The 57,671-nt window shown below is 43.9% G+C and carries 48 protein-coding genes, 3 tRNA genes and 1 riboswitch (1 of these 52 running past the window's edge); of the genes, 22 read left to right on the top strand and 29 right to left on the bottom strand.

Translation table 11 applies throughout. The features are described from left to right. The 6 genes from GPLA_RS08520 to GPLA_RS08495 form a co-directional block, all read right to left on the bottom strand. Positions 1-1,076 carry the 5' portion of an efflux RND transporter permease subunit gene (locus GPLA_RS08520; RefSeq protein ID WP_007104466.1) on the bottom strand. 2,053 nt of this gene lie to the left of the window's left edge, so 1,076 of the gene's 3,129 nt are visible here — the first part of the coding sequence; it begins with the start codon at positions 1,074-1,076; its stop codon lies off the left edge, out of view. Further along, the gene (locus GPLA_RS08515; RefSeq protein ID WP_007104465.1) at positions 1,073-2,695 is read right to left on the bottom strand and encodes an efflux RND transporter periplasmic adaptor subunit; all 1,623 of its coding nucleotides are present in this window, start codon (positions 2,693-2,695) and stop codon (positions 1,073-1,075) included. The genes GPLA_RS08520 and GPLA_RS08515 overlap by 4 nt, the downstream gene beginning before the upstream one ends. Further along, positions 2,692-4,200 (bottom strand): TolC family protein, encoded by a 1,509-nt coding sequence (locus tag GPLA_RS08510; RefSeq protein ID WP_007104464.1) that lies wholly within the window; start codon positions 4,198-4,200, stop codon positions 2,692-2,694. Before GPLA_RS08510 ends, GPLA_RS08515 begins: the two co-directional genes overlap by 4 nt. Before the next feature lie 152 nt (positions 4,201-4,352). Beyond that, positions 4,353-4,763 (bottom strand): hypothetical protein, encoded by a 411-nt coding sequence (locus tag GPLA_RS22920; RefSeq protein ID WP_007104463.1) that lies wholly within the window; start codon positions 4,761-4,763, stop codon positions 4,353-4,355. 179 nt (positions 4,764-4,942) lie between these two features. After that, on the bottom strand, positions 4,943-6,112 hold the full coding sequence (locus tag GPLA_RS08500; RefSeq protein WP_007104462.1) for a cation:proton antiporter: 1,170 nt from the start codon (positions 6,110-6,112) through the stop codon (positions 4,943-4,945). A 277-nt stretch (positions 6,113-6,389) separates the two neighbouring features. Then, positions 6,390-7,307, bottom strand: a complete 918-nt coding sequence (locus tag GPLA_RS08495; protein ID WP_007104461.1) for a carbon-nitrogen hydrolase family protein — start codon at positions 7,305-7,307, stop codon at positions 6,390-6,392. Positions 7,308-7,483: 176 nt separating this feature from the next. On the opposite strand from GPLA_RS08495, the gene GPLA_RS08490 reads away from it, so the two are divergent. Continuing rightward, complete coding sequence (locus GPLA_RS08490; RefSeq protein WP_007104459.1) at positions 7,484-9,511, top strand: NADPH-dependent 2,4-dienoyl-CoA reductase; 2,028 nt, start codon at positions 7,484-7,486, stop codon at positions 9,509-9,511. 105 nt (positions 9,512-9,616) lie between these two features. Here the strand turns inward: GPLA_RS08490 and GPLA_RS08485 are convergent, their stop codons facing one another. Then, on the bottom strand, positions 9,617-10,555 hold the full coding sequence (locus GPLA_RS08485) for a DUF2608 domain-containing protein (protein WP_153810547.1): 939 nt from the start codon (positions 10,553-10,555) through the stop codon (positions 9,617-9,619). 256 nt (positions 10,556-10,811) lie between these two features. On the opposite strand from GPLA_RS08485, the gene GPLA_RS08480 reads away from it, so the two are divergent. The 12 genes from GPLA_RS08480 to GPLA_RS08425 all read left to right on the top strand — a co-directional run bounded on the left by GPLA_RS08480 (position 10,812) and on the right by GPLA_RS08425 (position 23,465). Then, positions 10,812-12,935: a TonB-dependent receptor gene (locus GPLA_RS08480; protein WP_007104457.1), complete on the top strand. Its 2,124-nt coding sequence runs from the start codon at positions 10,812-10,814 to the stop codon at positions 12,933-12,935. A 95-nt stretch (positions 12,936-13,030) separates the two neighbouring features. Beyond that, complete coding sequence (locus GPLA_RS08475) at positions 13,031-14,185, top strand: PepSY-associated TM helix domain-containing protein (protein ID WP_040514258.1); 1,155 nt, start codon at positions 13,031-13,033, stop codon at positions 14,183-14,185. A gap of 283 nt (positions 14,186-14,468) precedes the next feature. Continuing rightward, positions 14,469-14,933 carry a pyridoxamine 5'-phosphate oxidase family protein gene (locus tag GPLA_RS08470; RefSeq protein ID WP_007104454.1) on the top strand — a complete coding sequence of 155 codons (465 nt, stop codon included), beginning with the start codon at positions 14,469-14,471 and terminating at the stop codon, positions 14,931-14,933. 235 nt (positions 14,934-15,168) lie between these two features. Continuing rightward, entirely contained in the window at positions 15,169-15,702 is a 534-nt protein-coding gene (locus tag GPLA_RS08465; protein ID WP_007104453.1) for a response regulator, read from the top strand. Between the two features lie 141 nt (positions 15,703-15,843). Further along, the gene (locus GPLA_RS08460; RefSeq protein WP_007104452.1) at positions 15,844-17,175 is read left to right on the top strand and encodes an efflux RND transporter periplasmic adaptor subunit; all 1,332 of its coding nucleotides are present in this window, start codon (positions 15,844-15,846) and stop codon (positions 17,173-17,175) included. An 89-nt stretch (positions 17,176-17,264) separates the two neighbouring features. Further along, positions 17,265-18,020 (top strand): ABC transporter ATP-binding protein, encoded by a 756-nt coding sequence (locus tag GPLA_RS08455; RefSeq protein WP_007104451.1) that lies wholly within the window; start codon positions 17,265-17,267, stop codon positions 18,018-18,020. Between the two features lie 9 nt (positions 18,021-18,029). Further along, the gene (locus GPLA_RS08450) at positions 18,030-19,346 is read left to right on the top strand and encodes an ABC transporter permease (protein ID WP_007104450.1); all 1,317 of its coding nucleotides are present in this window, start codon (positions 18,030-18,032) and stop codon (positions 19,344-19,346) included. 10 nt (positions 19,347-19,356) lie between these two features. Continuing rightward, positions 19,357-20,607, top strand: a complete 1,251-nt coding sequence (locus GPLA_RS08445; protein WP_007104449.1) for an ABC transporter permease — start codon at positions 19,357-19,359, stop codon at positions 20,605-20,607. A 312-nt stretch (positions 20,608-20,919) separates the two neighbouring features. Continuing rightward, positions 20,920-21,357: a hypothetical protein gene (locus tag GPLA_RS08440; protein ID WP_007104448.1), complete on the top strand. Its 438-nt coding sequence runs from the start codon at positions 20,920-20,922 to the stop codon at positions 21,355-21,357. Positions 21,358-21,378: 21 nt separating this feature from the next. Further along, positions 21,379-21,557, top strand: a riboswitch (yybP-ykoY riboswitch). A gap of 16 nt (positions 21,558-21,573) precedes the next feature. Continuing rightward, entirely contained in the window at positions 21,574-22,128 is a 555-nt protein-coding gene (locus tag GPLA_RS08435; protein ID WP_007104447.1) for a TMEM165/GDT1 family protein, read from the top strand. A gap of 141 nt (positions 22,129-22,269) precedes the next feature. Next, positions 22,270-22,641: a glutathione S-transferase N-terminal domain-containing protein gene (locus GPLA_RS08430; RefSeq protein ID WP_007104446.1), complete on the top strand. Its 372-nt coding sequence runs from the start codon at positions 22,270-22,272 to the stop codon at positions 22,639-22,641. A 272-nt stretch (positions 22,642-22,913) separates the two neighbouring features. Beyond that, on the top strand, positions 22,914-23,465 hold the full coding sequence (locus GPLA_RS08425; RefSeq protein ID WP_007104445.1) for a hypothetical protein: 552 nt from the start codon (positions 22,914-22,916) through the stop codon (positions 23,463-23,465). A gap of 758 nt (positions 23,466-24,223) precedes the next feature. Here GPLA_RS08425 and GPLA_RS08420 read toward each other — a convergent pair. The 7 genes from GPLA_RS08420 to GPLA_RS08385 form a co-directional block, all read right to left on the bottom strand. After that, complete coding sequence (locus GPLA_RS08420; protein ID WP_007104443.1) at positions 24,224-24,982, bottom strand: COG4705 family protein; 759 nt, start codon at positions 24,980-24,982, stop codon at positions 24,224-24,226. 595 nt (positions 24,983-25,577) lie between these two features. After that, complete coding sequence (locus tag GPLA_RS08415) at positions 25,578-26,297, bottom strand: SIMPL domain-containing protein (protein ID WP_007104440.1); 720 nt, start codon at positions 26,295-26,297, stop codon at positions 25,578-25,580. Between the two features lie 29 nt (positions 26,298-26,326). Then, complete coding sequence (locus tag GPLA_RS08410) at positions 26,327-26,524, bottom strand: hypothetical protein (protein WP_007104439.1); 198 nt, start codon at positions 26,522-26,524, stop codon at positions 26,327-26,329. 274 nt (positions 26,525-26,798) lie between these two features. Then, positions 26,799-28,019 (bottom strand): alginate export family protein, encoded by a 1,221-nt coding sequence (locus tag GPLA_RS08405; protein WP_007104438.1) that lies wholly within the window; start codon positions 28,017-28,019, stop codon positions 26,799-26,801. A 417-nt stretch (positions 28,020-28,436) separates the two neighbouring features. Next, positions 28,437-30,149 carry a bifunctional protein-serine/threonine kinase/phosphatase gene (locus GPLA_RS08395; protein ID WP_007104437.1) on the bottom strand — a complete coding sequence of 571 codons (1,713 nt, stop codon included), beginning with the start codon at positions 30,147-30,149 and terminating at the stop codon, positions 28,437-28,439. A gap of 30 nt (positions 30,150-30,179) precedes the next feature. Further along, positions 30,180-31,646, bottom strand: a complete 1,467-nt coding sequence (locus GPLA_RS08390; RefSeq protein ID WP_007104436.1) for a NarK family nitrate/nitrite MFS transporter — start codon at positions 31,644-31,646, stop codon at positions 30,180-30,182. Between the two features lie 353 nt (positions 31,647-31,999). Continuing rightward, positions 32,000-33,013, bottom strand: coding sequence for an adenosine deaminase (locus GPLA_RS08385; RefSeq protein ID WP_007104435.1), 1,014 nt, complete (start codon positions 33,011-33,013; stop codon positions 32,000-32,002). 368 nt (positions 33,014-33,381) lie between these two features. On the opposite strand from GPLA_RS08385, the gene GPLA_RS08380 reads away from it, so the two are divergent. After that, positions 33,382-34,713 carry an NCS2 family permease gene (locus tag GPLA_RS08380; RefSeq protein WP_007104433.1) on the top strand — a complete coding sequence of 444 codons (1,332 nt, stop codon included), beginning with the start codon at positions 33,382-33,384 and terminating at the stop codon, positions 34,711-34,713. Positions 34,714-34,867: 154 nt separating this feature from the next. Here the strand turns inward: GPLA_RS08380 and puuE are convergent, their stop codons facing one another. Both puuE and GPLA_RS08370 read right to left on the bottom strand, forming a co-directional pair. After that, on the bottom strand, positions 34,868-35,773 hold the full coding sequence (puuE, locus tag GPLA_RS08375; RefSeq protein ID WP_007104432.1) for an allantoinase PuuE: 906 nt from the start codon (positions 35,771-35,773) through the stop codon (positions 34,868-34,870). 13 nt (positions 35,774-35,786) lie between these two features. Beyond that, a complete protein-coding gene (locus GPLA_RS08370) occupies positions 35,787-36,431 on the bottom strand; it encodes a TetR/AcrR family transcriptional regulator (RefSeq protein WP_007104431.1) in 645 nt (214 codons plus the stop codon). Positions 36,432-36,751: 320 nt separating this feature from the next. Between GPLA_RS08370 and xdhA the strand changes: the two genes are divergently transcribed. The 7 genes from xdhA to GPLA_RS08335 all read left to right on the top strand — a co-directional run bounded on the left by xdhA (position 36,752) and on the right by GPLA_RS08335 (position 44,880). After that, on the top strand, positions 36,752-38,194 hold the full coding sequence (xdhA, locus tag GPLA_RS08365) for a xanthine dehydrogenase small subunit (protein ID WP_007104430.1): 1,443 nt from the start codon (positions 36,752-36,754) through the stop codon (positions 38,192-38,194). 65 nt (positions 38,195-38,259) lie between these two features. Continuing rightward, positions 38,260-40,614: a xanthine dehydrogenase molybdopterin binding subunit gene (gene xdhB, locus GPLA_RS08360; RefSeq protein WP_007104429.1), complete on the top strand. Its 2,355-nt coding sequence runs from the start codon at positions 38,260-38,262 to the stop codon at positions 40,612-40,614. Further along, positions 40,611-41,507 carry a xanthine dehydrogenase accessory protein XdhC gene (xdhC, locus tag GPLA_RS08355; protein WP_007104428.1) on the top strand — a complete coding sequence of 299 codons (897 nt, stop codon included), beginning with the start codon at positions 40,611-40,613 and terminating at the stop codon, positions 41,505-41,507. Before xdhB ends, xdhC begins: the two co-directional genes overlap by 4 nt. Beyond that, positions 41,504-42,013 carry a 2-oxo-4-hydroxy-4-carboxy-5-ureidoimidazoline decarboxylase gene (gene uraD, locus GPLA_RS08350; RefSeq protein ID WP_007104427.1) on the top strand — a complete coding sequence of 170 codons (510 nt, stop codon included), beginning with the start codon at positions 41,504-41,506 and terminating at the stop codon, positions 42,011-42,013. The genes xdhC and uraD overlap by 4 nt, the downstream gene beginning before the upstream one ends. Next, positions 42,006-42,338 (top strand): hydroxyisourate hydrolase, encoded by a 333-nt coding sequence (uraH, locus tag GPLA_RS08345; protein ID WP_007104426.1) that lies wholly within the window; start codon positions 42,006-42,008, stop codon positions 42,336-42,338. The genes uraD and uraH overlap by 8 nt, the downstream gene beginning before the upstream one ends. 16 nt (positions 42,339-42,354) lie before the next feature. Next, positions 42,355-43,653, top strand: coding sequence for a guanine deaminase (guaD, locus tag GPLA_RS08340; protein ID WP_007104425.1), 1,299 nt, complete (start codon positions 42,355-42,357; stop codon positions 43,651-43,653). A 21-nt stretch (positions 43,654-43,674) separates the two neighbouring features. Continuing rightward, the gene (locus GPLA_RS08335) at positions 43,675-44,880 is read left to right on the top strand and encodes a urate hydroxylase PuuD (protein ID WP_007104424.1); all 1,206 of its coding nucleotides are present in this window, start codon (positions 43,675-43,677) and stop codon (positions 44,878-44,880) included. Between the two features lie 150 nt (positions 44,881-45,030). Here the strand turns inward: GPLA_RS08335 and GPLA_RS08330 are convergent, their stop codons facing one another. The 7 genes from GPLA_RS08330 to GPLA_RS08305 form a co-directional block, all read right to left on the bottom strand. Further along, a complete protein-coding gene (locus tag GPLA_RS08330) occupies positions 45,031-45,657 on the bottom strand; it encodes an FMN-binding negative transcriptional regulator (RefSeq protein WP_007104423.1) in 627 nt (208 codons plus the stop codon). Positions 45,658-46,333: 676 nt separating this feature from the next. Continuing rightward, the gene (locus GPLA_RS08325; RefSeq protein ID WP_007104421.1) at positions 46,334-46,711 is read right to left on the bottom strand and encodes a VOC family protein; all 378 of its coding nucleotides are present in this window, start codon (positions 46,709-46,711) and stop codon (positions 46,334-46,336) included. Between the two features lie 514 nt (positions 46,712-47,225). Next, a complete protein-coding gene (locus GPLA_RS08320) occupies positions 47,226-48,095 on the bottom strand; it encodes a phytanoyl-CoA dioxygenase family protein (protein ID WP_007104420.1) in 870 nt (289 codons plus the stop codon). Between the two features lie 563 nt (positions 48,096-48,658). Next, complete coding sequence (locus GPLA_RS08315) at positions 48,659-48,907, bottom strand: DUF3297 family protein (RefSeq protein ID WP_007104418.1); 249 nt, start codon at positions 48,905-48,907, stop codon at positions 48,659-48,661. A gap of 158 nt (positions 48,908-49,065) precedes the next feature. Further along, a complete protein-coding gene (locus GPLA_RS08310; protein WP_007104417.1) occupies positions 49,066-50,421 on the bottom strand; it encodes a DEAD/DEAH box helicase in 1,356 nt (451 codons plus the stop codon). A gap of 105 nt (positions 50,422-50,526) precedes the next feature. Beyond that, complete coding sequence (locus GPLA_RS23435) at positions 50,527-50,664, bottom strand: hypothetical protein (protein ID WP_007104416.1); 138 nt, start codon at positions 50,662-50,664, stop codon at positions 50,527-50,529. Positions 50,665-51,308: 644 nt separating this feature from the next. Then, the gene (locus GPLA_RS08305) at positions 51,309-51,902 is read right to left on the bottom strand and encodes a hypothetical protein (RefSeq protein WP_007104415.1); all 594 of its coding nucleotides are present in this window, start codon (positions 51,900-51,902) and stop codon (positions 51,309-51,311) included. Positions 51,903-52,322: 420 nt separating this feature from the next. Between GPLA_RS08305 and GPLA_RS08300 the strand changes: the two genes are divergently transcribed. Beyond that, complete coding sequence (locus GPLA_RS08300; protein WP_007104413.1) at positions 52,323-53,228, top strand: tyrosine-type recombinase/integrase; 906 nt, start codon at positions 52,323-52,325, stop codon at positions 53,226-53,228. Positions 53,229-53,323: 95 nt separating this feature from the next. On the opposite strand, the gene GPLA_RS08295 is transcribed toward GPLA_RS08300, so the two are convergent. The 6 genes from GPLA_RS08295 to uvrY all read right to left on the bottom strand — a co-directional run bounded on the left by GPLA_RS08295 (position 53,324) and on the right by uvrY (position 57,109). Continuing rightward, positions 53,324-53,410 (bottom strand) — tRNA-Leu (locus tag GPLA_RS08295). 50 nt (positions 53,411-53,460) lie between these two features. Next, a tRNA-Cys gene (locus tag GPLA_RS08290) sits at positions 53,461-53,534 on the bottom strand. Positions 53,535-53,724: 190 nt separating this feature from the next. After that, a tRNA-Gly gene (locus tag GPLA_RS08285) sits at positions 53,725-53,799 on the bottom strand. Positions 53,800-53,985: 186 nt separating this feature from the next. Continuing rightward, a complete protein-coding gene (gene pgsA, locus GPLA_RS08280) occupies positions 53,986-54,564 on the bottom strand; it encodes a CDP-diacylglycerol--glycerol-3-phosphate 3-phosphatidyltransferase (RefSeq protein WP_007104412.1) in 579 nt (192 codons plus the stop codon). A gap of 70 nt (positions 54,565-54,634) precedes the next feature. After that, on the bottom strand, positions 54,635-56,461 hold the full coding sequence (gene uvrC, locus GPLA_RS08275) for an excinuclease ABC subunit UvrC (RefSeq protein ID WP_007104411.1): 1,827 nt from the start codon (positions 56,459-56,461) through the stop codon (positions 54,635-54,637). 3 nt (positions 56,462-56,464) lie between these two features. Further along, positions 56,465-57,109: a UvrY/SirA/GacA family response regulator transcription factor gene (gene uvrY / locus GPLA_RS08270; protein WP_007104410.1), complete on the bottom strand. Its 645-nt coding sequence runs from the start codon at positions 57,107-57,109 to the stop codon at positions 56,465-56,467. Positions 57,110-57,671 lie beyond the last annotated feature (562 nt).

The raw sequence follows: 57,671 nt of genomic DNA, 5'->3' as shown, positions 1-57,671 counted from the left end.
TGAAATAGAAATACTGCGCACACCAACCCCACGATGAATAGCTCTTCTAACAATTTTGTCCATAAATGTTCAACCGCACTATCAATCAACTCGGAACGATCATAAACGGGCACAATCTCAACACCATCAGGCAGCCCTTGTTTCAGCACTTCGAGCTTTTCTTTAAAAGCTTCTATGGTTTTTTGCGCGTTTTCACCGAAACGCATAACGGCAATACCACCAACTACTTCGCCTTCCCCATTAAGCTCCGCGATACCTCGGCGCATTTTAGGCCCAAGCCGAATGTCTGCCACATCGCGCAATAACACTGGCACCCCGTTGTCGTTAAAACCTAAAGGAATACGGGCAAGATCTTCGCTTTTTTCGATATAACCATTGGTCGAGACTAGATATTCCGCTTCGGCCATCTCGATTACAGACGCTCCTACCTCTTGATTACCTGCTTGAATAGCGGTTTGAATTAGGCTCAGGGGTACGTTAAAGGCCCGAAGTTTGTTCGGGTCGACGACCACCTGATATTGCTTGACCATTCCGCCTATGGCTGCCACCTCTGAAATACCGGGCACAGTTTGCAGTTCAAACTTTAAAAACCAATCCTGTAATGACCGCAGTTCACTTAAGTCATGGCGGCCACTTTCATCTTTTAGGGCGTAGATGTACACCCAGCCAACGCCAGTTGCATCCGGACCTAGTTCAGATTTTGCTTGAGCAGGTAAACTGGAACTTACCTGGGACAGATACTCTAGTACGCGAGAACGCGCCCAATAGGGATCGGTATCGTCATCAAAAATGATATACACGTAGGAGTCACCGAAGAACGAAAATCCGCGCACAGTAGTCGCGCCGGGCACTGACAACATAGCGCTAGTCAGTGGATACGTGACCTGATCTTCCACAACTTGGGGGGTTTGTCCTGGGTAACTGGTTTTAATAATCACCTGCACGTCTGACAAGTCAGGGATCGCATCCACCGGGGTGTTTTTGACACTAAACAGGCCTAACGCCACCACCATGGCAGTAACAAGTAGCACCAATAACCGATTGGTCACTGACCATCGAATAATATGCGCTATCATTGTGTGTCCTTAGTCATTAACGTGAATGAGGTAACGATAAATTCTCCGTCTTTTATTTCGAACGTAAAGGTCATTTCACTTTTGGGCAGTAAGGTTTTAATAACCGCGGGGCTAAGCTGGTCACTGAAAATAAAATCCATGGTATCAGGTCCGCGGCCCCACTTTTTAATTGGACCCCGGCTAATATTGACCAAACCTGATGCGTAGTCGATTTTGTTGACGGTACCTTTTACCGTCGCTTGCTGCGTCACCGAATGTGCCATATTTTGTGCATCATGCTTCATGTTTGACATAGATTCGTTTTGATTCATGCCATTCATACTTTCCATATCACCTATGATAGTTTCAGATTTCTCTGATAGAGCAGACGCAGCGTTATCATGGTCCATGCGTATAAAATCAGAGGAAATGCTGCTTTGCGAGTCCAATAAAAATTGTGCCGAAGTGACAATTTCATCACCCGCTTCTAAGCCTTGCACAATCTCGATAAAGTCACTGTTCATGCGACCTAATTTGACCTCGACCGATTTGAAATAGCCTTTTCCAAGCGCCAATACTAAGCGGTCTTGGCGACCTGTTCGTATAACCGCCTCACGTGGAACAAGCAACGTGGGTTCACTAGCTTTGCCATCAATCCTAATGTCAGCAAACATATTGGGCTTTAGCTGACGTTGTAAATTTTCAAAACGTAATCGTACGCGTAAGGCTCGCGTGGTTTTGTCAAGTGACGGATATATGTAATCTAATTCGCCATGCCATTGTTGTTCCGGCAGATAAGCCACATTCATTGTCACCGGTAACCCAACTTCAAGCAAAGCTGCTTGCTGCTCAAATACCTCAGCCTCAACCCACACTTCATCTAAGCTCGCTATCGACATCAAAGTATCCCCGGGTTTAACATAAAATCCGTGACGGATTTTTAAGTGCTCTAATACCCCGGATTGCGGTGCATAAAAGGTCACGCTTTGCAGCACTTTATTGCTATTTTGCAGTTCTTCCATGGCTTTGTCAGGCATATGTAGCGAGTGCAAACGCTGGCGGGCGGCATCAATCAGCACTCGATTATCGCGCTTCTTCGCTAATAAATATTCCTCTTGGGCACTCACCAATTGTGGAGAATAAATACCGTAGACCTTTTGGCCCTTGGTGACAGCTTCCCCTGCGGTGCTGACGTACAAGGCATCTACCCAGCCCTCTACGCGAGGGTGCATGTGCACTATCGTGTCTTCGTTGTAACCGATGTAACCCACGGTATGTATGGTGTTATTGAGCGTAGCCAAGCGGACACGTGCCGTGCGCACACCAAGGTTATTGATCACATTGGGTGAAACCTTTACTGCACCAGCTTGTGCGCTCATATCATTGTCGTCACTTTTTTCATCATAAAAAGGTATCAACGCCATGCCCATGGGCGATTTACCGGGTTTGTCCCGGCGAAAATTGGGATCCATTGGGGCGACCCAATACAAGGGTTCACTTTGAGATTGGTTGCCCTTTACTCCAGGGCTCATGTTCGCCTTCGTACCAAAATCGTTCTCAACAGCAAACTGAAGATAAAGCGTAGTGGTAATAAGGCCTCCTAAAATAAACGCGCCGACAATGTAAATGACTGTTTTCATGGGTGACGTTCCTGATTGATTTCTGAGGGTTGAGCGCTAACTTGTTCCGTTGACATCACGCCCTTAAAGCTTGGTGATCCAGCTTTAAACGTGTCGCTTTGGGATGAAACGTTAATGTTTTGATTTTGCGCAGGTAAAAAATATTGTATTTTTGCTTGGGTTCTCTGTTGTTTATTCATCAGGTTAAGCTGCTCGAGACGAGCATCGAGTTCAATTATCGCCACCTCGGTTGCTTGGCTTAAGCTGCCATAGTCGTGACTGAGGTTAGCCATAGAGACTTGTTTTTGTGCAGCAATGTTACCTAGGATCACCTGTTCATAATGAGCAATACGTCGAGTGTACGACCTATACTGGCCGTGCAAGCTATCAACTTGAGCCAACATTTCTCGCAACTGTAAGCGATAATCTGTGCGTAAGGCTTCTTTTTGATGATGTGATGCAGCCAGTAAATTATCTTGTTTGACCGATGAAAAAATAGGCATATCCACGCTAATACCAACCGACCAAAAATCAGCACGACTGCGGTTTGCATCATCGTCTTGACGATAAGCATAACTGGCATTAACCCCCCACTGGGGCGCGTATTGACTTTTTGCTAATTGTACGTCGCTATCACTAGCCGCTATGCCTTGATTTAAGGCTTTCATTCTTGGATGCTGAGACAACAATTGCGCAATAGCGTGACGATCGATTCTGTCTACACTGGCTAACATAGGTAATGGCATTAACCTAGGCAATGTCGATCCCGTTGTGTCATCCACATCACACTCTTCAAACCGAGCCGCAATAACAACTGAGGGATCGTGTTTATTGTTGTCAGGCTCTTTTAACAACCATTGACATAAATTAGCCAGTGCTGTGCCCTGGCGCGTTCGTAGCTCAGCGATACGATCATCTAGCCGAGCTAAGGTTAATTGTGCAGCGAGCACATCGTTCTGCGTGAGATTCTTTTGGCCACTTGTATAGACGGCGGCATAATGGGTCTGAGCAATATCAATAAGCTGCTCGAGCAAATCTCGTTGCTTGATTGAAAGCCCAACACTTTGTTTAGCCGTATATAGATCGAGCCATAACAAAGTCACATTAAGTTTTACTTGGGCTAAGCGGTCTTGGCGCAGCAAAGGTTGTTGCGCAGCAAGCTCATCAAAGTGCTGGCGGGTGATCGCCCGGCTGTCACCTCGAGTGAACATTTGTTTAACCCCTAGCTTGAATTGTGTCATTGGCTCTTGATTAAAGGCAAAGCCATCACTGGGTACATTCAACATACCAAGGGAAAATTCAGGATTTGGTAAGGTATCTGCAGCTGCACCTTGAGCGGTAAGCGCATGCTCCTTCTCATCACTACCAGTAAGCCAAGGATCATGTTGCTGGGCTTGTAGCACCGCCTGCTGCAAACTCATTGCCCGACTTTGGGGACTTAATGCGAGTATGCTACAGGTCAATACCGAGCAAACGGCAATACTTAGCGCACTGGGCACACGGCTTTTAACGTTAGCCAATATCATTATTACTCTCTACAGGTATATTCGAGCTATTTATCGACGAGCATGATTCGATACGAAAAATAGATCTGTTTAAAATGAAAAAGCCCAGCAATAAAGCATGGCTTTCTCGGTTAAATGGGATAAATGCGCCTTAAAAGGCCCAATTACTCGTCTTAACCGTTTATTGGAGGGCGTTGTAATTTGGCAGGAAAAAGACTTGGAATAGAAAATAACCGGTCTGAAATTTTATCTTCGGGTAGGTTATTAGCAAAATCGGATTGTGCTGACATAAGCGTAAACACTCCACAAGCAGCAATCGGACAGTGGCATGACTCAGCGCTGTTTTGCTCACAGCAATCCATGTTCATGCCGACACCTTGTGTCATAGGCGGTTCATCATTGCTCATTTGCATCATGCAAGGGTCGTTAGCTGCGTCACGGTAGGTGGTCCCATCGGACATTTTTACCATGGGTAAAACACTTTCTTTGTCATGCATGGTAAAGCAATTCATACCATTAACCGCGAACGATTGACTAGCAAACAGTATTGCTATCAAAAGATATGTGGCTAATTTATAGGTCATGTTTTACCGTTCTCAATATAAGGGTTGGTCGCAATTACATTGCGTTTGGTGTCATCAATACAAAGCAAAAAGAGCAATACATCAGTCGATTCGTTGCCAGTTTATCGTTAGTGCGCTGAGTGTGCACGCAAAAACGTCTTTAATGGAAGTTGACCCTGTATCATATTCTTACGTGATATCTACTCAGTAGAGACAGTGTTTGTCGGTAAAATCTTTCGCGCTAATGCTACCCAAAATGGACTGGCGAATAAACTGAGGGCAATTACAGCAACCGTCATATGATAACCATAATCACTAATAAGCTTTGACTGACGCCCTAACGTAGCCAAAATAAAACTGAACTCCCCCACTTGAGCGAGCATAGCGGCTGCATACACACTCTTAGCCCAACTCACCTTCAAGGCTCTCAATGTGACGGTCGCGATAAGCGTATTTCCCACCAGTACCATGAGTAACAGCACAGTAAGTAATCCACTGTTTTGCAGTATAAAATGTATATTTAACAGCATGCCTATCGACATAAAAAATATAGCAATAAAGACCACATGAAACGCTTCTAAACTGGTTCGGATCCAAAGAGAGTCTTTCATTTTGGCCACCAGCATGCCGCCAACGAAAGCACCTAATGCCGTGGATAAATGCATTAGCCCTGACAGTAAGCTCAAACCGAAACAGCATAACAAAGCGCCAATCACTTGTAACTCGTGATTCACCTTGAGTTTATTTAACCACCGAAATTCGATGTATGCTTGATTAAGCAGCCATCGCACCAGCAATAACACAACGATACCCGCAATGACTTGCATAGCAATAACATTGGACTGCACACCCGTTTCATCCATGATCCCAATAACAATGACCATGGGTATCACTGCCAAGTCCTGAACCACTAAAATACCCAGTACATGCTGGCCTTGTTCACTGTGCAACTCATTCTTGTCTTGCATGAGTTTGAGTACCACAGCGGTACTGCTTAAACTGAGTACAAAGCCAAGTAACACGATGCGCTCTGCAGACCAATTCAACAAACTGCCGATTGCAAACATGCTGAGCAAACTTAATACTATCTGTAACCCGGTACTGCCGATAGAAATACGCCAACTATGACGCAATTTGTCAGGGCTGACCTCCATACCAATGAAAAACAATAATAAAATGACACCCAACGAACCCATAGTCTCGATAACATCGATATTGTTTATCAAACTTAAGCACTGGGGACCCACAATGAGCCCGGTCAATATATAAGCAAGGACTAAAGGTAATTTAAAATGTCGAAAAACAAGGGCAAAAATTAAACCAATAAAGGTAGTGCCGACTACGGCCGGTAAAATAGGATCAAAATGCATAGGGTCCAAAGTGCTAATAAAGTCGAATTCGTCATGTAACGGGGTTTCCTTTGGCAGTGAAATACATCCCTATCGCCAAATAAACTAAACACATCACAGACTCGAAAAAAGGTCGTTATGAACACAGACCCTGACATGGAAAAAGGTTCATTTTTGACAAGTTTTGTAACGCTTTAAAACAGCCAATATTAAGCTAATAGCCCTTAAAAATGAGAGAAAACAGCCTTTACTAACACGTTACTGTACTTTGCTTAAAACAACATAGATCGCCATCTTATCACTGGGTTTTATAAGCTGGTCTTGGTTCTTCATCAACTGTTAATTTGAATACGTCTGGTCGAGAATAATGCCCAGCGGGATCCAAGTCGTAACGCGCTTTTACAATGTCATCTAAATCAATTACGGCGCTGATTAAGCCCTCTTCATTGTAAAGTGGCCCAGCTAATATGCAGCCCATGGGTGAGACAATAACGCTACCGCCACGAATAAGCGGTTTATCCGCTGGCCAAATATGGTCCGGCATATCACCAGCCTGTGGTGGGCCCATGTATTGACATGCGCTGACTAGAAAATTACGCCCTTCATAGGCAATATGACGCATACTCGCTTGCCATATATCTCGGTCGTCTACAGTCGGCGCACACCAAATATCCATGCCTTTAGCGTACATAGTGCTGCGTAGCAAAGGCATATAATTTTCCCAGCAAATAGCCGCGCCTACTCGCCCAGCGGTGGTGTCCACAACAGGAATGGTTGAGCCATCACCCAATCCCCAGATCAGGCGTTCGCTGGCGGTTGGCATCAATTTTCTGTGTTTATTCACCTCACCATTTTGGGTGATAAATAATGCAGTACAATAAAGCGTACTCCCCCCGCGTTCGATTATGCCTATCACGATAGACGTATTACACATGATTGCTAATTCAGTGAGCGCTTGGACTTCAGGACCGTCGATTTCAATGGCTTGCTGGAAGTAAGCTAAGTATTCTTCACGGCCTTGCTCAGTACGATACCCGACCCGCGTGCCAAAATCCGAGCCTTTTGGATACCCGCCTAAGAGCGCTTCAGGTAACACCAATAAATCGCAATGGCTGTCTTGAATAGCCTGTTTAAAACTCACGATGCGCGCTAACGTTGCAGCAGTTCCGTCTACAGATGAGCCAAGTTGTAACGCAGCTATTATTCTCTTATTCATTGACTGTCCTGTTTTTCAGATATATTGATTGATGCCTTAACCTTATTTAAATGTGCAATATTGATAAGCACCCTGTCAATGCAATTCGCGATGGCTTGCCCTAGTAACCGATGGTTCACTTGCGCTTGTTTCATTAGCACCTTACTCTGAACTAAAACAATGATAAGGCTTACCCAATGACAACGACTGCCCCCTTCCCCCATCTTTTAAGTCCACTTGATCTTGGGTTTACCACCTTGAAAAACCGAACCTTGATGGGCTCTATGCATTTAGGCCTAGAAGAAGAAAAAGGCGGCTTCGATAAACTGGCCACATTCTACGGCGAACGTGCAAAAGGCGGCGTAGGTTTAATTGTTACCGGTGGCATCAGCCCTAACATTGCTGGTTGGGTCGCGCCATTCGCGGGACGCATGAGCTCAAGCCGTCATGCTAAAAAACACAAGGTGATAACCGAGGCAGTTCATCGCGAAGGTGGCAAAATTTGCATGCAAATACTGCATTCTGGTCGCTACGGCTATCATCCCTTTAACGTATCAGCATCAGCGATGAAAGCCCCTATCGCCCCCTTTAAACCCAAAGCATTGTCGGTTAGAGGGATCAAAAAGACGATCAAGGATTATGTGTCCTGTGCAGGGTATGCCCAAGAAGCTGGCTATGACGGTATCGAAATCATGGGCTCAGAAGGCTACCTCATTAACCAGTTCTTCTGTCAACGCACCAATCACAGAGACGATGAATGGGGCGGCACATTAGCAAACCGAGCACGCTTGGCTATTGAAATAGTGCGTCAAACGCGGCAAAAAGTAGGCACTGATTTCATCATTATTTATCGTTTATCTATGCTTGATTTAGTCGAAGGTGGCGCCCCATGGGACGAAGTCGTTTATCTTGCCAAAGCCGTTGAGCTAGCAGGTGCAACGTTGATCAATACAGGCATCGGCTGGCATGAAGCCCGCATACCGACCATAGTGACATCAGTGCCAAGAGCAGCCTTCACTTGGATCACGCAAAAGATGAAAGCTGAAGTATCACTGCCGCTGATCACCACCAATCGCATTAATACTCCAGAAGTAGCCGAGTCTGTGTTAGCGGATGGCCATGCGGATATGGTATCCATGGCCCGGCCTTTTTTAGCAGACTCACAATTTGTGGCTAAAGCCATGCGTAATGAATCAGATCAAATCAATACCTGTATTGCCTGTAACCAAGCCTGCTTAGATCATGCCTTTGCCCAAAAGCGCGCCAGCTGTTTGGTTAATCCCCAAGCCTGTTATGAAACTGAATTAATTTTTAGCACAGTGGTCAACGTAAAAAAATTGGCCGTCATTGGTGCCGGCCCAGCAGGATTAGCTTTTGCAACTTATGCAGCACAGCGCGGGCATCAAGTACATTTATTTGAGCAAGCCAATGAAATTGGCGGTCAGTTTAACTACGCCAAGCAAATTCCAGGTAAAGAAGAGTTTTATGAAACCTTGCGTTACTACGCACGTATGATTGAGGTAAATGGGGTTCATTTGCACCTCAATACCTCTGTGGATGCAGAGCTTATTCAGCAACAAGACTTTGATGAAATCATCATGGCCACCGGCATCAAACCTCGTCAATTGGCTATCCCCGGTATTGAGCATAAAAAAGTCTTGAGCTACATAGATGTACTACGCGACCACAAACCGGTGGGCAACAAAGTTGCGCTTATTGGTGCTGGCGGTATCGGCTTCGACGTCGCTGAATATTTAGTTGAACACGAGCAACTGACCACCCATCTCGATAAATGGCTAGATCATTGGGGGATCGACAAAGAGATGGCTCATCCTGGTGGGTTAACGACAGCAAAAATTTCGATTTGCCAGCGAGAAGTCTATTTACTCCAGCGTAAATCTAGCAAAGTAGGTGCAGGGTTAGGCAAAACGTCAGGTTGGGTACACCGAGCCTCACTGACAAGACACAAGGTGAATATGCTCAACGGCGTCGAGTATCGTAAAATTGATGACCAAGGTTTGCATATCAGTATCAAAGACACGCCTCGCGTACTGGCAGTTGACAACATCATAATCTGTGCAGGGCAAGAGCCGTTGCGTGAATTGCAGGCGAGCTTATTAGCATTGAATGTGCCTGTACACGTTATTGGCGGAGCGGATGTGGCGGTGGAGTTAGATGCCAAGCGTGCCATCAGGCAAGGGGCTGAATTGGCAGCGAAAATATAATGCCAACGGAATATTAAGGCTGCAACCAAGCAAAATGTATCGTCATCGGCTTGTTAGTGCCCCAGAGCACTAACAAGTCATAATAGAAGATGGCTACATCAGCAATTAATAATCACACTGACCTTGGTTGATGTGTTCAGCGCGGTCCACAAAATACCCAGCAAGTAACTGATTCAGTGCAGTACGTGCCGCATTTGCCTGGGAAATTTCGCTATCGGTCACCGCTTTAGATATACGATTGTAGTGATAACCGTAAAAGTGAATGCCCGCTCCTTTTAGCGCGTGCGCCATGTTATCGATGTTATGTTGCTTATCATCGACAAACACCACTGATGCGTATTCATCTCCTGTGCGCTTAAGTAAGTCTAAAAGCATCACGCCTTTGTCCATACCTTGCACCATAAAAACTCCATCTACGTAACTTACCTGAGCAGTACGTCCACCTAATGTATAATCGTAATGGTATCCAATATCAGATAATGCCAACGATTTATTGCTAAAATTCAACTGATTACGCTCCAACTCTCGCATAGTTGCCGAGCGATATGCCCCTGAGCGAGCCGTTAAAATAACCACATCGTTGTTCACACTGTGCACAATATCAGCCATGTTCGTCTGGGTTGGTTGGTTTACGGCCATTTCGAACACCATGCCCAATACATCAAACAGGCAGTTAACTTTTTCACTGTCGCGGGTGTTCACAGGTGCACCTTGTAGATCAAGTGCCCTGCCTCGTTGCCAGTCATACCATTTATCGCTACCAAAAAACTCTGTAGCGGTCAGCAATGTATCGTCAATATCAAAAACCACTAAGGTCGAACGCGTGTCCAAAGTATTGGCTTTATCAACTGCGTCTTGCAGCTCGTTTGTTTCATACACCGTACTGACCACAGGTTCTATCACCTGGGTATCGATAGACCCGAGTTCATTATGACTCGTGGCACAGCCCGCTATAAATAAGCTCGAACTCAGCCCGAGAAGCGCTGCATATATCATAGGTTTAGGCCGGTTAATGGCACGGGCCAAAAAGGTTTGTGTAAGCATTATTATTTTCGTTATGCGCAAAATTAGGCGGCGATAATACAACATTTAACACCTATGGTGTACCCACAATTCCCTTGCTAAAACCTGTGGATATCACCGTAAACATGTCTTATGTCAGCACGTCATACTTATATTTCCCTGCCAATCAATTCCCTTCGCTGGTTCGGCTAGTGAGAAAAGTTCAATTATTATTTGTAAATAAGAATTGTTTTTATTACCATTCTCGAACTTTTACACCTAATCAAACGGATATACTATGCAGCATGCTTCACTCACCTTGCTCTCACTCGTTGTCAGCGCCAATCTTCACGCTCAAAATCAGATCAGTACTGATAATAATGATCTCGAAAGAATGATCATCACCGGCAGCCGCATCGTTGAAAGCATTGATGAAGTGCCAGCATCTATCGTCATCATCACTCAGCAGCAGATACAAGACCAACTCAAAGTCACCAGCGAGTTACAATCACTATTATCAACGCTCGTGCCTGGTCTTGCGCCTTCTACGGGTACGTCTAGTAATTCTGGGCAAACCTTACGCGGTCGAGCGCCTTTGATTATGATTGACGGTGTACCTCAATCCACTCCTTTACGTAACGGTTCCTTGGGTGTACGTAGCTTGGATGCTAGTACAATAGAGAGAATCGAAGTGATAAAAGGTGCGACCTCTGTTTACGGAAACGGAGCGGCTGGCGGGATCATTAATTACATCACCAAGAAAGCAGCAAGCGATAAACCCTTGTCGGGCCACGTAACCGTTTCATCGCGCTTTAGCGGCGTAAAACTTGACGACACTCTAGGCGCTCGGGTCGATGGTGGAATTAACGGTCAGCTTGATAAATTTAGCTATGTACTTAATGCAAGCTACGAGGAAAATGGCGTACAACGGGATGCCGAAGGAGATATTATTGGCCTTACCTATGGCTTATCAGATACCAATACACAAAATTATTTCAGCAAATTGGGCTATCAATTTGATGATGAAAAAGCCCTGCAAGTCACCTACAACTATTATAAAGCGAAACAAGATACTGACTTAATAAATGTTGTCGGTAATGTCAATTCAGGGGTCAAAACCTATGCCGTGGAGTCTCAGAACGGCGCATCTATCCTAGGTGAACCCCAAGGGCCAGAAAATCATAACGTCATGCTTAAATACTCGGATGACGAGATATTCAGTCATACCCAATTGGTCATTGATGCGTATGCCCAGCGTATTGAAAATATGTTCTTTTTCTCCACCAATTTAGCCAATCCAGAACAAGGTTTTGACGGTGGCCAGTCTATTATTGAGTCAGAAAAGAAAGGTCTTCGTGCTACGTTTAATAGTCAGTTCACCTGGCAAGATATCGATACTACTGTGATTTACGGGATTGACGCCCTAAATGATGTGACGTCTCAACCGCTAGTTGATGGCCGCGTGTGGGTACCTGAAATGGATATGGAAAATATCGCGGGCTTCGTACAAGCTAAATGGATTTTACACGACAACATAATTTTAAAAGCAGGCGTTCGTCACGAAAATATCGATTTAAAAGTAGATGACTTTAGCACCTTGCGCCTATGCCGCACAGCGGATCAGTGTTCCGTTGCCTTTGACGTGGTGGGCGACACCCTAAATTACCAAGCAACCACCTACAATGCGGCGATACGCTATAACATGAGCGACGCATTTAGTCCGTTCATTAGTTATTCTCAAGGGGCTGACATTTCAGATACTGGCCGCTTACTGCGCTCAGCTACTGTGACTGATATTGCCCTTATTCGCACCGAAGCCTCGATTATCGACAACTACGAAATCGGCTTCACCTCTAAGTTTGACCGGATCCGTTTCGAGTTTTCGGCTTATCGCAGCACTTCTGAGCTGGGCACGACAAATTCGTTTGACTCTGAAACTGGGATCTATCTGCCCGTTCGTGCACCACAAGAGATCTATGGCTACGAAGCCTTAGCCACATATCAAGTGCAATCAAACCTCGATATCTCTGCGACCTACTCCTGGGTCGAAGGCAAAAATACTGAGCTTGATGTGTATTTGGGCGGCAAAGACATCGGCGCACCAAAAGGCACCTTCAATGTAAACTGGCAACCCGCTGATGGTGCACGTTTGGCGCTTAACTACTTATATGTAGGTGACCGTAAACGTTTTGACCAAATTGACGGCGCATACGTGGGCGACCAAGGGCCTGTGGACAGTTATCATTTAGTCAATGTAAACGGCAGTTATGATCTGGGCAATCAGTGGCAAGTCTTTATGGGCATTGAAAATCTCTTAAATAATGATTACTACCCCACTCGTTCACAAGTTTATACCTATGATGGCTACAACCATAAAGGCTTAGGCATGACGGTCAATATCGGCGCGTCTTATCAGTTCTAGGTAGACGAGCCAATTAACGCCTGCCCATTGTTGAAAATCGCCTTTTTAACATGGGCCGTTTGTTAACTTTTTCCACTGACCTACAGAGCAATCTATTGAAAACTTGGCTTAGACGTGTCCACCTTATTCTTGCCCTAGCGAGTGCGCTTTTCTTAGTAAATCTGAGTGTCACCGGAGCATTTTTAGTTTTTGGCAAAGATATTCAAGCCTGGGTAAATCCCCAGTATTGGTCTGTTTCTTACGGCAAAGGCAATTCTGAGCAATCTGTGCCGTTACCTGTAAGTGAAATTACAAAGCACCTGAGTCAAACCTCAGCGTCATCTATCGTATTTATCGAACACCATGAATCACCTTTTAGGGCATGGCAGATTCGCCTTGCTGATAGTAGCTATGTGAGCATCAATCAATATAGCGGTGAGGTATTGTTGCGCTATCAATATGACGAGACCTTCTATGGTTTTATGATGGCCTGGCACCGTTGGTTACTTTACACCGATGGCGACGCACGTCCTCTTGCATTGCTTCCTCCCCTCGCCTCCTTAATCTTATGCATAGAGCTACTCTTAGGGTTTTACCTTTGGGTAAGGACTAAACACCGTTTAAAACGCCTCAAAGTAAAATGGAATGCCAAGAATAAAGTCAGGTTAATGCAGTTACACAACGTACTGGGTGTATACAGCCTAATACCACTTTTCCTCATTTCATTCAGTGGGTTAGCATTTTATTTTAAAGATGCGACCCAACAGATAGTGGAGACATTGGCACTGTCCCAAATTCAAACCCCCAAACAAATAGTCATTCCACATAGCATGCTAATTGAGCAACAACAAAAAACCTCACAAGCCGCGCGCCTGCATACCTATCGATTAGATAAGGCTGTTGCGTCAGCCGAAGCCGCTTTGAGCGATGCTTGGGTGTATCGAGTCTATCTACCCCAATCAGAGCAGGATCCTGTCAAACTTCGAATGCGTATGCCTGCCGAGAGTCACGCTTATAGTTACAGCTGGTCAAACCCATACACAGGGGACGTAATCGATAGCTTCGATGCCAGTCAGACCTCATTGGCTACCCGAGTATGGAATTTTAAATATTCATTTCATATCGGAAGTTTTATCGCCTTGCCCATTAAATTTATCTGGTTATTTTTAAGCTTGCTGCCAGCGTTCTTTGTTGGCTCAGGCATATATATTTTCCTGAAACGTAGAGTAAAGCGTTCGGCTAAATTTAAGTCCCCAGCAAAAGCCACCTAATAAGCGCCAAAATACAGAAAACTAACGTGTAACAATGATACCGAGCGTGAAATATTTTCTGCTCGGCAACAACGACGCTTTTCGTTTTTCATTTACTGTTGTCTGCTCGGTTCCCCCCAGAGCGCGCCAATATTACGTTTTGGTTTAATTGCCCATGGGTAAATTTTGTTTGGCATAACCCATGCTAAAACTCTTGTTAAGTATTGAAAAATTGCTGTACTTAAATACTCGCCAGCAAAGTAGTTTGCGCTGCGCGGTTTGCAATCGACCCAAGGAGGACATTATGTCCCACGAATTACGCGAACAAATGTGGAAAGCCATGGCCCATAGCCCAATCGTTATGCTAGCTTTAAACGATTCTAAAGAGCATAGCGAACCTATGTATGCACAATTAGACAAAGACGCCAACAGTGCGTTTTGGTTCTATACAAAGCAAACGAATCGCTGCGCTCAAGGCGGAGCAGCCATGGCTCAATTTTCCAGCAAAGATCATACACTTTTTGCCTGTATTTCAGGCACATTAATAGAAGAAAGTAATTCAGATATCATAGATAAATATTGGTCAAAACACGTCGCAGCTTGGTACAAAGAGGGACGCAGCGATCCTGCGCTCAAAATGATGCGTTTTGAGTTAAAGAATGCTGAGGTATGGCATGCTGATCCCGACTTTAGCGCCATGGTTAATCTGACCTTTGGTGGTAAAGTAAAACCCGGAGAAATGGGTGAGCATGACAAGGTAGTGCTTTAATCTACCTATTTTTCTGTTAAACCTCGGCCATTAAAATAACGGGCTTTGGGCTGATGAGTACGCCCGCTAATGTGCGTTTGCATTAAGTGGATCGAGTGCTCCTACGGGCCTTCTTTTAGTCAGGACACAGCGGATCTCAATTATCGTAAAAATATTATGATCCGCTTTGCCCTATTAACCGTTTATCCTTGTGCGTTCAAACCAGAAAGCTGGTTTACGTTTCCAGGGTGTATAGATGAAAAGCAAAGCCGCCCAAACATTGACATTTTTAATGGTTGATAGCGATGAAGATGACACGATATTGATGCAAGAAGCATTTTACGAGTCAAATATGCACAGTCACTTGTATTGCGTAAAAGACGCAGTACAGCTGGCGGAATATCTGCGCGGTGACGGTATTTATCAAGCTCGCGACTCATACCCGCTTCCCAACATCATTTTGCTTGAGCTAGGTGCACCTATTATTACGGCACTGAGCACCCTTGAATGGTTAAAATCATCAGCGGAATTAAGGCGGATCCCCGTGGTTATTTTTGCTAACGGATTAGACGAGAGTTTGGTTTCTAGAGCCTATGAGCTTGGCGCGTCGTCTTATATAGTAAAACCGACTACGTTCTGTGAACTCCAACGTATTGTGCGCGGTTTTCACGATTATTGGTCGTTATGTGCTCGGCCAAACGTGAGCGAGAACTACCCTGCACGCAAAGACAGTAAAAGAACACTAACACTTGCGCCGTCTCCGGTTCCAGCTAACACAAACGCTCATTAGACATTCAGTATAATCAGGCTGGCATCATGTCGTGATGACGTGATGTCGGCTTGATTAAAAATAACTTTCAGTTAATTTAAACCTTTCTACTCTTACCCTCGACTTACTTCCTGATTAACACATATTCAATCGGGGATCGTAATGGACACGCCAAACACTGGTCAGCGGGCAACACAGAACATCACGGACACAAGCGCCCAAGACATAAAAATAGCACCTAAAAAAGGTAATAGACCTTATTGGCTAGGGGCAGTCATTATCACTTGTATATTGCTGCTATATTGGTCTATTGCACCAGCAGTCAGTAGTTGGCAATCATCAGACACCAGCGTGTCCGCCAAACGTATCCATTTAAGCACGGTTGTACGAGGCGACCTTATTCGCGATTTGTCAGTACAGGGGCGTGTTGTTGCCGCCGTTAGTCCACGCCTATATAGCCCAGCTCAAGGCACCATAAACCTGTTAGTTGATGCCGGCGATTCAGTACAAAAAGACCAAGTTATCGCCCAAGTCGATAGCCCTGAGCTTACCAATGAACTACAGCAAGAAGAATCGAGTTTACAAAAACTAAAAATGGAGCTCGACCGTCAGCGTATTCAATCAAAAAAACAAGCGCTGGAAAATCAAAAAGCGGCGGATTTAGCTCAAGTTGCCTTGATCGCTGCTCAGCGAGAGAAGCGCCGTGCTGACAAAGCATTCAGCACACAATCTATTAGTCAAATAGACTTCGAAAAAGCCCAAGACGAATTGGAAAATGCCAAGTTGGTTTTCCGTCATGCCCAGCAAGACGCTGACTTAAGCAAAGAGAGTCTCGCCTTTGAAGTGCAATCAAAGCAGTTATTAGTTAAGCGCCAAGCATTAATGGTTAGCGACTTATCCCGTAAAGTAGACAAACTAGATATACGTTCCCCCGTTAATGGCATAGTCGGTAACTTAGCCGCAGAGCAGAAAAATCAAGTGGCGAAAAACCAAGCTATTTTAAGTGTCGTTGACCTATCTGAATTTGAACTCGAAGTAGATATACCAGAAAGCTATGCCGATGACTTAGCGATAAACATGCCTGCGATCGTCGGCATCAATGGTGTAAATCACTTAGCCATACTGGTGACCATTTCACCAGAAATTGAAAATAATCAGGTCACTGGAAGAGTCCGTTTTGCCACTAAAGATGAGGCTGGTACGGCCCTATCCCAGCCTCAAGGTCTACGTCAGAATCAACGTTTAACGACCCGTATTTTAATGGAAAAACGCCCGGACGTGTTGATGCTGTCCCGGGGACAATTTTTGGAAAGTGGCGCTGGGCGTATTGCCTATGTGGTCGAGGGCAACATTGCCAGACGCACCGATATCACCACAGGCGCTCGCAGCCTTTCCAGCGTTGAGGTCGTATCTGGTTTGCGCGCAAATCAAGACGTGATCATTTCAAGCACTGAGCAATTTAATGATGCGCAAACCGTGCTTATAACACAATAAACCGAATCAGCAGGTAGCTGCGCCAACCCACGCTATACAACATGACCAAGTGGCGCTCATTAAGCAGCATTCAAAGACAGGGAAACACTATGTTAAATATGACCAACATAAAAAAGATTTACCGTACCGACTCCATCGAAACACACGCATTACGGGAGTTCAATTTACAGGTAGATGAAGGAGATTTTGTAGCCGTTACGGGTCCTTCGGGCTCAGGTAAAACCACTTTTTTGAATATAGCCGGCCTTTTGGAAACCTTTGATGAAGGTTGTTTTGAGCTTGACGGTGTGGATATAAGTAACCAAAACGATACGGCCAGAAGCCGTCTACGTAATCAAAAAATTGGCTTCATTTTTCAAAGTTTTAACCTCATACCTGACCTAAACCTATTTGATAACGTCGATGTACCTTTGCGTTATCGCGGCTTTAACCGTCAAGAACGAAAAAAGCGTATTGAACAAAGCCTAGAGATGGTAGGGCTAGCCAAGCGCATGCGGCATTTGCCAGCACAGTTGTCCGGTGGTCAACAACAACGCGTGGCGATTGCCAGAGCATTAGCAGGAGAGCCACGCTTTTTACTCGCAGATGAACCAACTGGGAACCTAGACAGTAGTATGGCGCAAAGCGTCATGTCATTACTCAAAGAAATTAACACCAATGGCACCACGATTATCATGGTAACCCATGATACTGAACTGGCGGCGCAAGCAAAACGCAATATCTATGTACGGGATGGCAAAGTCAGTGAAATAACCCATAGCGATCAATATGCTGGCGATGCATCTGAGTTACTCGAGGACGACACGGAATCTACTTTATCCCCCGTCGCAGCGCTGAGTCGTTAAGGAAACTTCATGTTTAATTATTATCTCAAACTTGCATTTAAAAGCTTTAGGCGTAATCCGATATTGACCGGTCTGATGATTGCTGCAATCGCACTAGGAATTGGCGCTAGCATGACCACCATTACGGTGAATTACCTGATGTCTGCGGATCCCATTCCCAGTAAAAGCGGCCAATTGTTTCATGTCCAAGTCGATAGCTGGGATCCTAACAATGGCTTTAATGATGAACCTAATACCCCGCCTAATCAGCTCACTTGGACTGAGGCAACAAACCTTATGGCCGCGCAACAGGCCTTTAGACAAACCGCCATGGCAAAGTCAGGAGCGATCATCGAGCCACAAAACTCAGATATAAATCCGTTTGAAGCTTCCATACGACTAACGTTTAATGATTTTTTTCCCATGTTTAACGTGCCATTTAAGTACGGTAACGGTTGGGATAAAAAAGCCGATGATGATCGACAAATGGTGGTTGTGCTTAGCAAGAATACCAACGACAAGGTGTTCGCGGGACAAAATTCAGTAGGCAATAACATAGTGATCGACGGCAAGTCATTTAGGGTTATCGGGGTGTTAGATACCTGGCAACCACTGCCTAAGTTTTATGATGTAAATAATGGGGCATTCGATGAGCCAGAAGAGTTATTTATGCCGTTTTATTTAAAACAAGAATTAGAGCTCCCGAATTGGGGCAACACCAACTGTTGGAAAACCCCGGAGGGCGAAGGTTTCGCGGCATTTTTACAATCAGAATGTATTAACTTTCAAATGTGGGTCGAACTACCGACTGAAAAAGACAAGCAAGACTACCTGACGTTTTTAAATAACTATGTTAACGACCAAAAAGCACTTGGTCGCTTTCCTCGCCCGATGAATAATCATTTATTAAATGTGATGCAATGGATGGACGACCAAGAGGTAGTCGCCGAAGATGCGCAAATTATGATGTGGCTCTCGTTTATGTTTCTACTGGTGTGCTTACTCAATACTATCGGTCTGCAGTTAGCAAAATTCAGTGCAAAATCAGCTGAAATAGGCTTGCGCAGAGCAGTCGGTGCAACCAAAGGTGATCTGTTTATCCAATATACAATTGAAACTGCTGCGGTTGGAATAGCCGGGGGCATATTGGGATTAGCGCTAGCCTTATTAGGGTTGGTGGGCATCCGTCAACTATACGGTGATGTACTTAACGATCTGGCCAATTTAGATGCCACTATGATTGGCCTCGCACTCACCTTGTCATTACTGGCCAGTATCTGCGCCGGTTTATACCCAACATGGCGCGCATGTAACATCGCCCCCGCCAGTCAGCTCAAGAGCCAATAAGGATACTGCTATGACACATTCAAAGGGTTGGTCATTTTTTGCTGAAAACTGGGAAGTAGGCCCCATTTTTAGAGCGCTACTACGTAATAAAGTGGGTGCTATGCTCATCGCTCTGCAAATCGCGTTTACTATGACCATTATTGTTAACGCGATTTATATCATAGTCGAACGCAGTCAAAAAATGCAGCGCCCCAGTGGCATTGATGAAGCTAACAGTTTTTTTATATCGAGCGTTGGTTTTAGCAATAACTTCAATGGCCTGGCAACAACCCAAGAAGACTTAAACGCGCTGCGCGCAATCAATGGCGTGGTTGACGCGATTCAAATCAATGCGGTGCCATTAAGTGGCAGTGGTTGGTCAATGGGCTTACAAACTCAGCCAGGAGCAGAGTTTGATGGCACAGGAGCAGCCGTTTATATGGTAGACGAGCACGCATTAAAAGCGTTAGATGTGGCGCTAATAGCAGGGGAAAATTTCTCTGCGACAGATATACAAGTCAGAGTATCGAGCCAAACCCATTGGCCAGACAAAGTTATAATCACCTTAGCAATGGCAAATAAGCTATTTCCCCAAGAAGCCTTAGCGGCGGTGGGTAAAACTGTCTACATCAACGATATCGAACCCATGGTTGTTTCTGGCATTATCGACAAACTGCAAGCGCCTTGGGTCGGCTGGGACAATGTTGAAAATGTCATGCTTACACCCGAAATTCGTGACTCAAAATCAAGCCGTTACTTCATTCGAACCACATCTGGTGAGCGTGATCGCATTATGACGGAGGTTGAAACTCTGCTCGCCAAAAGCAATCCTCAGCGGATCATAAAGGACATGCATACCCTTGATGAAACACGTTTGCGGGCTTATCGTGACAACAGCGCCATGATCCGCATTTTAATCACCGTTATGACAATTTTGGTCATTATTACCGGTTTAGGCATAGTGGGTCTGGCAAGTTTCAGTGTCAATCAACGTAAGAAACAGATAGGCACACGTCGAGCCCTCGGGGCAAGTCAGCAAGCAATTGTACGTTATTTCATGCTGGAAAATTTATTGATCAGTACCGCAGGTGTAATGATAGGCGCCATATTCACCGTTTCATTAAACATTGTGTTAGTGAATGCGTTTAGTCTCGCTCCTATTACTTGGTACTATATTCCATTAGGCATGATTGCCCTGTGGTTAGTCGGACAGTTAGCGGTTTACGGCCCAGCAAAAAAGGCGGCAAGCATCGCCCCCGCAATCGCCACCAGAAGCGTTTAATCAGCATACCAAGATGCGGTAGCACCATCCCAGGTGCTACTGCCCCCTACTTCAACACTGTCCCCCAACCCTATGCTTGGCAATTTTATGCATACAGTGAAAAAACAATTACTGACCAGTTAGTAAATAGTTCAATATCCTGTTAAAACGCTAATTTTCTGACAAAACTTTTTGAATACGCTATATGTACCGACAAATCTGCGCATCTATTACTTACTCCGTCTATTGGCTTGCTTTTAATGCATAAAATACGCAATGATATGCCCAATAGACTACTGTGTAATAATCGTAGTCACTACGTATAGGTATAAAATGAGTCACTCTCCCTCGTTCACAGCTACCTTAGATGGCAATATTCTTATTACCGAAATCGTTGGCACGATTGATAAAGTGATGTACCGAAAAGTCTTCGGCTGTGTTAAACAACAGGTATTTGGTCTTAACGGTGCCCCTTGGGCGAATATTATTTTTGCCGAGCAGTGGGAGCTGAGCGCATTAGATATCGATGGTATATTAATAGAAATTGAAGCATGGGTGAGGTTACACAATCGCACTCATCTTGTTTTTGTTGTCGGCGAAGAGCACGTACAAATCAAACGTTTTACCTTGAAGCAATACCTAGGCAATAACCTGAACAAAGACTCTGTGACCATTTGTGACACGAGGGAACAAGGTATGCGCTGGCTTTATGAGCAAGGTTTTGCATTAAACAGTCAAAGTAGTCCTTTCGCTTCATTTTCACTTGAATAAGCCACTTTCTTTAGGTACATTGCACCCGTCTTAGGGGAGTAGCCCGCTCATTATTGATGAGTGAGACTGTCAACATACTTGAGCCCTCATGGCTTATGGCAGTTTCGTACTAACACAATCATTCAGTTAGTATCGGCAAGACCTGAGGTAAATAGCGGCTCCATATGCGGGAGGCGGTTATTTGCCTTTGGTTTAGTATCCCGCACGAGCATATCAATGGACGCTTTTTTTACTTCTACCCTCACCGTCACGCTCGCCGAAATGGGCGATAAAACTCAACTGTTATCTTTGTTATTGGTTACTCGATTACAAAAGCCATGGCATATCATCGCCGGCATATTTGTGGCAACCGTTTTGAATCATGGTATTTCAGCATGGTTTGGCAGCTGGCTGAGTCAATTCTTGACCAGTGAGCTGGGGATCAACATTATCAACGTCAGCTTTATTGCGGTAGGTTTATGGTTATTGATCCCAGACAAAGACGATGCACCCAACACAACGCTGGATAAATACGGTGCATTTGTGGTCTCCTTGGTATTATTCTTCATTGCCGAAATAGGTGATAAAACGCAAATTGCCACGGTATTATTAGCGGCTCAATACCAGTCATTATTTTGGGTTACGCTGGGCACCACCTTGGGTATGTTATTGGCAAATGTCCCCGTGGTCTTCGCCGGTAATTACATTATGCAGCGCATCCCGTTTACGGTAACTAGAGTGCTGGCGGCGTTAGTGTTTGTGGCGATCGGTGTGTACGGATTTATCGCCTAAGCGTGCAGATCCGCCACAGACACAACCCGACCTCAAGTTAGATTGGAAACCTGTTGTTACCTATCTCGTGTTAATGTCTCACTTTTGCAGCCAATATTGATTATAATGGCCGTGTTCGTTCAATTAGTTTAAGTGGTAGAAATGAAGTTTATTATTAAGTTTATCCGTGAAGCATTAGGTCGATTGATTATTTTAGTAGACTTGATCACTCGCCCTCGTAAGCAAAAACGCAGTCCAGAGGCCCAAGCAAACGTAGAAGCTGAGATAGGCAACTATGCGCTCTACCAATTTTACGCGTGTCCATTTTGCGTCAAAACGCGCCGAGCGTTGCATCGTTTAAACTTGCCTATGCAAAAACGCAATGCAAAAGAAGGTTCCGAGCATCGTGCTGCTTTATTAAGCGGTGGTGGTGCGGTAAAAGTCCCCTGCCTGCGCATTCAAAAAGACGGTCAAGACACTTGGATGTATGAATCATCTGAAATCATTAAATACCTTGAACAAAAATTCGCTTAGCCCTGAGCAAAATGAAATAAAAAGTATTTAAAATATCATCTCAAAAAAGCTGAGGTTAACGACCTTAACCTCAGCTTATTTTATATCTGCTAATACATATTATTTTCACCTAATTCCCTGCTATAAGCCCTATCACTTATATCGTCGAAGTCGCCTGCATTCACTGTATTGCCCATTTGTGTCTATAATTTACACAAGTTTCAAACGGATTTGTCGGTTTTGCTGAAGTTGGGTCCCTGACGAATATTTATTCAGAAAAAGGAAATCCAGTTATGAGTGCTATTGTTTCTATGGCGGTTGAGCTTGCAGTTAAGGATGACTCTACCGATGACAGTATTTATATCGGCTTATATGGGTCAAGTGGCGGGCGAGAATTTAATCTTAATTCACAGCTTAATGATTATGAACGCGGTACAAAAAGAGTGTATGTTTTCAACGATCCCCCATCGTATTACCGAGTGCCGTTATTCTTTGAAACCGTTAGGCCCTTAGATGAAAGGCTAGGCGCCGGTTATCCTGGAAACAATCAAAATTGGGTGCTGGCCGATATCGAACATGTCTATATTCGAAAAGAAAAAGGAAATGGTCTTGGCATAAACCACTTAATTGTGCATTTATTTGGTGGTTCCCAGGGTCGCATTTCCGCTCATAGAACATTTGAAATGGTAAATTTAATAAGCTACGTTTCGAATGAGTCAGGCCTGCAACTTTGGCTAAAAGAAGAAATCACCCTACCGATTGCTATGCAGGTTGCATCTATACTCGAAGATCGCGAAAAGATTAATTTTGATAAAATAATAGGGGCGAAGTGCAGTACCAACTAAGAGTAAACGAGGCTACGAAATTTGTAGCCTTTTCAGCTTAAAGACTAGGCGCTGGTTAATCTGCTCTGAGCGACCATATTTTAAAGGTTAGTACAGGTAGAATGGTTTTTCTGACACTTGAAGCCCACCGATTTCAAATGCTGACATATTTTTAGGAATTGCACTAACGCTTCAGTCGCTTTTCCTTAAGGTTCAAATAGCATTAAGTCAGCATGTATGTCCTGTGTAATCCCCCTTGAAATAGATTTTGCATATTGCTCAGGGTCATTATTACCATAGATGCAAATCCCATCAGAGCGCCGTGCGCCATCACTACCAATGCAATCACTCCTAGGTGCGTAAACACGCATGATTGACAGCGCAGATTCTCTGCCATGACGGACATGCGCCGTTCTCGTATTTCTCACAGCAGCTCTAACCGTATAATAACCATTGCTAAACACCGTATGGTTATCGGAATCGACGCCTACCCCACCATTCCATCCAAAATTTTTTAAACACCAGTAGTTATTTAGCTTTATGCATCGTTTATATTTATGCTTCAACACTTTAGTTCAATCAACAGATAGGTGGTCTACAGCCTGTTGCTCCCAATTCGATACCGATTATTGCCCTGCATTATATGTTAAATGCTCGTCAGCAAAAACACAGCTAGGCAGTAACAGTAGACATCGTACGGGCATGACGGCCAACTAATAGGCTTAATCACCTGTCATCCATTAACTCAACACAATCAAATGGGAGCGGCTCGCTGGCCATTAGTGTGATTTACTGGCTGCACGCTGGGGAAGCACAGCTACCAATATGATTATAGCGACCATCAGCACTCCTGTTGCGGTATATCGACTGAATTCCAAGCCACCTTGCGCTATGGGTTTATCTAAAAAATCGCCAACGACGGCTCCAAGTGGCCGGGTAAGAATAAATGCTAACCAAAATAAGATTGTGTGAGATATTTTAGTTAAGAAAAAGGCCGCAAGTATTAATGCCAAACCGCCAGCAAAAATATAAGCAGCTCCCACATAACCTAAACCCGCAGAGTCTGCAGTCCAGTCTCCTAACGCAGTACCGAGCGTTTGTGAAAACATGATAGTGAGCCAGTAAAACATTTCTGCTTTAGGCGTTTCAATTGACGAAACGCTAATGCTGCCCAGTGTTTTGTACCAAATGAACAAGGTACTGACTAAAAGGACGGCTAGTAGTGTTGATCCTCCTAAATAACCTATGCCCAATGAGCGATCGGCAAAATCGGCAAGCGTAGTACCCACTGTGGTTGATGCTACAATGGCAACCCAATAAATACATGGATTAAATTTTTTCGAGCTAATTTGAAACATAACCGCGAGAATAAAAAAGGCCATAAAAATGACTGTTCCGATCAAGTATCCAAGATCCATAGACATGGATACCGCATCACCGCCAGTTTCACCGAGCGTGGTCGCGAGAATTTTTACCACCCAAAATCCAAGGGTTACTTGGGGTACTTTAACGAGTGCATCTTTCATTTCAGTATTCATTCAAATCTCAACCTAATAACAAACACTCTGTTTGTGGGGATTTTAAGAGCATTTTTAGCTGAAGGTCAACGTCTAAGATAATAACCTTAAACACATCAAACCTAGTTTTTCAATGCTGTCGATCCGATCTTTAATCACATAAGCTTTAGGAACGTACTTTGTATTACTCAACCCAACCGTACTGATCAAATGACCATTTTTGATTTATTTGAGTAATAAGTGATAACAACATTCCCAGTTGAGCCAAACTCATAGGATATAACACATTTTCGTCCATCTTCAGTAACACCTCTTTGGCTAAACCAATATGGGTAATGCCCGCCGATTAACAGGACGATATCAAGTCGTTTACGCGTCCTTTAAAACATGAGCGACCTATTTTCTTTATTAGATTAAAGCCGCTAACGGACTTATTTAATAAAAGACAAAGCTGAAAATTGACCTCATTAAGAAAAGCTAGGCGAATGCTCTAATGCCAAATGCTGCTTGGTAAGCATACACAGTCCCCACAAAGTTTGCCTGCAACTTATGATTGCAAAAGGCTGCATTCAGTTTATAGGTAATGGTTTTATGGAAGCCGTTAGTGAAAATGAAATCAATCAGATAGGTAATATTCAACCGTAGAGACCACACGCAATTTTTTGATATGGGGGTTATTGCGATCCCGTGCGCTAATGCTAAATTGGCCCTGGGACGCACGTTTAATTTTACCTAAAACACTTTGAGAATCTTTAGCAAACTTTTCGGCTACTTCACGGGCCTTGGTTGTCGCCTCTTCAATCATCATTGGTTTCACTTCATTTAAACGCGTAAAAATGTACTCAACATTGGCCTGATAATTATTCTGATTGAGGACTATGCCTTTTTTGCCTAATTCAGTGAGTTGCCCCATCACGCCGCGCACTAAGTCAATATCACTGGAATACACAGTGACCGTTTGCGCCGCGGTAAATCGAAATGTGGGGGCTGCGTTACCACCGTACTGCTGAGCTGATTTATCTGTGATAGCCGCTGCAGAGACACTGATGTCACTTTTGGCTATGCCCCGGGCCGTTAGGAAATCTGAAATCAGCCCAGTATTGTTCTCAATTGACTCGTATAGGGATTCAAGTGAATTGTCAGCCACGGTATACTGAATCGGCCAAATGACGATATCTGCAGGGTATTCTTGCTCAGATAATCCTTTGACTGTCACGCTGCGCTCAAATTGACGGTACTCAATAACTGATTGGCTTATTTGAAAGCCAAGCGCCATTAAACCACCGCATAAAAATGCCCCTAAAATTAACGCCGCGCCTTTACCTTGAGTATTCATTGTTAACTTGCCTTATTCACTTTAGAAAGCTAAAAATGGCGCTGCTTATTTAAGTTCTCGAGCACGACAACCAACAGGGTTGCAAAGGGTCCTACAAACAAGGAAACAATAAACCATACCAGTCCATTTCGACCTTTACCTTGTGCTAAACCTGCGTTGATCAATGCAAGTGTAAACCAGCCAACAAAATACGAACTAGTATTAGCGATGGATTCGAATTCCGACATATATATCCTTGAAAATAATAAAAATAGCGTGTGAATTGGCGTTCGCCCACTAGCTTATCAAACCCTTTTGAATCGTGCTGCCTTTTTAACACCTATTGTGCATCGAACACCTAGCGCATAAAAAGCAAGTCGAGCCGCCTAGAGGTGCTGACTTGCTTTGGGTATGGGTAAGGCCGCGACGAAAGCAAACCTCCTTGCTCCTTCGATTACCACACAACAATTGAACTTAACTTCAATTTACTAGCATGTATTGCCCATTATCTGAGGCAATACATTAAAATGAAGCACTGCCCCATAACCACAATTTGTCGGTATCTTGTATACCACTGTCACCTGAGTAAGTAGCGTACTTGATACCGGTAGCATAACCACCAGCAAACTTGCGCACGTAGCTTAAATCGATTTCATTGCCTAGGTCATCTACCGTACTGCTGTCTTCATCTGCACTAAAATCATGATAAACCACACTCCAACCGCCACCTGCTAACTTGCCGGAAACGGTTACATTCACATCAACTAATCCTTGGGCTGGCGTATTGAGAAAGACATCGGCCCAACCATTGAATTTATGCAAGGTTGCAAGTGGAGTGGCAAAACCGTATTGCCCATTATCTGAGCCAAGGGATTCATAGCCCAGTTTAATCGTAACCGCAGACAGTTTAACACCCGCTTCAAGCATTAAATAATCTGCATCAAAGTCAGACGTATCTGTTTCACTACTTTGCGTGGCAAACTCTGCCCCGTACAACACGGTGCTCTTGGCAAATGTAGCGCTACCGTTAAAACTAGCCCCAAAAGTATCAAGGGCGTTATCGGTCTCGTTATCCACCTCCAGCAAATAGCTGTAACCCACGAAGGTGCCAAAAGAGGTGTGATAGGACAGATTGATTAGGTGATCTTGACTGTCCAGATCGGCATCTTGAGCAAAAATACGATTCCGCTGGCTCAAATACGCATAGTTTAGGTTAAGCGCTTTGCTGGCTGCATATGTAACACTGACACCATCGAAAGTCTGCCTATCTTGGCGCCAGCCTACATGCCCCACAAATCGATGGTTGTCCATGGTGATAACTTGGCGACCAAACTTGGCGATTAACCCACCACTTTGATACTGCACATAACCTTGATCTAGTTCAGTGTGCTCTGGATCGGCAATCACTGAATATTGCCCCACATTGTACCCACTCGGGCCGACGGTATAGTCGCCCTCCCCGAGCACGATGCGCGTGTCCTCTACTTCAACTTTTGCCGAAAAGCCTTTATAGCTGCTTGTGGTGTAACCGAGCAAAGTGCGCAAAGTAAGAGCATTAGCATCATTCGTGTCTTGCTCAACATTTTCATAACGTAAACGCAAATCTATCTCAGCGGTACCCTTCTTTAATGCTTGAGTGATACTTTGCTCGCCGTGAGCATGACTGATACTCCCGGCGCTAAACAATATTCCCATCATTATGGCCAGCTCTGTTTTATTATTTTGTATTGCGTCTGTGTTCATCTTTCTTCCTCGGTACATTTTTAATGTGTGTGTCGTATGCGTTACCCCTTGTTAAGTCAGCTCCCGGCAATCTCGTTTCGGTCTATTATGCCTGTTATATCAGCAGCTATTTTTTGCAAAAAAAAACCCTCAGTTATCCAAATCTGGAAAACTGAGGGCTACATTGCCAAGGGTAAATTTACCAACATTGTCGCGCACGCACTGAGCGTTGGCGATAATGTATTTCATGCGTTATTTAATCGTCTACAACAAGTAGCATATATACACACCTGTTATTACTTGTGCACTGCAGTTACAATGCCAACCTTTATTTTAAATAATATCAATACCTTAAGTAAAAACTGTATCACTCATTGACTTGATGAAAACCAAAATCGTGCAACTGTGCACCCCCGTTGTGCTGTTACTAGTCACACCTCAGAGCAAGGTTAGCAAATACAAAATAATGACTAGCTGAATGCCACAAATCCCTTGGTAAACAAGTACCGGGTTACGCTGTATTAAGGGTGGCTTTTGAATGGCCAATAATAGGTTTTTATTAGGCTGTGACAAGTCCATCATAAACTCAGAAAATGCCTCGTAGCGTGACACTGGATTAGGTTGCAATGCCTTTTTCAACGTTAAATCTAACCACTGAGGTAAATCCGCTCTAAATTTAGCCACAGATTGGTATTCCCATTCGTGGTAAGCATTGGGAATATAATCTTGGTACTTAAAGGGCTTAAACGGTAAATGCCCGGTTAACATTTCGTACACCACCACAGCGACAGAAAACATATCACATTTATGATCGCTGCTTTGAGTCAGCAGGTATTCAGGCGCAATGTAATGTACCGAGCCTAGCGCGATATGCTCCTGAGGCAGGGAATTCGTTTCTGCTAAGGCATTGACCAGCACAGTGCCGAAATCGATGAGTTTGACCTCGCCATTGTGATCCACCATGACATTTTCAGGCTTAACATCTCGGTGTACCATATCTTTGCGCTGCAACACACGTAAGGCTTGAATTAATGGCGTAATGATTGTTCGTACTTGCTCAATCGAAGGCGCAGGATTATCTATCATCCACTGACGTAAAGTTTGCCCTTCAATATACTCGCAAATATGATACATAAACTTAGCGTTATCGGGCCGTTTAAATATACGCATCACATTATGATGTTTAATATGCTGCCCTACCCACTCTTCGCGTAAAAAACCACTCAGATAAATGGGATCATCCACAAAATTTTGAGACGGTATTTTTAATCCGTAGGTTTTACCATCGGCCTCGTTAATGACTTTATATAAGCTACTGCGCGTGCCATTAAACAAGGTCTGTACTACTCGGTAACCTTCCAGTTTCATACCAACATCTAACGCAGGGGGCATGGCTAAACGCATCACCTGGCGATAATGTTCATCTAAACTGGCATTGGGTAAATCGGTAACATGCACCAATAAACAGGTAAGATTATCGTCACTTCCCGCACGTAATGCAGCAGCCACAATGTTGTTTGCTCGTTGCTCTAAACTCGTCGTTCTATCATTGACCAGCGCAAGTAGCTGTTTATTTGCTAAAAACTCGTGAACACCGTCTGAAGTAAAAACAAATATATCGTCTCGTTCCAACTCTAGGGTGCGAAAATCTACATCTAGATGAGTTTCAATTCCCACCGCTCGAGTGAGCACATTTTTACTGCCCTGACGGGAAACATGATCAGTCGTGAGTTGTTCAAAATCATTATTTTGCACTCGACTTATGCGACTATCGCCTGCGTGTAAGATAAAACCAGATGTAGACTTAAATACCATGCCACTAAAGGTGGTAATCATTTGGCTATGACCACCATGTTCATAATCGTGCTGTCCATAACACCAACGATTTAAACCTTGTAATATTTTGCTCGACGCGTGTTTAATCGTCCATGTTTGCGGGGTTTGATAATAATCTTGAATGAAGTTTGTCACACAGGTGATGGCAGCTTCTCTTGCGCGAGTACAGACACTGACACCATCCGCAATAGCGGCTACAGCACCTTTAGCGGTTAGATCCTGGCCCTTAGGCAAGTAAGCGGCAAAGGCATCTTGGTTTTCTGCCTTCACCCCTTCACTGGAAAAGCCGCCGAATGCTAAGGTTAGTTTGTCCAATGTTTATGGCTCATAAATATAAACTGACACCTAGGTTACGTTGATCAATTCAACACTACCATCTTCACGTACTTCAGTGATTGACCCTGACGGCTCTTGCATAAAGAACAAAGCAATAAAACCGACCACCGCGGTACACCCGATCACCGTGAAGAAGGTAGAGGTATCCACCAGCGAATAAACCGTTAAGTAGACCACAGCTCCAACGTTACCGTAAGCACCCGTCATGCCGGCAATTTGCCCTGTTAATCTGCGCTTAATTAAGGGAACTACTGCAAATACCGCCCCTTCTCCTGATTGCACAAAGAATGAACATGCCATCACAGCAATAACAGCTAACCAAATTGGCCAACTCGAATCAATTAAACTCAAGCAAAAATAACCAATGGCTAACCCTGCCGTTAGAATAAGCAACGTTTTTCGGCGCCCAAATCGGTCTGATAATAACCCACCGCCAGGTCTAGACATCAAATTCATAAACGCATACATGCCAGCGAGTAAGCCCGCTGTTGCCATATTTAACGTAAACGTTTCGGCAAAAAATGCTGGCAACATAGATATAACGGCCAATTCAGAACCAAAGGTAGCGAAATATAAAATATTTAGCACAGCCACTTGTTTGAACGAGTAGCGATGCACTTCAGGAACGGGCGTTACAAAAATCTCTTTGTTTACTTGGTAGGTGGCATAGGCGTCATAAACATATAACGCGACCAATCCTAAGTAGATAGCGATTACTACGCTTTCGCTTAGCAAAGACACACCTTCTGGCGACAACTTCCAATTGAGTAAAGCCAGCGCCAGATACATGGGAGTTTTCATCACTAACAGTAAGTAGAAATCACCCACACTAGTGACTTCCATTCCACCCAGGTTTTTAGGTCGAAAATAGGTTGAGCCTTTAGGCGTGTCGGTAGTATTTTTGAAGTAAACGACGCTGAACAATAAGCTCATCAAGCCGGTTAGGCCCACTGCATAGCGCCAACCGTCTTCTCCTCCGAAGAGTATGGCCAGTGTAGGCAAGGTAAAAGCTGCTGCGGCCGAGCCAAAATTACCCCAACCTCCATATATCCCCTCAGCGGTGCCTAATTCTTTTGGTGGAAACCATTCGCTCACCATTCGGATCCCCACAACAAAGCCGGCTCCAATGCAGCCTAGAGCAAATCTGGCAATGACCAACTGAGTAAAACTATCTGCCAATGCAAACATAAAACAAGGAATAGAACAGATAGCCATCAAAGCGGAATAAACGATGCGCGGACCAAACTTATCGGTTAGTGCGCCAATAATGACGCGTGCAGGGATCGTTAATGCAACATTAATAATGAGCAGGGTTTTCCATTCACTTAACGTTAGGCCAACACCATCAACAATCGCCCCTTTTAGCGGCGCCATGTTAAACCACACCATAAACGTAATAAAAAACGCTATCCACGATAGATGCAGAGTTTTCATTTTGCCGGTAAAGGACAGTAAATTAAATTTATCAACGCTCATTTAGATTACTCATTAGAAAAGTTACTCAAAAAAAAACCCGCAACGACTCCAGGACACGGAAGGTCGTTGCGGGCTACATTGCCTTACTTAAAAATTACGTTAACGTAACCTTTTAGTCTGTGTTTTTGCTTTTATCATTATTAATAACACAAGTGCATACACGGTATGTATAGCACCGATAGTGCCAAAATTACAAAACACATACATTTCAATCGCTTAGGTATTTTAAATGGGAAATTGAAGACAAACTGATAGAAATTTTTCGGGTCATAATAGTGCATGGTGCACAGCTTTCGTGCTTTGCTTAAACGCGTAAAAAGCGTGCTAGCACGTTTTTACGCGTTTAAGCCGCTTTAATAAGTAGAAACGCGGTGTAGCCAATGAGCTTTTTGCTCTTCGCTTAAAAAGCTCGCTTTGAAGCTATTCGCGGCTAGGGTTTTAATATGTTCATCAGTAATCGGTAAATGCGCTGCCAATGCGTGATAGTTATCGTTTAAGTAACCGCCAAAATAACTGGGATCATCTGCGTTCACCGTCACCATCAATCCTAGATCTAATAAGGAAAGTAAGTTGTGTTCACGCATATGCCCAAACACACACAATTTAATATTCGATAGCGGACACACAGTTAATGGCATTTGCCTGCTGGCAAGTTCTTGCACTAACATTGCATCTTCGATACTACGCACCCCGTGATCAATGCGATGCACGTTCAAGTCGTTTAGCGCACTCCAAATATACGCCGGAGGCCCTTCTTCCCCGGCATGGGCAACCCGCAGCAACCCTAATTCTTTTGCCTTAGCAAACACCCGGGCGAATTTTTCGGGAGGATTACCCAACTCTGAGCTATCTAGCCCCACGGCTGACACCATGAACAAATATGGGCTGGCGGCATCGAGTGTTTCAAACGCGCTCTGCTCACTTAAATGGCGTAGAAACGACATGATCAATAAACTAGATTGACCCCACTCTTTTTCCGCTTGGGCCATCGCACGAGCAAATCCCGGCATAAATACATCAAAGCCAATACCACGCTCAGTGTGAGTTTGCGGATCGAACATCATTTCCACGTGTACCACGTTTTCTTCTTTACACTTACAGAGGTAATCCCACATTAACCGGTAAAAATCGTCTTCATCACACAGTACTGACGCACCGAGATAATACAAGTCTAGAAAACTTTGTAAATTATCAAAATTGTAAGCAAGGCGCACATCTTCAATCGTCGAATAAGGCAATGCTACCTGATGTTTTTCCGCCAGCAACATCATTAGTTCAGGCTCAAGTGTCCCCTCGATATGCAAATGTAATTCAGCCTTTGGCAACGAATTAATCAAGGCTGTCGTGGCGGGGTTAATACTGGGCATCTTTGGGTCCTCTTGTCATTATCGGTATTATTTTTATTATCAGTCAGGAGCAAACTCATCATTTCAGTCATTTGCCAGGCAGCTTGTGTGCACTACAAATAGGCGCTTGGCGCACCACAAAAGCGCAGCAGTGCACAAAATATCATCAAGAACGCTATTTTAACTGAAGTAGATCTCACTTTAATCGTTATTTTTACACTAGTTACGGCTTGCAATAGGCCAACAGCAGTCACTTTGTGTATCATTGTTCAGCATAAACCACACCAAAGCTAGACTAAATGGTCAGGTTTTTGCTTTCACTGGGTTACTTTAACCCTTTTATCATTGGCCACTCAGGCTAGTAAGAGAACCCACAATGAGAAGCATCCATGTTTAACGCAGTATTCGAAAAGCTTTTTAAGCTGCAAGCCAATGGCACTAATATTAAAACCGAATTTATCGCCGGCCTCACCACATTTGCCGCCATGTCATATGTACTAGTGGTCAATCCCAGTATCTTATCGGCTGGTGGCATGCCAGTTGTCGGTTTAATCACAGTTACCGCATTAGCGGCTTGTATCGGCACACTCCTCATGGCGTTTATGACCAACTATCCTGTCGCAATGGCGCCAGGGATGGGGTTAAACGCCTTCTTCGCTTTCACTATTTGTTTGACCCGCGATATTCAATGGGAGGCGGCGCTGGGCATAGTGTTCTGGAACGGCATATTATTTTTGCTGTTATCCGTCACAGGGGTGCGAACTAAAATTGCGGATGCCATCCCTGCCGCGTTAAAAATCGGCGTGCAGTGTGGTATTGGTTTATTTATCGCTTTTATAGGATTAAAAAATGCCGGTATCGTGGTTGATCATCCTGCAACCTTTGTCACTATTGGTGATTTATCTAAGCCGGCAACCATGCTGGCGGTAGCAGGGATTTTACTTACCATTGTGCTTTTTATAAAGCGTGTCACTGGGGCCATTCTTATTTCAGTGTTGGTGCTTACCCTAATAGGTGCGTTCATTCCTGTGGGTGATGGTTACCTAACCCAGCACACTGACGCATTTATTGGCATGCCTGACAGTATGAGCAATACCTTTTTCGCCATGGACATCATGTACCCTATTGAGAATTTTGCGACCACTTGGGATCTTATTTTCGCTCTGCTATTTGTCAATATGTTTGACACTATAGGCACATTAATCGGCGTCTCGCGCAGAGCTAACCTACTGGATAAAGAAGGTAAATTACCTAAAATAGGCCCTGCGATGACAGCTGATGCCGCAGCAAGTGTCGTTGGTGCAGCATTAGGTACGTCACCTGTTACCTCCTACGTAGAATCTGCCGCGGGGGTTTCATCTGGTGGGCGTACGGGATTAACCAGTGTTTTTGTTGCCCTATGTTTTCTACTCGCACTGTTCTTTACCCCGTTAATGAAAGTGATCCCGCTAATGGCGACCACCCCAGCACTTATCATGGTGGGTATTTTAATGATGGACTCGTTCCGCCAGCTAGACTTTGACGACCTTACCGCCCTTGCCACCGCATCTGTTGCCTTATTAGCGATGCCACTAACCTTTAGTATCAGTGAGGGCATTGCCTTAGGCTTCATTACGTATGTTGGTATCATGCTTGGTACTGGTCGATACAAAGAAGTCACATGGATCACCTACGCCATGGCGGCGGTATTCGTGCTGCGTTATGTGCTCAATTTAAAATAATGATATTTAAGCGCTAACCATACATCTGGTTGAGATATAGACAATAAAAAACGACGTGACGGTTAACACTATCACGCGTTTTTTATTGTCTGGTGTAAGATATTAAATGCACGGTCAATTTCCACTCATCATGCACTCAATATTGTTACGGATTCTATTTATGTGGGAAGTTGTCTTGCCAATGCTGAGCAATCTCGTGCCTTTTACACAACCATACTCTGTCGTGGTCTTGCACATACTCAATAAAACGCTGCAAAGCTGCCATGCGCGCAGGACGACCAATAATTCGGCAGTGTAATCCAATCGAGAGCATCTTAGGGGCGTAATTACCTTCTTCATACAACACATCAAAGGCATCTTTTAGGTACTGAAAGAACTGCTCGCCACAATTGAATCCTTGAGCACTAGCAAAGCGCATATCGTTGGTGTCTAAGGTATACGGCACAATCAACAATGGCTTTTCATAGTTGGTATCATAGTAAGGTAAGTCATCCGCGTATGAATCAGCACAATAAAGTAAGTCATCTCGCTGGGAAATAATCTTGAGCGTGTTAGGGCTTGTGCGTCCAGTATACCAACCTAAGGGCTTTGAACCGGTAATCGCCTGATGCAATTGTACCGATGCATCAATCATTTTACGCTCTTGCGCTTCCGGCATATCTTGGTAATGGATCCAGCGCATGGCATGACTGGCAATCTCCCAGTTGGCGTCTTTCATCGCCGCCACGGCTTCTGGGTTTCGTTGCAACGCCATAGTCACACCAAACACAGTAATGGGTACATTTAAACGTTCAAATAGTCGATGCAAACGCCAAAATCCAGCACGGCTGCCGTATTCGTACATGGACTCCATGCTTAGATGACGATCAGGGTAAGCTTGGGCGCCGATAATTTCCGATAAAAAAACTTCAGATGCAGCATCCCCATGTAAAACGCTACTCTCCCCTCCTTCTTCGTAATTTAGTACAAACTGCACCGCTATTTTAGCTTTGTCTGGCCAGTTTGGGTCAGGCGGGGTGTCGCCATAACCAATTAAATCTCGTGGATACGCGTGGGTCATGTCCTGTCTCTTATTATTTATATAGTGGTGGCACTATTAGGCCGCAGCCTTGCAATACGAGTTTAATTAAACTCTTGGTGGCGTTTGCGAATTCAGTTTGATCCATCGCATGACCTTTAAGTTCAGTAATTTGTGCAGAAAAATCAGCGTAATGCTGACTGCCCGCCCAAATATTAAACAACAAATAATAAGGATCGATATCGGGTAATTTTCCTAGCTCTATCCACTGTCGAAGCACGGCTACTCGAGAATTCATCCAAGTCGAATGCTGATCCTTAAAAAAGCTGCTCAAGTTTGGTGCGCCGTTGATGATTTCAAGTGCAAATATTTTTGAGGCATCTGGACGACAACGGGAAATTTCCATTTTGTCCGCAATATAACGGGCCAGCACTTCGCTAGGATCGTCTTGCGCCTTGGCGTTATCAAAACTGCTGTTCCATAAACTTAAAATTTCTTGCAACAGTGCCAAGTACAAACCGTCTTTAGATTTGAAATAATATAAAATATTGGTCTTTGGTAATTCAGCCCTATCGGCAATACGTTGTACGCGAGTTCCCTTAAACCCATGAATTGCAAACTCTTTTTCTGCAGCTACAAGTATCTTTGCGCGATTAATCGCGCCAATACTGTCATCTTTTTTTGATAATGAGTCACTCATTTATTCTGTTCGATTCCTTTATTTTTGGCTATAACTCTCAGCCTCTCATGTCCCATTAACATCAAGTTAACATCCTACCTAAAAATACATCTTTTGCCTATATTCATGTTAAACATCGGGTAATAAGCCACTTAGGCATTAATCGCGCATTGATGAATGTTTATCTCAGTGGAAAATGTAAAGACCCTAAGCACTCATGATACCAATAATCGCAAACTAATTAGCAAAAACCTGACCAATTGGTCTAGTTTTTGTATTAAATAACGTTATGATACAAATTATTCCTACACTATTTATGACTGAGCCACTCGGAGACAAATATGATCAGCTTTTTACTTAACGACAAAGCTGTGCACATAGATGCAACTCAAGCAGATACCACTCTGCTCAATTACCTTCGGGAAGAGTGTGCTTTAAGCGGCACCAAAGAAGGCTGCGCATCTGGCGATTGCGGGGCATGTACCGTAGTTGTAGCACAAGCAAATAAGCCTGGCTCAGCACTTGAATACCGCGCATTAAATAGCTGCGTTACTTTTTTGTCTGCGGTGCATGGCAAACAACTGCTCACCGTTGAACATTTAGCTGACGGCGATACTTTGCACCCGGTTCAGGCAGCCATGGTTGATGCACATGGATCCCAATGCGGCTTTTGTACACCAGGTTTTATTATGTCTATGTTCGCTTTGTACCAACAAGGTGAAGCGCCAAGCCGAGAAAAAATTAATGTCGCTCTTGGCGGAAACTTATGCCGCTGCACCGGTTATCGACCCATAATTGATGCCGCACTTGCTTCTTGTACCGGCACAGTGGATGACAAATTTTACGCCAACCGCGCTACCACTGTGACTCAGTTGGCTGATTTACATAACGTCAACGCGGGGCTTGATAACCTATTAATGCCAACAGACAGAATAGAACTGGCTAGTGCGATAGGTAAACACCCTGAGGCGCGCTTATTCGCCGGCAGCACAGATTTAGCATTAGAGGTCACCCAGCAGCTAAAAACACTGCCGACACTGATTAGCTTGACCCAAGTTGCCGAGCTACAAGTGCTGCAAGAAACAGACTTGGGCATTAATATTGGTGGAGCTGTGCCGTTTAGCAAAATGGAAGCTTTACTGCTTACGCACTTTCCTGAGTTACACGAACTGCTTGACCGTTTTGCTTCCACACCTATTCGTAATCAGGCAACGCTGGGCGGTAATGTGGCGAATGCCTCGCCTATTGGAGATATGCCCCCTGCTTTGCTTGCATTAAATGCGCGTATTCAGGTAGATAATGGCCAAGCGCGTCGCGATATTCCCATTGGCGAATTTTTTACCGGTTATCGTCAAACCTTGTTGCAAAAAAATGAATGGATCGAAGCTATTTTCATCCCGTACAAAAAAACCAATAGCAAAATCAGCGCCTATAAAATTTCTAAGCGCCAAGAAGATGATATTTCAGCGGTGTGCGCCGTGTTTAATCTGACCCTGGGCGAGAATAATATCATTCAGGAATTGGCTAGCGGTTTTGGCGGTGTAGCAGCCACCCCAGTGTCAGCAATAGGTTTAGCAGCCGCACTGGTCGGAAAAGACTGGTCACAAAGCGCGACGTTTGAAGCAGGTAAAGTAATTTTAAGTCAGGCTTTTAATCCAATTGATGACGTAAGAGCCAGTGCTACCTACCGCCAAACGATGATCGTGAATCTCTGGAAGCGCTTCTGGCTGCAAAGCAATCAACAAAGCCATAAAATTGAAACTCGGGTACATGCTTATGAATAACACGTTTTTTAAACGCTATTTCCGAACGATCCTTGTCAGCCAAATACAAGATAAGGCTTGCAGTCATGCGTAAACTTATCAAACAACCTTTTAGCGGTAATCCACAGGGTAAAGTAGGCAAGTCTCATCCCCACGAAAGCGCGATCCGCCAAGTGAGCGGTCAAGCACGTTACGTAGATGACTTGCCCCAACCCGCTAATTTACAATTTGCCGCCATTGGCACCAGCCCAGCCGCATCAGGTGTTATCAAATCGTTAGATGTTTCTGACGTATGGGCGAGCCCAGGCGTGAGCGATGTGATCACAGTAGAAGATGTACCGGGTCACGTTGATATAGCACCGGTATTCGATGGTGATCCTATTTTTGCCCAAAAACATGTGCTTTTTCACGGTCAAGCCATGTTTGCCGTGTTAGCAGACACGGTGCACCATGCCCGTCAAGCTGCCCTTAAGGCCAAAATAGATATCACCCCCAGCACGCCATGTTTAAGTGTTGATGCAGCCAAACAACAAAGTAATTTTGTACGCCCACCACACTTTATGCACCAGGGAGACTTCGACTCGGCTTATAAAGCCAGTACATTTACCGTCCAGAATCATTTAAGCATTGGCGGCCAAGAACACATGTATCTTGAAGGTCAGGTTTCAATGGCCATCAGCGAAGAAGAAGACAGAGTGTTAGTGTACACCTCTAGTCAGCACCCGAGTGAAGTACAGAAACTGATAGCGGAAGTTTTAGATTGTAAATTGCACAAGGTAGTTGTAGACATGCGACGCATGGGTGGTGGTTTCGGTGGTAAAGAGACACAAGCCGCTCAGTGGGCGTGCATCGCTGCACTATTTGCTAAACGTAACCAGTGCGCAGTAAAACTGCGTCTGCCACGAATGCAAGACATGATCGCCACCGGTAAACGTCATCCATTTGAAAACAGTTACAAGGTCGGCTTTGATAAAGAGGGCTTGATAAATGCGGCTGACATAGAGATAAATGGTAATTGCGGTCACTCTCCTGATTTATCAGACGCTATTGTCGACCGAGCCATGTTTCATTGTGACAACGGCTATTATTTAGAGAACGTTAAAGTGGCAGGTCATCGCTGTCGAACCAATCAGGTTTCCCATACGGCATACCGTGGATTTGGCGGCCCCCAAGGCATGATTGTGGCAGAAGCCATGATGGATGCCATCGCCCGTAAAGTGGGCAAAGATCCGCTTAGCGTGCGCAAGCTTAATTTGTACGGCGAAAATCAGCGTAACCTCACTCCTTATGGCATGACGGTCGAACACAATTTGTTAGCTGATTTGATCAACCGCTTAGAAAACTCATCTGATTATTGGGCACGCAGAGATGCCATCAGTAAGTTTAATAAGCACAGTCCAATTGTCAAAAAAGGCTTGGCATTAACCCCAGTAAAGTTTGGTATCTCGTTTACCGCCAAACATTTGAACCAAGCTGGCGCCCTGCTGCATGTATACACAGATGGCAGCATGCAAATTAACCATGGCGGCACAGAAATGGGCCAAGGTTTACACACCAAAATTGGCCAAATAGTGGCAAATGAATTTGGTATATCCCTGCATGATGTAGAGGTCACAGCCACGCGTACTGACAAAGTGCCGAACACCTCACCCACAGCAGCGTCAAGCGGCACCGATCTTAACGGAAAAGCAGCCCAAAACGCGTGTATCATCGTCAAGCAACGCTTAGCTAAGTTTTATACTGATGAGGTAAATGACCTCAACTTAACAGCCGATAACGTGATTTTTGCTGATAATAAAGTCACATTGGGTGAAAACAGTATAGGTTTTGTTCAACTAGTGCAAAATGCCTATATTGGCCGTGTATCATTATCATCAACAGGTTTTTATAAAACCCCTAAAATTCATTACGATCGCAACACAGGTAATGGCCGACCGTTCTTTTATTTCGCTTATGGCGCATCTGTATCAGAAGTGGCCATTGATACCTTAACCGGTGAATACAAAGTTGAGCGCGTCGACATACTCCATGATGTAGGCCGCAGCTTAAACCCAGCGATCGATATCGGCCAGATTGAAGGCGGCTTTATTCAAGGAATGGGCTGGCTGACCACAGAAGATTTGAAATGGGATGATAGCGGCCGCTTGATGAGCAACAATCCCGCCACGTACAAAATCCCTGCGATTGGTGATACACCTGAGATCTTTAACGTTGACTTATACGCACGTGATAACGACGAAGACAGTATTTATCATTCTAAAGCAGTCGGCGAGCCCCCATTGATGTTAGCGAACTCGGTCTGGTGCGCGATTAAAGATGCCATTTCAAGCTTAACGGATTACCAGATTGATCCTCAGTTACCTGCCCCGGCGACACCTGAGGCTGTACTGAACTGCATTGAGTCTCTTGGTAACATCACTATCAGCGAGCGTATAGAATGAACACCAACAAATGGTTTGATGCACTGCAGCAATGCCAAGAACAAGGTAAAGCTTACGTATTAGTGACTGTGTTAGCTTCTGCGGGCTCAACTCCCAGAGGTAACGGCACTAAAATGATCGTTACCGGTGATGAAACCTTTGACACTATCGGTGGTGGTCAACTTGAATTTGCCGCCACAGAGAAAGCACGTGTTTTATTGGCAGGCAAAGAGCATACACAACACGTAGAACATTATCCGTTATCGAGTAAGTTAGGCCAATGTTGTGGCGGCGCGGTCAATATATTGTTCGAAGTGATGATCGAGCAATGTCAAACCGTGCAAATCTTTGGTGCAGGACATGTTGCCCATGCACTGGTACCACTGCTTGCACAGCTGCCTTTGCAAATTCAATGGATTGATCACAGAGAGGTGTTATTTCCGAGAGGCAAGCCGACATTCGATTTTGCCAACCTTAAGATGATCGTCAGTGATGAGCCAACTGAGCACATTGCATTAGCCCCGGATAACAGCTGGATGGTAATCATGACGCACAATCATCAACTGGATTATGAACTGGTTGAAGCCGCACTCAAGCGCCCTGACCTGCCCTATATAGGCATGATTGGCTCAAGTACCAAAGCCAAGCGTTTTGTCACTCGTATCGCTGCACGTATGCCCGATGTTTATGAGCCTACTCGTTTAGTCAGTCCCATTGGCGTAGTCGACATCCCAGGTAAACGCCCTATTGAGGTGGCCGTATCTATTGCTGGACAGCTTATCCAACGTCTCAATAGTGAAAGTGTGCATAATGAACAATCGGTAAACACAAATGAAAACAGTAAAAGTGAATCCCAGCGTCAGAAACAAGCGAAAGCCTGGCGTGCCGCAAAAGAGCTTAAATACTTACTATGACCCTAGATGAACTAAACAATATTTCCGTTGAAGCAGCAGAAGCATTTTTTACTCAAGCCTGCGCAGCCAAACGTTGGGTAACTAAAATGCAAGAACAACGGCCTTACGCCAGTGAGTCTAATGTTCGTCAACGAGCAAAAGCCAATTGGCACGACATGGAACAAGCAGACGTTTTACAGGCTTTCGACGCCCATCCTATGATCGGTGACATAAGTAGCCTGCGAGAGAAGTATGCCAGCACCAAAGCCATGGCGAGCAACGAGCAAGACGGCGCCCGCCAAGCAGACGAAGCCACCTTAACGGCTTTGCGAAAACTTAACTTAGCTTATAAAGAAAAACACGGTTTTATCTTTATCATTTGTGCCAGTGGGTTAGATGCACACACCATGCTTGAGGAAATAGCGCAACGTATCGACAACCCAACGGCAACAGAGATTGACATTGCCAGTGCTGAACAAATTAAAATTACCCTGTTACGTATACTAAGAGGCTTATCAGATGAGTAAATCCCCGTCGCTTTCCAGCCATGTTTTAGACACCACCTTGGGTAAGCCAGCTGCAAATATGCAGCTTATATTAACTACGCCTAATGGCGATATAACGCGCGCACAAACCGACGCAGATGGTCGCTGTAATCAGTGGGGTGAATTAGCTTTTTCAGCCGGACACCATCAACTTAGGTTTGTGACAGGCGAGTATTTATCTGACCAGCATGGCAGCGCATTTTATCCCTTCGTGGATGTGCATTTTGAGATAACGCAAGACGGTGGTCATTACCATATTCCGCTGCTTATTTCTCCTTTTGGCTTTAGCAGTTACCGCGGTAGCTAACGGAATATTTTATTCAATGACTACACATTTATACCGTGCATCCATTTTGCATTTCCCCCATAAAAGCGCTCAACCTAAAGATGATTATATCTATATCAAAGATGGCGCACTGGTTACGCGTAACGGAAAAATAGTCGTTACAGGAGAACGAAAAACCATTGAAAATCAATATCATGACGTGAAAACTCATGATTACTCTGGCCAACTCATTGTGCCGGGTTTCATTGACAGTCATTTGCACTTCCCGCAAACGGAAATGCTCGCCAGTTTTGGTGAACAACTACTCGACTGGTTAGAAAACTACACCTTCCCTACAGAGGGTAAATTCTCTAATCCTGAATATGCTGCTAAAATTGCTGACATTTTTTTACGCCAACTTTATCGTCATGGAACCACCAGTGCCATGGTCTATTCTTCGGTGCATCAATGTGCAGCCGAAGCGCTTTTCTCTGCGGCCCAAAAACACAAAATGTTACTAATTGCCGGCAAAGTGTGCATGGACAGACATTGCCCATCTTGGCTACAAGACAGCCCTGAAAAAGCACAAAAAGAAAGCGCTGATTTGATTGAACGCTGGCACGGTAAAGACCGATTGTATTACGCCATTACGCCGCGTTTTGCACCTACCAGTAGCCCCGAGCAATTACACGCGTTAGGGGAATTAGCTCAGCAATATCCCGACGTGTATATACAGACCCACTTAAATGAAAATCTGAACGAGATAGCGTGGGTAAATTCGCTGTTTCCTAAGCACAATGGTTATCTAGATGTGTACGATAAATTCAATATGTTGCGTCCCAAAGCAGTGTTTGGACATTGTATTCACATGCAAGAGCATGAGTGGCAGCGAATGGCCCAAAGCGGTGCAAGTATTGCTTTTTGCCCAACGTCTAATTTATTTTTAGGCAGTGGCTTGTTCGATCTCAAGACGGCAGAAAAACACAACATTCCAGTGGCTTTAGCTACAGATGTAGGGGCTGGCACCAGCTTCAGTATGCTGCGCACCTTAGGTGAAGCTTATAAAGTGGGTCAATTACGTGGCGAGCAATTGCAACCTCTTCATGGATTGTACCTAATGACTCAGGGTGCGGCGCTCGCCCAAGGTTTAGAGGATAAAATCGGTAACCTGAACCCCGGCTCTGACGCAGATTTCGTGGTATTGGATCCTAATTTTGATGAGCTGACCAGTCTTAGATTTGAGCAGCATAACGAGGTGCAGGACATTATTTTCGCTCTTAGTATGTTGGCAGATGACAGAGCCATTAGTGCGACTTATATCGCAGGTGAACCAGTGTACCAAACACACATAAAATAATAATAAACAAGGAACTTGATAATGGCATGGTTTGATTGGTCATCTTTATTTATACGCTGGTTTCACGTCATAGCAGGCGTAGCATGGATTGGCGCGTCGTTTTATTTTATTTGGTTAGATAATAATCTGCGCACGCCGCCTAAATGGAAACAAGACAAAGGCATTAAAGGCGACTTATGGGCGGTTCATGGTGGTGGATTTTATGAGGTGGCTAAATACCAACGCGGACCAGAAAAAATGCCTGAAACGCTACACTGGTTTAAATGGGAAGCTTACACAACTTGGTTAAGTGGCTTTTTATTACTGAGCTTGATTTATTATCATGGGGCGTCGATTTATCTCATTGACCCAAATGTTATGCAGTTAACCCCTACAGACGCCATTATTCGGGGCCTTGGGTTGATTTTTGGTGGGTTATTTATTTACGAAGGTGCCTGTCGCAGCGCCCTTAGTCGTTACCCTGCACTGTTTGGCATATTGTTACTGGTATTACTTGGTGCAGTTAGCTATTTAGCCACTCACTGGTTTAGCGGCCGTGGTGCATTTATGCATGTTGGCGCCCTAATTGGTACCATTATGGCTGGTAATGTATTTTTCAAAATAATGCCTGCCCAGCGTTTAATGGTAGATGCGGTAACCAACAATAAAGAGATCGATCCCGCTTGGGGATTAGCCGCAAAGTTGCGCTCAGTGCACAATAATTACCTGACATTACCCGTGCTATTTATCATGATCAGTAACCATTACCCCATGACCTTTCAACACCCTCAAGCATGGGCTGTGCTAATGGCGATTGGTGTAGTGTCTGCCTGGATACGCCATTACTTTAACTTGAAGCATGTGGGTATTTCACGGCCCTCGGTACTCATTACTGGCGCCATTGGCATGTTAATCATTGCTGGCTGGGTATCTTACCCTCGCAGCACCAGTGACAGTCCAGAAAACCCAATTGTCGCACCCACTGCACAAGTCACACTAAATGATGTTGAGCAAAATGCGTTTGATGTTATTCAAACTCACTGCGCAAATTGTCATTCTGCTAAACCAACTGATGCGCTATTTGTCATCGCTCCCCTAGGATTAATGTTGGATTCATGGCAGCAAATCAGTGCCAGAGCCCCGCTTATTTACCAACGCGCTGTTGTCAGTAAGGACATGCCGTTGATGAATAAAACGGGTATGACTGAGCAAGATCGTGATGCTATCCGTAAGTGGATACAGCAGTAAAAACATTGGCCTATGGTTAAGCTAGCGCGTGTTCACAGTGCACCAAACTAACATGTTACAGTGCACTGTAATACGCTTCCCCAACACGTTTACGCGACTAAATTGCCGTCTCGAAATATTATACTGAAAGCATCACCCCTCTTGGGCGAGCTAAGGTTGATTAATGGCCCCCACGCCCAACTGTCTGCGCTGCATGTAATTGGCGAGTTGCTTATCCCCGAGCGCATCACTTGTTGATAAAGCAGTATGCACACCGTGTTGATCTGCTATTTTTCGCTGCTGCCCCAGCTTCTCTTTAGCATCAATATGCTCAATATCAATTTTAAAACCAACAACCGCCTGCCTAAGTTTAGCTTGATAATCTTGTGGCATTAACACCTCATCATTGAGCAAGTTAGGCTCATATTTAGCCACTAGCCTGTTCATTGTTTCTATGGTGTGGGCATCATTTAATAAAGTCGCTCTCCCGCGGCAGTGAACTGCAGCATAATTCCACGTTGGCACACCCGGTCCATTTTCATACCACGTTGGCGAAATATACCCATGGGGGCCATTAAAGATGACGAGTGCATTCTCCTGAGCAAGTTGTTTACATTGAGGATTAGCTTTAGCGATATGCCCATACAAGACCCCTTTTTCACCTTCATCGGGGGAAAATATAAAAGGAATATGTGTGGCCTCCAATGATTCAGACACCAAAATACCAAAGCTATGGTCTTTTATAAATTGAACAATTGTATCGTTACCTTGCATATGCATATTTTTTGGAACAAACATCAATTAACGCCTTTTAGTTTTTATCGCTGTAAAGTAAGTGACAACTTTCAATACCGTATTTTATGTTTTCGCTTTCCATTCGTACTTGCGGCGCTGGCCATGGGTAAGCAGTCTTCAAGGTGCTAATATCCTCTCAATGCATGGTCACCGAAAGACGCCTCAATAAGCCTGCTTCAAAAGAAACCCAACTGTGAAAATGAAATTCATTGTCGTGGCCGACTCCGCTATATTTAATAACTGATCGAGTAAATACTGATTGTCGAACAGCTACTCGTGAGACTGTGCTACCAATAACACATCAATCAATCAATCAATGTATTTCAAAGGGATAATGCCCAGTGAGGGCAACGCCCCCTCGGCTGAAACTGGACACAAGGTTTGCGCCACAAAAATCACATTAAATCGTAACTCTAGTCGAGAAAAACGAGATACCTTAGAAAATGCTATAAACGGTCCGCTAAAATCGAGTACTTCATCCTGTCAGGCGGGTAAATCAAGACGTTCATAACCCGCTATTTCCACGTAATGAGTCGAGTGTAACAGGCTTAAATGTCCCGAAAGATGACACTAGTATGAAAAATCATCATAAGTACACCAGAAACAAAAAAGTGCCCTATCATGAGCACTTTTTAAATTGATTTTCTGGGTACCTACACAGCTAAACTAAGATGGTGTATTACACGCGAATGAGCGTACAAACTTTATTACCCGTTGGGTCACGTAAATACGCTAGGTACATTTGGTTTTCACCTGCGCCACGTACACCAGGAGGATCTTCACAAGCCACTCCGCCATTTGCTAACCCCGCTGCATGCCATGCTTCAGCTTGTTCAGTACTTTCAACTTTAAAACCTAACGTTGAGCCATTGCCGTGGCAAGCTTGCTCGCCGTTGATTGGTTTCGTTAAGGCAAACACACCGCTTTTATCGAAATAGAAGCAACGGCCTTTTTCATCCATTACACCAGGCTTGTAACCTAAAACAGCCATGGTCGCATCATAAAATGCTTTTGATGCTTCCATATCGTTAACACCAATCATCACGTGACTAAACATAACTCAACTCCTAAAAATCGCCATTTGGCGTAAAATATTAGGCAAACTAGAGGAAACTGAACAATGTCTCGCCTGCTCGAGTGGCGTGAATGCTACAGAAAAATCAAAGTTAACCCGCATGTAATATTAGCTAACTCAGTAAGTTATCAGCACATCACCCCATGAGCAATGAAATTAATTAATCGAAACGAAGCGTATTAAGTAACTAGGTGTTAACCAGATTAGCGCACCAACCGAGCACCAACACCATTTTGTTAACAGAAATTTAACGCGGCAGCGATAACATATGCCAAGACAAAACCATCGACAATGCAGTTATATATATTCCGTGTACGACTACTGTGCAATCCGCAACCAGACGCTTTTCTGCGCCAGTAATTAAGAATGCTAACGCTAAATTTGTCATATTAAACACGCGGTTCAAATTATTGGGAGCATGAGCCGCTTCATAACTCCCTAACAGCGAAGACCTTTTTAGTAGATGATTTTCAAGCGCAGCAGTATTGGCCGTAAACTACGTCTTTTTGCTGTTTGATAGTGTCCGTTTGGGATGCATACCATTTACCATACCCATGAATGGTGGGTGTATTGAGTAACCAACCATGCTAAGTAACTGTTCGGGAATGGCTTGCAATGTTTTTTGGCTAAGCTCTAAAAAGAAATTTTCCTGGGGTCTTAGCCAAGGTTCACAATATTGGCAGGTAGCAGCAAGGCGGGTCGATTCAGATTGATTCGCACCTCCACCATGCCAGGTTGTGCCAAGAAAGAATACGACAGATCCCGCTGGCATCACGACTGGAATCGTTTGACTTCGATCAGTGACGATTTCTTGACCTAATAAATGACTACCTGGAATAATAACCGTTGCGCCATTTTCGTCGGTAAATTCATCTATAGCCCAAATAGTAGCGGCTCCGAGCGGTTTACGGGGACGTTTAACAGGATAAAAACCATCATCATAATGCAAAGGTTGAGCGACCTCTCCAGGTAAAATATTGATCATTTGTGCTTGGCTTAGCAGGTAATTGGGTTGGAATAAATGGTCAAGTAAGCCTGTTATCCTTGGATGAATAGCCAATGAGTCAATTAGACGCGTTTTCTCAAGCACACTATAAAGCCGCTGGGTCTTTATACCTTCAAAATTATTGCGTCCGCCACCCTCTAAAAGTGGCACTGTTGCACTGCGAATGGTGTTCAATTCAGACTCACAAAGTAAACGTTCAATAATGACGTAACCATTTTTTTGTAACGACTCGAAGTCTTCCGCTATTTGTTTTTTGAGCGCTTGTGAGACATTTACCTCATCGGGTTGAAAAGCTTTGTGTTTATGAGCAAGGTCATGCCCAAGTTCAACAATCGATTCAATGTGCTTCGTTTTCGTCATAACGTTATCTTCCGATGCGGCTTTATATACAGGTATTATCAAAAAATACCATAACGACCAATATAAAAATAGCGCGCTGAAAATACGCCTGCACCATGCCAATTTATGGCTGGTAAGTCATTTCTATGAGCAATAATCGAATGTATTTGTCATCGCGTACTCGGCTGAGTCCCAGCGCGCGTTTACGCTTAACGATGCCGGTGTATTCTACGAGTGAATATTTATCTCAACCTTTGTGACCGTATTAGCGGTTGTTATATCTAACGAATTGAGGAAAATATTGCCTTGAATATATCCAGCCCCGCGCAGACGTAAATATGCAAGCTAGCAGTAAAGTGTAGGAACAAGCGCGTTATAATCGTGGTCGTCATATCTATAATCTATAGATGAATGGAGAATAACGATCGTCCATGGATAAAAAGCAGGCGGATGATTAGGCTAACGCTAAATAGGTGAATGCCCTGTGAGTAAGACTAGCAGTAAATAGCCAGCGCATTAACTCAATAGCACTGGCTTTTATATCCATGGGATCACTAGGTTAACAATAAAAAGAGCCTGGCGGCTTATTTATAAAACGCTTCAACCGTACCTTTTAACGTAATCAAAAGCGGTTGACCACGGCGATCGAGGGCTTTGGGTGAAGGAATTTTAACCCAACCTTCACTGACACAATATTCTTCTACATTGGTGCGCTCTTTGCCATTCAACAAAATACCAATGTGATGTTCAAAAATTTCTTTATCATGGTGTGGACTGCGGGGATTGCCCGAGAGGCGATCCGGTAAAGGAGGTAAAGTTGTCGTATCGTTCATGAAAATGACCTAGATTCAAAAAAAGTGCGCCATTGTAGACAATATGCCCTTGGCACTCAATATCTGAAAAAAATAACCCTTAAGCTTTTGAGTGCTTTAGAATTATGTACACAAATCAAGAATATTCCCCCAGACTAGGTTTTCATTAGTTAATGTCTCTACTTTTTACGGCTCCGTTTAGCGACGCTCGCACCTTGCTTTTGACCTCGGTGCGCAGTCTGAGAGTTTGCTTCAAAATTGCCGTACAAATCATCATCATAGTCGTTGCTTGATTTACCTTTAGATACCTTACCGTCATGTTGTTTTTTTGCGGATTCATTTTTGCGATTTGGGTTATCCGAAGTGGTATTTTTTGATAACGCGCTGGCCGACGACGCTTTATGCTTTGGCGTAAAACCTAGGATGAACTCACGCTTGAACTGCACGCCAATAAAGCGCTCGATTGACAACAACTGTTTAGTTTCATCTTCACTGAATAATGACACCGCTAAGCCCGTATAACCTGCTCGACCAGTGCGACCAATGCGATGTACGTAATCCTCTGGTACATAAGGCAAGTCAAAGTTAACCACACAGTTAAGTTGGTTAACATCAATCCCCCGCGCAGCAATATCTGTGGCAACCAAAACCCGTATGCTGGCGTTTTTAAAGCCATCTAACGCTAGCGTGCGCGCATGTTGGGTTCGGTTGGCGTGAATTGACGCCGCGCTTATACCTGCACTTTCCAACTGGGTAACTAAGCTGTCCGCTGAACGCTTAGTACGGACAAATACTAACGCTTGCTGCCATTGGTGTTTCTTAATTAAGTGAATTAACACCTCGCTTTTACGCTCTTTGTCCACTGGGTGAAATGTCTGCGCAACCGTATTCACCGTGCTATTAACAGCAGTTACTGCAATGATTAGCGGCATGTTCAACATATTCTTAGCAAATGTTTGTATATCATTTGAAAATGTAGCTGAAAATAACAAGGTTTGGCGTTTACTCGGCAGTAAAGTTTGGATGTGTTGAATATCCTCAACAAAACCTAAATCCAACATGCGGTCAGCTTCATCTAAAACTAATATTTCAAGATGTTCAAAGCTAATCGCCTGTTGATTGTACAAGTCAATTAACCGGCCCGGCGTAGCTACAAGCACATCTACACCCTGTTGTAGTTGACGTATTTGCGGCTCTATTCTTACACCACCAAAAACTGCCCCGCTGCGAATATTAAGCAGGCCGCTGTAGTTCTCAACGCTCTTAGCCACTTGCGCCGCCAACTCTCGGGTCGGCGTGATGATCAACGCACGAACATGATGGGGTTGGGCACTTTCACCAGCAGATAATAATTGCAACACAGGCAAGGTAAAAGCCGCGGTTTTGCCTGTACCTGTTTGCGCTACAGCCATCACATCACGTTGATTTAAGATAGCGGGGATCGCTTCACCCTGAATTTGTGAGGCAACCGTGTAGCCTTTATCTGCAACGGCTTGTACCAGCGCATCACACAAGCCTAAAGCGTCAAATGACATAGATAAACATTCCTTGGATGAATTAAATTTTGTATGTGATGCCACTCGAATGATGTTCACAATGATTAACTGGGTATCTTACACCAATTACCACTAAGCGAGGCTTCAATCTCTTAGCAAAGCGCCTGCGTAATTGATGTTTACAGCGGTTAAATCCAGCGATGCTAAGGTATTACGCGCTGGTAAAGCCGTACACGCACTCACAAGAAATACGCCCGCAGCAACCAACAGTAAGTTATTCATAAATGCTCCATGTAGCTTGGCTTTTACAAGGATGAAGATTAACGCACCTATCGGAAATAAAGCTCACCCCATCAAGTTTAGTTCCAGCATAACGCATATCATTTTTATGATGGGTTGCTCTGTATCTCATTATTGAGCCCCGAATATAGTCTGAAGACGGGTGCCACTGGTAACCGGCATGGGACGGAATAAATAAGGTAAGCGCTATTCATCGAAAGATAGATAATCCTCGAATACAACCGGAGTGACGTTCGCCAGAACAACCGACGAATTTACATGGGGAACTATGTAGACTTAAGAGGCTAGGCAGGATTACTGCGTTTTACTTGATGTGGGGAGCCATTCCAGCGCTTCAATATTGCGCGCATGATGCTTGCATATCCAGGCCCGACGGCTGCCAAGTTCTTCTCGAATGTTGCAATTTTTACCGCCAGTAAAATTTTGAATGTTTGATATCTCTTTTTTAATGATAGGGGTGATTAACGATCAGAGTAAACAGAAATGGCGAAATATAGCCAAAGATTTCACGATTTGCTCAGTTCAAGTCAGGCGAAGTGTCCTTCACCTCAAGAGCATCGATACATTCGTTGGGTTTACAAAAATGGTGAGCTAATTTATAAGAAGCACTTAAAATTACAATCAGATTATGATTTAAAAAATATATAAGTTCCGTATCCAAATAAAACTATAAGGAATAAAAGTAGACATTTTATTGCCGTTTTTGATGTTTTTTCGGTTTTCTGATAATCAGGTTCCCCAGATTTAACCCTTTTCCATTCGTATCTTAAAATACCTTGTACTTCTTTTATAATGGAATCTCGATGTATGTGTAAAGTATCTTCACAAAAAGAAGTACCAAAAAATACTTGGTCAATAGATTCTAAAGACTCTTTAAGTTTTGGAGACCTTTCAGGAGTTAACCTAAGAAAAAGTCGATGTCTCATCTCAAATAGCTGATATATATTTTCTTTATGCGAACACCTAAATTTCTGCAACTCCATATCAGTCAAACAATTTTGCTTAGTTGATTTAAGCTCGCATTCATACAATTTAAATAATGTATCGATTTGTGCCAAATATTGAGCAGCCTCTTGTCTGATTCGTCTACGTCTAGATTCTCTATATTCAGATATTTTTTGTTCTTTAGATATGATCATTGAAACTAAGGCTACAACAGCTGTAATAATCCCAGCGATTGTCGCCCAAATCATAATAAAAGCACCTGAAGGTAATTCCATTAGATATCTCCCAGATGTTAAATTGAAGCTAACAGTTTTTTTCGGCTGTTTACATATGTCATTTTTAGCATAGGCAATAACTCGCTATAAAAGTTAAATTTTTCCGATTTTGAGAATAATTTGTATGAAAGCACTGAAAAATATCAATATATTGATATTCACCGATACCCTGCCGAGTCAGTAAAAATAAAAAGCACCGCCGATGAGGATATATATCGCGGCAACGATGGAAAATGAAGGTAAAATTACGTAAGACATGCGTTCCAATTATCGAGATGAATAGTTGACAATTTCAGAGAGTGGATTTTCTCCAAATTTTTCTAAATGGATAGAAAACGGAATACCGCAGATCAATGAATACCACCCCGTGTATACAAAGGGAAAAGCGCATACGAGTTTCGGCCAAGGACAAGCGGAGTTATGCGTTTATGCGATTTAAGTGCAACTAAATCGATGGTGTGGCAAGAGTATGAAAAACAAATAGAGCTATCGAACAGCAATAACACTGTAAGTAAGTTGGTTCGTGAGTTTATCGACAGTGCAGACTTTTGCGAACTCGCCATGAACACCCAAAAAGACTACGTAAAGTACTCTAAAAAAATATTAGCTGCATTCGGCCCCATGCAAAGCGATAAAGTTCAGCCTAAACATGTTCGCCAATTCATGGATATACTCGGCCAAAAATCCCCAGTGCAAGCCAACCGACACAAAGCCTTTTTATCACGCACGTACCGCTGGGCATTCGAGCGCGGTAAAGTAGCCAGCAACCCATGCACAGGTGTAAAACAATTCAAAGAAACACCCCGCGACCGCTACGTAGAAGACTACGAGTACCAAGCCGTATTTAATACCGCATGCGCAGTCGTAAAAGCCGCAATGGAAATCAGTTATTTATGCATGGCCAGAAAAGCCGATGTCGTAAAACTGCATAAAAGCCAGTTACTCGAGCAAGGTATTTACATCAAGCAAGGCAAAACAGGCAAGAAACAAATTAAAGAATGGGGTCCACGCCTGCGCGCAGCGGTAACGTTCGCTAAAGCAGAATCAGCCAGAGTTGAATCAATGTATGTACTACAGCAAAAGAATGGCTCACCGTTCGCACTGGCCAGCTTCGACCAACGATGGCGCAAAGCTGTAATCAAAGCCCGGTTAGAAACTGAACTCCCGCTAGATTTCACCTTTCACGATCTGAAAGCAAAAGGCATATCAGACTTCGAAGGCACCACAGCAGAAAAGCAACGCGCAAGTGGTCACAAAAGCGAGTCTCAGATCTCAATATACGACAGAAAAGTACAAGTCGTTCCCACCGTTGAAAGCAAGAAATAACCAATAATATTCGGAAAATATTCCGAAATAGATTTACAGCAAGAATTGAGAATAAAAAGTTATATCGAAAAGATAATAAAAACAATAACTTAGAATGGTGCCCGGGGCCGGACTTGAACCGGCACGTCCTTACGAACGAGGGATTTTAAATCCCTTGTGTCTACCAATTTCACCACCCGGGCATCGGGGGATACTTGTTAATAATAACAAGCTGGTATTGCTGAAGCGATTATGGAGGCGGAACCCGGAGTCGAACCGAGATCCACGGATTTGCAATCCGCTGCATAGCCATTCTGCCATTCCGCCACATTTGGAGTTAATAATGAATGAAACATTCATTGCTTCTTTTGAAGCTCTCCTTACAGTGATTACTCACCACAATTACTTCTTTAAATTTGGAGCGGGTAACGAGATTCGAACCGGTCGACGCTCGATTGCGACCCCTTGGGGTTGCACTCCTTGTAACGATTACTCACTACAATTACTACGTTAAATTTGGAGCGGGAAACGAGATTCGAACTCGCGACCCCAACCTTGGCAAGGTTGTGCTCTACCACTGAGCTATTCCCGCACCTGTTTTAAAAAGCAAACTTGTTAAGTAACGATGCCTTGTTTACTTAGCGAGTTGTTTGCTGCTCTCTAAATCTGGGCTGCATTCTACATTCACTATCAAGACTGTCAACAACAAAAATAACATTTTATGACTGACTGCTTGATTTTTGACTAATGCGCTTTTTTTTCAAACGATTTAGCCCGATTAATCTTGTTTGCTTTCAGGTTTTGATAGCGAAGGCCAAGCTGCAATGGTGTAAGTCACCATAGACCATAGAGATAATACTGCGGCGAAATACAATAATATGTATCCCAACGTCACCCAATAAATCGGAATACCCATAAAAGATTGCATTTCTGAGAGCAAACCAATCAAGGCCAACATTTGCGCCATGGTTTTTGCTTTGCCCATAAATGAGACTTTAACGGTATCTTGTAGTCCTTTTTGCCCCATCCATTCACGCAAGGCCGAAATATAAACTTCTCGAGCTAATAATAATATCGCGGGTACGGTTATCCACGCGGTTGCATAGGTATCAGTAATCAGGAGCAATGCAGTTGCTACTATAAGTTTGTCGGCAACTGGGTCTAAAAATGCGCCAAAGGCGGTAGATTGTTGTAATTTACGTGCCAGATAGCCATCGAACCAATCAGTAATCGCAGCAAACCAGAAAATAAATGCAGCGGCCTGATGCGCCCACTTCCAATCAAGAAAATACACCGCGACGAAAATAGGTATCAATAAAACGCGGATCAAAGTGATGATGTTTGGGATAGTCCACATTTAGCGGTTAGTCCTCGTTGTTGTGTTGGGTAGGCAGGCCTACGAGGCTCGTGTTACTCACGAGCGTGTTTTAATTGTGGATATGGTCATAAATCGTATCCGCTAGTTCTGCGCTAATCCCTGGCACGTTAGCGATTTCGCTGCGACTGGCTTGCAAAATACCATGCAAACCGCCCATGTATTTGAGCAAACTTTGGCGACGTTTCGCGCCGACTCCTGGAATTGACTCAAGCTTTGACGTTTTTTTGTCTTTTTGACGCCTTGCTCTGTGCCCAGTAATTGCAAATCGGTGTGATTCATCACGAATATGCTGAATGAGGTGCAAGGCAATTGAGTCGCCTGATAACGGGATAGTAGCATGGTTACCTGCCAAAATAAGGGTTTCAAGGCCAGCCTTACGGCTACTCCCCTTAGCAACACCAATGAGTAAAGGTTTTTTCTCATGCTTCCAGTCTTCAAAATAATCTTCGGCTTGGGTTAATTGGCCTTTCCCTCCATCTATAAACAAAATATCAGGGATTTTACTGTCGTCTTTTACATCGCGATAACGACGCGCAAGCGCTTGAGCCATGGCTGCATAATCATCCCCTGGCGTAATGCCATCTATGTTATAGCGACGATAATCAGCTTTAAAAGGCCCTTCACGATTAAAAACCACACATGACGCTACCGTTAACTGCCCTGACGTATGGCTAATATCAAAACATTCCATACGCTGAATAGGCTGCTCAAACTCAAGAATTTTCTCTAGTTCAGTATAGCGAGCGAATACCGACTTTTGCTGCCCTTGCTTAGCAATTAACGCATTTTCAGCATTGGTGTTGGCCAATTCTAAATAACGCCGTTTTTCATCCCGGGCGCCACGATAGAACTGAATTCGTCGGCCCGCTTCTTTGGTCAGTAACTCTTCGATTGCCCCCTGCTCGGTCAACTCTAGTGGCGTAACGATTTGCTTGGGTATGACTTTATTACCAGCTAAGTAAAACTGCAGAATAAATGACTGAAACACCTCTTCGTCACTGGCATTCGCAGGCACCTTAGGGTAAAAGCTCTTGCTACCGAGTAGCTTATTATCACGAATGAATAAGCCTTGAATGCAGGCAATGCCATTTCGATAAGCAAAACCAAACACATCCATTTCTTCTTGATTGCCACTAACCCATTGCTGTTCTTGAACTTTGTTTAATGCGCTGATTTGGTCGCGATAGCGCGCAGCAGATTCAAAACGTAAATCTTCACTGGCGCTTTCCATATGTTGAACAAGAGAATCAATAACCTGTTTATTCTTGCCTTTGAGAAACATGCGTGCCAAATCCACTTGGGCTTGGTACTCTTCGTCGCTCACTAAGCCTTCAACACACGGGCCGGTACAGCGTTGAAGCTGATATTGCAAACAAGGACGAGAGCGCGCTCGATAATAACTGTCTTCACATTGACGAATAGGGAAAATACGCTGCATAGTGCGCAAACTCTCACGCACGGCCCACGCACTCGGATAAGGCCCAAAGTACTCACCCTTGAGTTTTTTGGGACCTCGATGATTAGCTAAACGCGGATGCTGATGATCAGACAAGAAAATGAAAGGATAAGACTTGTCGTCTCGCAACAGCACGTTATAGCGAGGCTTGTATTTCTTGATGAAGTTGTTTTCGAGAATGAAGGCTTCAGCTTCACTGTGCACCACAGTAACGTCCATGTGAGCGATTTGCTTAACCAGTGATTGCGTTTTAATACTATCGACCTGACTACGAAAGTAGCTCGATACACGATTTTTAAGGTTTTTAGCCTTACCTACGTAAATCACATCCTGCTTGTGATTATACATGCGATAAACGCCAGGCTGGCTAGTCAAATCTTTAAGAAAGGCCTTAGAATCAAACGGTATGTTGTCACTCATGAATTACAAATTATCTGAATTTATCAACTTATGACGCAGTGCTAAATGAGTAAGTTCAACATCGGTACTAACACTCAATTTATCAAACATACGATAACGATGCGTATTAACCGTTTTGGCACTGATGTTTAAAAATTTTGCTATATCAGGCACTTTTGAACCTTTGGTCAGCATCAAGGTTATTTCTAACTCCCGCTCCGACAAACATTCGAACGGGTTACCGTCGCTAAAATCCAACGCACCTATCGCTATTTGCTGAGCGATATCAGGCGATACATATTTTTGCCCCGCTGCAACCTTGCGAATAGCAAGTTCCATTTCTTTAGGATCCGAATCTTTGGTCAAGTAACCAAACGCTCCCATGCGCATCACCTTTGCAGGGATAGGGTTTTCTTTATGAACCGATAACACGATAATTCGTGTATTTTCACTAAAACGCAAGATCTGCTTGGTCGCTTCCAAACCACCAATGCCAGGCATACTCATATCCATTAATACCAAATCAGGTGCATCTTTGCGGCAGAATTTAACGGCCTCTTCACCTGTTGTAGCTTCTCCAACTACGACAAAACCTTGTACATCTTCCAAAATACGTCTTATACCGGTTCTGACCAGTTCGTGATCATCAACCAACAATATTTTTATCAAACAAGTGCTCCTAGAGGAGTGTTATTTTTCTCTGTTTAGGTGACTAAATATCACATAAATGCAAAATAATTTCAGCTATCAATTCCATTAAATTGATATTTTAACGTGATTAATTAGCAATACTGCATGAAATTTATACTTATCGGTAAAAATGGGTGCTTAACCTATTCCATCCACCGATGGTGTCTTTCAAACCTTGGCAAGTATTTCGTGCTAAGCACGTAGGTACAGAACATTTAATTGTCCATCGATTTTCACAATCAAGGACCCGGACAGGTGCCAAGGGAATTCCGCCGCAGCGACATTTACTCGGCATATCTGCTATGTCGGCAAGACGCTTAGCTACACTACCAACTTCATTCTTTTGTTTCATAATTTAGCTAAATTGATCTGACTTATAGGCAAAAGAGCATAAAGTAAATAACCCTACAAAGTCACGGTTATATTTTTGTGAGATGCAAAAATTGGCGATTTACTCAATATTAGTGTCACTTTTATAATATTTACCACGGGTCTAGCTATTCAGTTTCTATCCATACAAGTTTGCAACGGATTTGATACT

Source organism: Paraglaciecola polaris LMG 21857 (assembly GCF_000315055.1).
Classification (GTDB): Bacteria; Pseudomonadota; Gammaproteobacteria; order Enterobacterales; family Alteromonadaceae; genus Paraglaciecola; species Paraglaciecola polaris.
Note: the sequence above shows the minus strand (reverse complement) of the source record. Positions and strands in the feature narration are given on the sequence as shown.

Excerpts from the sequence above, each read along its gene's own strand:
- GPLA_RS08515 (WP_007104465.1), bottom strand. The coding sequence starts at position 2,695 with ATGAAAACAGTCATTTACATTGTCGGCGCGTTTATTTTAGGAGGCCTT.
- GPLA_RS08510 (WP_007104464.1), bottom strand. The coding sequence starts at position 4,200 with ATGATATTGGCTAACGTTAAAAGCCGTGTGCCCAGTGCGCTAAGTATT.
- GPLA_RS22920 (WP_007104463.1), bottom strand. The coding sequence starts at position 4,763 with ATGACCTATAAATTAGCCACATATCTTTTGATAGCAATACTGTTTGCT.
- GPLA_RS08500 (WP_007104462.1), bottom strand. The coding sequence starts at position 6,112 with ATGCATTTTGATCCTATTTTACCGGCCGTAGTCGGCACTACCTTTATT.
- GPLA_RS08495 (WP_007104461.1), bottom strand. The coding sequence starts at position 7,307 with ATGAATAAGAGAATAATAGCTGCGTTACAACTTGGCTCATCTGTAGAC.
- GPLA_RS08490 (WP_007104459.1), top strand. The coding sequence starts at position 7,484 with ATGACAACGACTGCCCCCTTCCCCCATCTTTTAAGTCCACTTGATCTT.
- GPLA_RS08485 (WP_153810547.1), bottom strand. The coding sequence starts at position 10,555 with ATGCTTACACAAACCTTTTTGGCCCGTGCCATTAACCGGCCTAAACCT.
- GPLA_RS08480 (WP_007104457.1), top strand. The coding sequence starts at position 10,812 with ATGCAGCATGCTTCACTCACCTTGCTCTCACTCGTTGTCAGCGCCAAT.
- GPLA_RS08470 (WP_007104454.1), top strand. The coding sequence starts at position 14,469 with ATGTCCCACGAATTACGCGAACAAATGTGGAAAGCCATGGCCCATAGC.
- GPLA_RS08465 (WP_007104453.1), top strand. The coding sequence starts at position 15,169 with ATGAAAAGCAAAGCCGCCCAAACATTGACATTTTTAATGGTTGATAGC.
- GPLA_RS08460 (WP_007104452.1), top strand. The coding sequence starts at position 15,844 with ATGGACACGCCAAACACTGGTCAGCGGGCAACACAGAACATCACGGAC.
- GPLA_RS08455 (WP_007104451.1), top strand. The coding sequence starts at position 17,265 with ATGTTAAATATGACCAACATAAAAAAGATTTACCGTACCGACTCCATC.
- GPLA_RS08450 (WP_007104450.1), top strand. The coding sequence starts at position 18,030 with ATGTTTAATTATTATCTCAAACTTGCATTTAAAAGCTTTAGGCGTAAT.
- GPLA_RS08445 (WP_007104449.1), top strand. The coding sequence starts at position 19,357 with ATGACACATTCAAAGGGTTGGTCATTTTTTGCTGAAAACTGGGAAGTA.
- GPLA_RS08440 (WP_007104448.1), top strand. The coding sequence starts at position 20,920 with ATGAGTCACTCTCCCTCGTTCACAGCTACCTTAGATGGCAATATTCTT.
- GPLA_RS08435 (WP_007104447.1), top strand. The coding sequence starts at position 21,574 with ATGGACGCTTTTTTTACTTCTACCCTCACCGTCACGCTCGCCGAAATG.
- GPLA_RS08430 (WP_007104446.1), top strand. The coding sequence starts at position 22,270 with ATGAAGTTTATTATTAAGTTTATCCGTGAAGCATTAGGTCGATTGATT.
- GPLA_RS08425 (WP_007104445.1), top strand. The coding sequence starts at position 22,914 with ATGAGTGCTATTGTTTCTATGGCGGTTGAGCTTGCAGTTAAGGATGAC.
- GPLA_RS08420 (WP_007104443.1), bottom strand. The coding sequence starts at position 24,982 with ATGAATACTGAAATGAAAGATGCACTCGTTAAAGTACCCCAAGTAACC.
- GPLA_RS08415 (WP_007104440.1), bottom strand. The coding sequence starts at position 26,297 with ATGAATACTCAAGGTAAAGGCGCGGCGTTAATTTTAGGGGCATTTTTA.
- GPLA_RS08410 (WP_007104439.1), bottom strand. The coding sequence starts at position 26,524 with ATGTCGGAATTCGAATCCATCGCTAATACTAGTTCGTATTTTGTTGGC.
- GPLA_RS08405 (WP_007104438.1), bottom strand. The coding sequence starts at position 28,019 with ATGAACACAGACGCAATACAAAATAATAAAACAGAGCTGGCCATAATG.
- GPLA_RS08390 (WP_007104436.1), bottom strand. The coding sequence starts at position 31,646 with ATGAGCGTTGATAAATTTAATTTACTGTCCTTTACCGGCAAAATGAAA.
- GPLA_RS08385 (WP_007104435.1), bottom strand. The coding sequence starts at position 33,013 with ATGCCCAGTATTAACCCCGCCACGACAGCCTTGATTAATTCGTTGCCA.
- GPLA_RS08380 (WP_007104433.1), top strand. The coding sequence starts at position 33,382 with ATGTTTAACGCAGTATTCGAAAAGCTTTTTAAGCTGCAAGCCAATGGC.
- puuE (WP_007104432.1), bottom strand. The coding sequence starts at position 35,773 with ATGACCCACGCGTATCCACGAGATTTAATTGGTTATGGCGACACCCCG.
- GPLA_RS08370 (WP_007104431.1), bottom strand. The coding sequence starts at position 36,431 with ATGAGTGACTCATTATCAAAAAAAGATGACAGTATTGGCGCGATTAAT.
- xdhA (WP_007104430.1), top strand. The coding sequence starts at position 36,752 with ATGATCAGCTTTTTACTTAACGACAAAGCTGTGCACATAGATGCAACT.
- xdhB (WP_007104429.1), top strand. The coding sequence starts at position 38,260 with ATGCGTAAACTTATCAAACAACCTTTTAGCGGTAATCCACAGGGTAAA.
- xdhC (WP_007104428.1), top strand. The coding sequence starts at position 40,611 with ATGAACACCAACAAATGGTTTGATGCACTGCAGCAATGCCAAGAACAA.
- uraD (WP_007104427.1), top strand. The coding sequence starts at position 41,504 with ATGACCCTAGATGAACTAAACAATATTTCCGTTGAAGCAGCAGAAGCA.
- uraH (WP_007104426.1), top strand. The coding sequence starts at position 42,006 with ATGAGTAAATCCCCGTCGCTTTCCAGCCATGTTTTAGACACCACCTTG.
- guaD (WP_007104425.1), top strand. The coding sequence starts at position 42,355 with ATGACTACACATTTATACCGTGCATCCATTTTGCATTTCCCCCATAAA.
- GPLA_RS08335 (WP_007104424.1), top strand. The coding sequence starts at position 43,675 with ATGGCATGGTTTGATTGGTCATCTTTATTTATACGCTGGTTTCACGTC.
- GPLA_RS08330 (WP_007104423.1), bottom strand. The coding sequence starts at position 45,657 with ATGTTTGTTCCAAAAAATATGCATATGCAAGGTAACGATACAATTGTT.
- GPLA_RS08325 (WP_007104421.1), bottom strand. The coding sequence starts at position 46,711 with ATGTTTAGTCACGTGATGATTGGTGTTAACGATATGGAAGCATCAAAA.
- GPLA_RS08320 (WP_007104420.1), bottom strand. The coding sequence starts at position 48,095 with ATGACGAAAACGAAGCACATTGAATCGATTGTTGAACTTGGGCATGAC.
- GPLA_RS08315 (WP_007104418.1), bottom strand. The coding sequence starts at position 48,907 with ATGAACGATACGACAACTTTACCTCCTTTACCGGATCGCCTCTCGGGC.
- GPLA_RS08310 (WP_007104417.1), bottom strand. The coding sequence starts at position 50,421 with ATGTCATTTGACGCTTTAGGCTTGTGTGATGCGCTGGTACAAGCCGTT.
- GPLA_RS23435 (WP_007104416.1), bottom strand. The coding sequence starts at position 50,664 with ATGAATAACTTACTGTTGGTTGCTGCGGGCGTATTTCTTGTGAGTGCG.
- GPLA_RS08305 (WP_007104415.1), bottom strand. The coding sequence starts at position 51,902 with ATGGAATTACCTTCAGGTGCTTTTATTATGATTTGGGCGACAATCGCT.
- GPLA_RS08300 (WP_007104413.1), top strand. The coding sequence starts at position 52,323 with ATGCGTTTATGCGATTTAAGTGCAACTAAATCGATGGTGTGGCAAGAG.
- pgsA (WP_007104412.1), bottom strand. The coding sequence starts at position 54,564 with ATGTGGACTATCCCAAACATCATCACTTTGATCCGCGTTTTATTGATA.
- uvrC (WP_007104411.1), bottom strand. The coding sequence starts at position 56,461 with ATGAGTGACAACATACCGTTTGATTCTAAGGCCTTTCTTAAAGATTTG.